Raw genomic sequence first — 57,318 nt, 5'->3', positions numbered from 1 at the left:
GCAGAGCAAGGCGCGAGCGGTGAGGTTTGGCGGGCCCAAATAAGCCGTGAGTAACGCAGCGCTGCGTAAAAAGGACCCCAGCCCTTCGGGACGAGTGCCAAAAGGGCGTACCCTGCGTTGTCGCACTTGGGCATAGGCTCACTATGCCCTGCGCGCTCCGCCTTGATTACGCCCTTTTGGCTCAGCGTCGCCACCGTGTACAGTTGCGGGACACAGCCTAGTATGAAACAATCAACCTATCTATAAAGAATTTATGCTCTGAGGTAGTCCGGTGATCGATGATGATGGCTACCGCCCGAATGTTGGTATCGTAATTTGTAATAAGCAGGGACAGGTATTGTGGGCCAGGCGATTTGGTCAACACTCATGGCAGTTTCCTCAAGGCGGCATCAACGCGGGGGAGTCTCCGGAGCAGGCCATGTATCGCGAGCTTTTTGAAGAAGTGGGACTGAGTCGTAAAGACGTCAAGGTCCTTGGCTGTACGCGTAACTGGTTACGATATAAGTTACCTAAACGTTTGGTGCGTTGGGACACTAAGCCCGTTTGTATTGGTCAGAAGCAGAAGTGGTTTTTACTACAGCTGATAAGCAGTGAAGCCGATATCAACATGCAGCGCAGCAGCACGCCGGAGTTCGACGGCTGGCGCTGGGTGAGTTATTGGTATCCGGTTCGACAGGTCGTTTCGTTCAAACGTGACGTTTATCGTCGCGTCATGAAAGAGTTTTCTCCCATCGTTTTGGCGATGCAGGAAAAGCAGGAAACCCGACCGCAAAAGTCGAATTCGCCGTACCCGAAGCGTAGGAAGGGTGAACGCACCGGCGGTGATAGATAGTCATTAGCCCCACTTAATCGTGGGGCTATCCATTTTCACTCCCCGAGATACGGGGCGTAAATGAGTGTAAAGCGGCCTTTTTCTGCGAACCAAACGCGTTTGGCTATGCTATGATTGCGCGGTTTTTTAAGCGCGTAATCAACGGCGCTGTCCGTTCTCAATTCAACGTGATATGTACTGTGGTGAGTGATGAACTCTAGCTTTCTGGAATTTCCTAAATTCGATCCGGTTATCTTCTCTTTAGAACCCACGCTGCCTTTGTCGCTGCGCTGGTACGGCATGATGTACCTGATAGGCTTCGTATTCGCTCTCTGGTTGGCCAAACGCCGCGCCGGGCGGCCAAACAGCGGCTGGACGAAGGACGAAGTGGAAAGCGTGCTGTATGCGGGCTTTTTGGGCGTATTCGTCGGCGGCCGCGTTGGCTACGTGCTGTTCTACAGCTTTCCCGACTTTGTCGCTAATCCGCTTTACCTGTTTAAAGTCTGGGAGGGCGGCATGTCCTTCCACGGCGGCCTGATGGGCGTCATCGTAGCGATGCTGTGGTTCGCGCGTCGCACCAAGCGCACGTTCTTCCAGGTATCCGATTTCATGGCGCCGCTGATCCCCTTCGGGCTCGGCGTTGGCCGACTGGGCAACTTTATCAACGGCGAACTTTGGGGACGCGTTACCGATTTTCAGTGGGCGATGCGCTTCCCGACGGCGCGCGTCGCCGACCAGCTGTTTGTTGAACAAAACCCGCAGTGGCTCCCCTACATGCAGGACGGAATGCTGCCTCGCCACATGTCGCAGCTGTATGAAATGTGCTTGGAAGGCGTCGTACTGTTCTTGCTTCTGAATCTGTTTATCCGCAAGGCGCGCCCGGCGGGCAGCGTCTCGGGGCTGTTTTTGATTGGTTACGGGACGTTTCGCTTTATCATTGAATTTTTCCGCCAGCCGGACGCCCAACTGGGGCTGTTTGGCCTGTTCAGCATGGGGCAGCTGCTTTCGCTGCCGATGATCCTGATTGGCGTACTGATGATGGTTTGGGCCTACCGCCGCCCGAAGCCGCAGGAAAAACGGCAAAAGGCGTGATCTATGAGGAATTTTAAGGTGACGAGGTTACGATGAAACAATATTTAGAATTAATGCAAAAAATCCTCGACGAGGGAACGCCAAAGTCCGATCGTACCGGCACGGGAACGCGCTCTATTTTCGGCCATCAGATGCGCTTTAACCTGCAGGAAGGCTTCCCGCTGGTGACCACCAAGCGCTGTCACCTGCGATCAATCATTCACGAGCTGCTGTGGTTCCTTAAGGGCGATACCAACGTCGGCTACCTGCGCGACAATAACGTCACTATCTGGGACGAATGGGCTGACGAAAACGGCGATTTGGGGCCGGTATACGGCAAGCAGTGGCGCTCGTGGGGCGCGGCTGACGGTCGTCAGATAGACCAGATTTCCGCGGCGGTGGAGCAGCTAAAACGCGATCCGGATTCGCGCCGGATCATCGTTTCCGCCTGGAACGTGGGAGAGCTGTCCGAGATGGCGCTGGCGCCCTGCCACGCGTTCTTCCAGTTTTACGTCGCCGACGGCAGGCTCTCCTGCCAGCTGTATCAGCGCTCCTGTGACGTGTTTTTGGGGCTACCGTTCAACATCGCCAGCTACGCGCTTTTAGTACACATGATGGCCCAGCAGTGCGATCTGGAAGTCGGCGACTTTGTCTGGACCGGCGGCGATACGCACCTGTATATGAACCACATGGAACAAACGCACCTTCAGCTGAGCCGCGAGCCGCGTCCGCTGCCGAAGCTTGAGATCAAGCGTAAGCCGGAGTCCATCTTCGATTACCGGTTCGAAGACTTTGAAATTACGGGCTACGACCCCCATCCGGCGATCAAAGCGCCGGTGGCGATTTAATTTTTATGCCCGCCCCTGTCGGCGGGCTTTTTACATCTGATGTGGGAAAAGGCGCTCAGGATGAGAATCGCACGTTTGAAAGTTGTTCTTTTGCTGCTGGTCGGGCTGATGGCCGCAGGCTGCGGTGTTTCTTCACCCTCCTATTCGTTAAGCTGTTTGTATGGTTCCAGCGAGCAAGGGCTAATTGACGATAGCGCCTGTGCGGCGCCAGATGGCAAGACGTTTCGCTTCTCCCCTCGCGCTCTGGCGCAGGCCGACTATGGCGACAACGGTCTGGCCGGATTCTTTATTGATCGCCGGGTTTTTTACGTTAAGCCCGATGGAAGCAGCCTCGAAGTGCTCTTGTTTGACAACGGCCCCGACTATTTTGAGGAAGGGCTGACCCGCGGTATCGTCAACGGTAAGGTTGGCTTCTTTAACCAACGACTGGAGCCGGTGATTGAGCCGCAGTATGACTTTGCCTGGCCGTTTGAAAACGGGCTGGCAAGAGTCGGCATGGACTGCGAATCGATACTGGACGGCGAACATACGGTCGTTTCCTGCCGTCAGGAAAACTATATTGACAGGCAGGGGCGGAAAGTCGAGCCGCCGGTTCCCGCTCAGTAAGCGTATTATTCTATTTGCGCCGCAGTTTGATGTAACGCTCGGCGCATTACACCTTTTCTTATCAGCGTCGTTTCCACTTCTTTTTTCTCTCCCTGTTCGCTTTCACCGGGCCCGTTTAGCATGCGGCCATGAAAACACGACAACACACCGACCAGTGCGGCCTGTCGCTTATCGAGCTTTTGCTTGCGATAAGCGTAATGGCGATTTTAGCGACCGGCAGCGTTCAAAGCTGGCAAAGCTACCGACAGCGGGCCGCGTTGGAGCTGGCCAGCGCGGAGCTGCTGGCCTTTATGTCCCGGCTTCAGCAGGCGGCGCACTGGCGTAATGAAACCCTCCTGCTGCGAATAGGCAAAGAGCGCGACAGGGACTGCCTGATAGCCTCCAGACCCCAGGGAGCAGCGGACTGCTTTTCTGCCCGCGGCCCTATTTATCGCCTGCCGATGGAGGGGATGCGGCTTGAGCTACAGCAGTCCGAATTGGGCCTTGGTTTTTACGGCGTACGCAATACGGCGGGGGCGGGGCATATCGTCGTGCAGGGAAAGGCGGGAAGGGTAAGGATTGTGCTATCCGCTACCGGTCGCCTGCGTCGCTGCGCTGAAAGTAACAACGACCTGGCGGGGCTTCCCCGATGCTAGCCGCTCAGCGAGGTTTTTCCCTGCCCGAAATGCTGATCGCCATGCTGATTAGCGGGCTGCTGCTGTCGGGTATTATGTCTCTGTTGCCGACGTTCCAGCGCCAGAGTCTGATGCAGTATCGGGCCTACCGGTTGGAGCAGGCGCTGGGGCAGGTTTTGCAGACCGTGGAGAAAGATCTTCGCCGCGCGGGCTATCTGTTTGCCTCAACGACGCTGCGAAGCGATGAGATGGTCAAGATTGTCACGTCGCCCTCCGGCGACGTGAAGGCTTGCGTGCTTCTGAGCTATGACCTGAACCACAACGGTCGGATAGAGCCGGAAGGCGTCTCGCTGTCTGAACGCTTTGGCTACCGCTGGCGACAAGGGGTTGTTGAACGCCAAAGGGGCGTCAGCGGCTGTCAGGGCGGTGAATGGGAGAAGATGCTGGATCCTTCAGAAATCGTCGTCAGCGGGTTTCAGATTGAACGCCGCGACTCTCGGTCGGCGAAGGGAGAGGGCGAATACTATTTTGATATCACACTTTCAGGCCACTGGCGCGGCCAGCCGGCAGCTGTACGGACGCTCGTCGCCCGCGTAAAGGGGAGGAGCAGAAACCCGTGATACAAAAACAAAGGGGCTATGCGACGCTGCTGCTGGTTATGATGCTCTTGGCGTTTTCCATGATGATGCTTAAGGGCGTTCATCGCCAGCTGGATCAGCGCGTCAGAATGCAGGCTGACGAAAGGCGCTATCTGCAAAACCGCCAGCGGGCGCACTCTGCGCTGGCGTGGGCATTATCGCTGCGCTGGTCGTTGAACGGCGAGGGCTGGCGGTGCGAACGCCATGAAGCCCGTCGGTTAAATGCCTGCGTAAGGGCGTTAAGCAGTGACGAACTGCTGATTCGCGGTTCGGGCGACGCCAGGTTTGGCGAGATGCCGGCGGCGCTCTTTCAGCGAGCGCTGGTGCGGCGAGAGCGGGGCGAATCTTTAGACGTTGGCCTGATCCCGCTTCCAGCCTCGCTAAGCGACGTTTGCCCGCTGGTTGGCCAGCCCGTGGAGTGCGAACCGTGACCGCGTCAGCCCTCCGTCAGGAGGGATTTAGCCTGATAGAGACGCTAGTCGCCATGCTGTTGTTCTCTGTGACGGTTTTGGGGCTGATGCACTATCAGCAGGCGCTGACTTCGCAGTTTTATCACTATGCGAACGAGCAGAAGGCGTGGCGGCTAGCCGCTCAGGCGTTGGAGCTTTATCCCATCAGCGTGGATGAAGACGCCGTTTTGAAGGCCGCCGGGTGGCGGTTTAGCGTTGCCGATAGGAGGCTGGACGAGCGCTGTGATGAAGTGACCGCGGAGGTGAGCGGGCCGGGCCGCGTGAGCGTAAGCCTTGAAAGGCTGTTTTGTCGACCTTCGGGCGAACCGCCGTAGGCAGCCCGCCCGAAGGCAGCGGTGAGTAAAATGGGAAGACTGGCGGCTAGTCGTTAACGAAAAGCCCTTTTATCCGACGCGGCGCAGCACGCCAATACTGCTTCGGAGCATGAACCTGAGCGCCAAGCTCGGCGGCGGCGCGCCACGGCCAGTGCGGGTCATAAAGAATGCCGCGCCCCAGCGCCACCATGTCGGCATCACCGGTAGCGACGACGGCTTCCGCCTGCTCTGGCTCGGTAATCAGCCCGACGGCGATAGTAGGCATGCCGACTTCCTCTTTAATTCGACGGGCGAAGGGCACCTGATAGTTCGGCGCTACGGGAATGCGCTGCTCGGCGGACAGCCCGCCGCTGGAAACGTGAATAAAGTCGCAGCCAAGCGCCTTTAAGCGATGGCAGAGGGCAATGGACTGCTCCAAATCCCAGCCGCCTTCAACCCAGTCGCTGGCGGAGATGCGCACGCCGACCGCCTTATTGGCAGGAAATACTTTGCGAACGGCGCTGAAGGTTTCCAGCAGCATGCGCATGCGGTTTTCCAGCGAGCCGCCGTAGCCGTCTTCTCGCCGATTGGCTATCGGGGATAAAAACTGGTGCAGCAGATAGCCGTGCGCGGCGTGGATCTCAATGGCGTCGAACCCCAGCCTGTCGGCTCGCTTGGCGGAATGGGCGAACGACGCAATGATGGAGGCGATGCGTTCTTCGCTCAGCGCCTGCGGCGTGGCGGAATGGGCGTCAAACGGGATGGCCGACGGCGCTACGGGCTGCCAGCCGCCTCGTTCGGCCGGAACGGCGGGGCCCGGCTGCCAAGGGGGCGGCATTGACGCTTTGCGTCCCGCATGGGCCAGCTGAATCGCCAGAGGCATTGCGGAGTAACGCTTCACTGCGCTAAGAGTTTTTGCCAGCGCACGCTCGGTTTCATCGTCCCAAAGGCCGACGTCATGAGGGGAAATGCGTCCTTCCGGCTCTACGGCGGTGGCCTCCATAATCAACAGCCCCGCGCCGGAAAGCGCAAGCTGCCCCAGGTGGATAGTGTGCCAGTCGGTCGTTTTGCCGTCTTCGGCAGAATATTGACACATTGGCGCGATAACGATGCGGTTGGGCAGCGTAAGCGGGCCAATCTTAATCGGGGTGAACAGTTGACTCATGGTTAGATTCCTCATCGCACAGGGAGATAGTCTGGAACAAAATAAAAAAGTCCCGGCCATGGTAGCACCGCCAAGGCCGGTCGCCATAGACAGAAAAAGCGCTGGTTAGAACGGATTAAGCTAAAAGAGATAACGCTATCCGGCTTTACAGTCAGCCTGATAACGTTGAAAATCACTCTTTTACGCTATTCTTTACCAAGGCAGCAGGCCTTACGCCCTTGCCCATTCGGAGAGTCGGAATGTTTACGGTTTATCACTCAAATCAGCTGGACGTCCTGAAGTCGCTGATCGCCGCGCTGGTGGCTGGTAAACCGCTGGCCTCTGTGCTTGAGCCCGAAGTGATTCTGGTGCAGAGCAACGGCATGGCGCAGTGGCTGCAAATTGAGCTGGCGACGGATTTAGGCATTGCGGCCAACGTAGAGTTTCCGCTTCCGGCCTCATTTATCTGGCAGATGTTTACCAAGGTTTTGCCGGGCGTTCCAAAAGAGAGCGCCTTTAGCAAAGACGCCATGCGCTGGAAGCTGATGCGCCTGCTGCCGCCGATGCTTGAACGGCCGGAGTTCAGCCCGCTTTCAGGCTACCTTAGCGATGATGAAGACAAACGCAAACACCACCAGCTGGCGGGGCGAGTCGCCGACCTTTTTGACCAGTATCTGGTGTACCGACCGGGCTGGCTGGAACGCTGGGAAGCGGGGGCGCTGGTCACGGGGCTGAACGACGCTCAGCTTTGGCAGGCCGCGCTTTGGCGAGCGCTGGTGGATGATACCAAAGCGATGGGGCAGCCTTCCTGGCACCGCGCCAATCTTTATCAGCGTTTCATCGATGCGCTTGGCCGTCCCGACTTCTCTGCGGTAGAAAGCGGCCTCCCGCCTCGCGTGTTTATCTGCGGCATATCGGCCCTGCCGCCCGTTTATCTGGAAGCGCTGTCGGCGCTGGGGCGGCATATCGACATTCACCTGATGTTTACCAACCCGTGTCGCGACTACTGGGGCGATATTCAAGACTACGCCTTTTTAGCGCGCGTGCAGGCCCGCCGGAGGCGTAAGCACGGCAGTGAAGAAGAGGTCGCTCTGTTTAAGTCCGTGCAAAACGCGGCCAGCCTGTTTGACGAGCAGGGAAACCAGAATCTGAGTAATCCTCTGCTGGCAAGCTGGGGTAAGCTCGGCAGGGACAACATTTATCTGCTGGCGCAGCTTGACGGCGTGCAGGAGATCGACGCGTTCGTGGAGCCGCGAAGCGACAGCCTGCTTCATCGAATCCAGCGCGATATCCTGACGCTGGAAGACGGCGCTCAAACCTCGTTCAGCGCAGGCGCCGCGTTTTCTACAGAGAGTAGAGAAAAGCTCGCGCTTGACGACCGGTCGATTAGCGTCCACGTCTGCCACAGCGCCCAGCGTGAAGTGGAAGTGCTGCACGACAGGCTGCTGGCCATGATGGATGCCGATCCGTCGCTTACGCTGCGAGATATCATCGTCATGGTGGCGGAAATAGACGGCTATACGCCCTATATTGACGCGGTATTCGGCAGCGCGCCGAAAGATCGCTTCCTGCCTTATGCCATCTCTGACCGCAGCGCTAGTCAGGTTCATCCGGTGGTGACGGCGTTTCTACAGCTGCTGGATCTCCCCTACAGCCGGTTCGGCGCGCAGGAGGTTCTGGCGCTGCTCGAAGTGCCGGAGCTGGCGCGGCGTTTTTCCATTGATGAAAGCGGCCTGCGGACGCTACGCCAGTGGGTTGAGGGGGCAGGAATTCGCTGGGGGCTGGATGACGACATGGTCGCCGACCTGGATTTACCCCCGACGGGGCAGCATACCTGGCGCTTTGGGTTGACGCGAATGCTCCTCGGCTACGCAATGGACAGCCAGGCCGGCGATTTTCAGGGCGTCCTGCCGTACGACGAATCCAGCGGGCTTATCGCGACGCTTGCGGGCCAACTGGCGGAGTTTTTGATGCAGTTGGCGCGTTGGCGAGAGCGCTTAAGCCAAGCGAGCCCGCTTGCCGAGTGGGCGCCCCTTTGTCGCCAACTGATGGACGCCTTTTTCGTCACGGAGCTGGAGACGGAACCGGTGCTGGATCTGATAGAAAGCCAATGGCAAAAGCAGATAGGTGCGGGTATTGAAGCCGGTTACGATGACGCGCTGCCGCTTACCGTCCTGAAGGATGAGTTGTCCTCTCGCCTTAACCACGAGCGCCTCAGCCAGCGCTTTTTAGCCGGTGCGATTAACTTTTGTACTCTGATGCCGATGCGCTCTATTCCGTTCAAGGTCGTTTGCCTGCTGGGGATGAACGACGGCGTGTATCCGCGCACGCTGCCGCCGCTGGGTTTTGACCTGATGGCCGATGGGCCGATGCGGGGCGACCGCAGCCGCCGGGACGACGACCGCTATCTTTTCCTCGAGGCCCTACAGTCGGCGCAGAACGCGTTCTATATCAGCTATATCGGCCACTCGATTCAGGACAACAGCCAGCGCTATCCTTCCGTGTTGGTCAGCGAGCTGCTGGAGTACGTCTGTCAAAGCCACGTATTGGAGGGGGACAGAGACCAAGACCCAGAGCTTTGCACACAGCGCGTGCACCAGCACCTCTTGCACTGTCACGCGAGGGTGCCCTTTAGCGAAAAGAATTTTATCAGCGGCAGCGAACAGCAAAGCTACGCCCGCGAGTGGCTGCCCGCGGCGGCCAGAGAGGGCGTTCCGCACGGTGAATTTGGCGGTCAGTTGCCACAGTTGGCGTCAGAACGAGTAGATATAGACGATATTCGCCGCTTTTATCGTCATCCCGTCAGGGCGTTTTTTCAGCAGCGCTTGAGGGTAAGCTTTTCTTTGGAAGACGCTGAGCTTTCCGACGAAGAGCCGTTTAGCGTTGAAGGGCTTGAGCGCTATAGAATGAACGTAGACCTGCTTAACCAGCTTATTGAATCGCGCGATCCGCAGGCGCTGTTTTCGCGCGCGCATGCCGCCGGAGAGCTGCCCTTTGGCGCTTTCGGCGAGCTGTATTGGCAGGGGCAGACGGAAAAAATGCACGAGCTGGCCGACGCCGTTATCGCGCAAAGGCAGGAGAGCGAAAGCGTCGAGTTTGAGCGCCGGATTGACGGCGTAACGGTCAGCGGCTGGCTGCATCAGGTCCAAAAAGACGGCCTGCTGCGTTGGCGACCGGCGAAGCTGTCGGTGATTGACGGCATGACGCTGTGGCTAGACCACCTGGTTTACTGTATGTCCGGCGGAGAAGGCGAAAGCAGGATGTTGGGCATTGAAGGCAGCGAATGGCGCTTCGCGGCGCTTGGCGTTGAAGAGGCGCAGTCGCAGTTCTCATTTTGGCTGAGGGGCTATCTTCAGGGGCTTTGCGCGCCGCTGATGCTTTTGCCAAAAAGCGCGTGGGCGTGGCTTGAGTCCTGCTACGATGTGGCGTCTGGGCAAGTTGACTATAGCGAAGAGGCACAGCAAAAGGCGCGCCACAGGCTGGTGCAAACCTGGCAGGGGTCGCCTCCCGCGGTCGACGAGGGGGAAGATCCCTATGTGATGCGGCTGTTTCGCGTGATGGACGACGCCCGATATCGCCAGATTATTGACGACAGCCTGCCCTACCTGCTGCGGCTTCGGCAGCATCGGCAGGAAAAAAACGAAGGGTAGCGGTGAACCCTGAGAAACGCCGATGTCCAACAAGAAGAATATCAGTGACCTCCGGCGCAGAGCCTGACCCGCTCAACGCCTCGGGGAATGAATTAACAAGAAGGAAACGTCATGCGTAAGCTCTATGTCTCTATTACCGGCGCGCTGCTGCTGTTGTTCGGCCTTGCGTCAACGGCGCAGGCGGCCGAGGGCTGGCAGCCAATGCCTGAGAAAATCCAAAAAAGCGAAAGGGACACGCGGGCCTATCAGGCGATTAAGCTCGATAACGGCATGACCGTTTTACTGGTGTCTGACAGCCTGGCCAGCAAGTCGCTGGCGGCGCTGGCGCTGCCCGTCGGCTCGTTGGAAGACCCCAACAGCCAGCTCGGCCTGGCCCACTATCTGGAGCATATGGTGCTGATGGGCTCCAAGCGCTATCCGGAGCCCGACAGCATTTCTGAGTTTCTGAAAAAGCACGGCGGCAGCCATAACGCCAGCACCGCGTCTTATCGCACCGCGTTCTATCTTGAGGTGGAAAACGACGCGCTGGCGCCCGCCGTCGACAGGCTGGCCGACGCTATCGCCGAGCCGCTGCTGGACCCGGTTTATGCCGATCGCGAACGTAACGCCGTTAACGCGGAAATGACCATGGCCCGCTCGCGGGACGGCATGCGCATGGCGGAAGTGGGGTCTGAAACGCTCAACCCCGCTCACCCAAGCTCGCGCTTTTCCGGGGGCAACCTCGAAACGCTGAAGGATAAGCCCAACAGCAAGCTGCACGACGAGCTGAAGGCTTTCTACCATCGCTACTATTCCGCCAACCTGATGGTCGGCGTGCTGTACGGCAATCAGTCGCTGGACTCGCTGGCCAAGCTTGCGTCGGAGACCTTCGGGCGCATTGCTAACCGTCAGGCGACGGTGCCTCCTATCACCGTTCCCGTCGTGACGGAAAAAGAGAAGGGATTGATTATCCACTACGTGCCGGCCCAGCCGACCAGGCAGCTGCGCATTGAGTTTCGTATTGATAACAATGTTTCCCAGTTTCGCAGCAAGACCGATACCTATATTGGCTATCTGATTGGCAACCGCAGCGAAAATACGCTGTCGGACTGGCTGCGCAAGCAGGGGCTGGCCGACAGCATCGGCGCGGGAGCTAACCCGGTGATTGACCGCAACGGCGGCGTGTTCAGCATTGGCATCTCCCTAACGGAAAAGGGACTGGCACAGCGGGATCGGGTTATCGCCGCCGTGTTCGACTACCTGAAGCTCATTCGTAAAGAGGGCGTTCGCAAAGACTACTTTGATGAGATTGCCCACGTTCTGGCGCTGGACTTCCGCTATCCGTCCATTTCTCGCGATATGGACTACGTCGAATGGCTGTCCGACACCATGTTGAACATTCCCATTGAAAACGTGCTGAATTCCGACTATCTGGCCGATCGCTACGATCCCAAAGCCATTGAGGCAAGGCTTGACGAAATGACGCCGCAGGCGGCCCGCATCTGGTTTATCAGCCCGGACGAGCCCCACGACAAAATGGCCTATTTTGTGAATGCTCCCTATAAGGTGGAGAGCATTACGCCCAAGCAAATCTCAACGTGGGCTGCCGATGAGAAAAATCTTCCGCTGCGCTTGCCGACGCTGAACCCTTATATTCCGGACGATTTTTCTTTGGTCACCAAGGCGGCGCCGAAAGACGCCATCCCTTCTCTGGTGCTGAACGAGCCGTCCGTCAGGGCGTGGGCGATGCCCAGCCGTTATTTCGCCGACGAGCCGAAGGCCTATGTGAATCTGGCGCTGCGCAACGCCAAGGCGCAGGACTCTGCACGGGATCAGGTGCTTTTTTCACTGACTGACTATCTGGCTGGGCAGGCGCTGGCGCAGATTGACTATCAGGCGTCGGTGGGGGGCATCAGCTTCTCTTCTTCCGGCGGCAACGGCTTACAGCTTTCTGCCTCCGGCTTTACCCAGCGGATGCCGCAGTTGATAAGCTCGTTGTTAACGCAGTACCAGAGCTTTACGCCGACCGAGGAGCAGCTGGCGCAGGCCAAGTCGTGGTATCGCCAGCAGTTGGACGCCGCAGAAAAGGGCAAAGCGTTTGAAGTGGCGCTACAGCCCGTGCGCGCCATCTCTTCCGTACCTTACACCGAACGTGATGAGCGCCGCGCTCTGATTGACGGGCTCACCGTTAACGACGTGGTTCAGTACCGCAACCGGCTGCTGGAAAGCGGTACGCCGGAAGTGCTTGCGGTCGGCAACATGACGCCGGAACAGGTTAAAGCGCTGGCATTGAGCGTCAGCAAGCAGCTGGGCTGCAAAGGGCAAAGCTGGTGGTATGGTCAAAACGTCGTCGTGGATAAGAAGCAGGCCGCTAACCTGATGAAGGCCGGCAGCAGTACGGACTCCGCGCTGGGGGCGGTATTTATTCCTCAGGGCTATGATGAAGTGCAGGGCATGGCGCGCAGCAACCTGCTGTCTCAAATCGTTCAGCCCTGGTTTTACAACCAGCTGAGAACCGAAGAGCAGCTGGGGTACGCGGTTTTCGCCTTCCCGATGTCAGTTGGGCGCCAGTGGGGGATCGGCTTCCTGCTGCAAAGCAACAACCAGACGCCGGCCTATCTGGACGGTCGCTACGAGAATTTCTACCGCCTGGCTAAAGACAAGCTGTCAGCCGTAACGGATGACGAGTTCGCTCAGTACCGGCAGGCGCTGGTCAACGAATTGACTCAGCGCCCGCAGACGCTGGACGAAGAGGCGGGGCAGTACGTGAACGACTTTAACCGCGGCAACGATCGCTTTGATACGCGTGTTCGCATCGTTGAGCAGGTCAAGGCGCTGACGAAGGCGGATATTCAAACCTTCTACAGTCAGGCCGTCATCGATCGCGACGGGCTCTCCGTCCTTTCCCAAATTATGGGGCAGAGCGAGCTGAAAGAGGCCTACGCCAAGCCGGAAGGGTGGCAGGTCTATCCTAACGCGTCTTCGCTACAAAAAACGCTGCCGGTTAGGGCCCAGAAGTAATGGCTAACGGGCTGCCGCAGGCGCTGGCGCCGTTAACGCTTCCGCTGTTTGGCGAGCGTTTGATTGAGGCGTCCGCCGGTACGGGGAAAACCTATACGCTGGCGGTACTTTATCTGCGTCTGCTGCTGGGGTTAGGCGGTGCGGCCGCCTATCCTCGCCCGCTGTCGGTAGAGGAAATTCTGGTCGTTACGTTTACCGAAGCGGCGACGGAAGAGCTGAGAAACCGCATCCGTGAAAATATTCACCGCCTGCGCATTGCCTGCCTGCGGCGGGAGAGCGAAGAGCCGACGATAGGCCGCCTGCTCGAGCGGATAGACGATCCCGACGCCGCGGCCGCCTGGCTGCTGGCGGCGGAGCGCCAGATGGATGAAGCCGCTATCTATACCATTCACGGCTTTTGCCAGCGCATGCTGAGCCAGAACGCGTTTGAGTCAGGTATTTTGTTTGAGCAGACTCTGATTGAGGATGAGCTGCCCCTGCGGCGTCAGGCTGTGGCGGACTTCTGGCGTCGCCACTGCTATCCACTGCCTTTGCCCGTGGCGTCGGCTATCGTATCCGAGTGGAACGGGCCAGACAGCCTGCTGGCTGACATGTCTCCCTATCTGCACGGCGAAGCGCCGATGCTTCGCCAGCCGCCGACCCAGGACGACATTTTGCAGCGCCACCAGCAGATAGTTGAGCGCATCGACGCGCTTAAGCGCAGCTGGCTTGCGTGTGCAAACGAGCTTGAGCCGCTGATTGTCGCCTCCGGCGTTGACAAGCGCAGCTACAGCAGCCGCTATCTTTCCAACTGGCTGGCCGCCGTCACCGAGTGGGCCGGCCAGGAGACCGTTGACTATCGGCTTCCTGACCCGTTAAAGCGCTTTTGCCAGTCGACGCTGGATGAAAAAACCAAAAAGGGCGAGGCTCCCCGCCACGCTATTTTTACCGAGATCGACCTCATCTACGCCGAGCCGCTGACGCTGCGCGATCTGATTTTAGCGCGAGCGCTGAGCGAAGTGCGCCTGTCCGTCCAGAAGGAAAAGCGTCGGCGGGCGGAGATGGGGTTTGACGATTTGCTTAGCCGTCTGGACTTTGCCCTGCGCGGTGAGGGTGCTGAGGCACTGGCGGCAACGATCCGCCGCCGCTATCCGGTGGCGATGATCGACGAATTTCAGGACACCGACCCGCAGCAGTATCGCATTTTCCATAAGGTCTACGGCGGCCGCGACGACACCGGCCTGCTGCTCATCGGTGACCCAAAGCAGGCCATTTACGCATTTCGCGGCGCGGATATTTTTACCTACATGCGCGCTCGCAGCGAAGTAAGCGACCACTATACGATGGACACCAACTGGCGTTCGTCGCAGGCGATGGTTGAGAGCGTCAACCGCCTGTTTGAGCGCCTGCCGTCGCCCTTTGTCTTTGAGCAAATTCCTTTTTTACCCGTAAAGGCGGCGGAGAAAAACCGTTCGTCGGCGTTTGAAATCGGTGGAAAGGTTCAGCCTGCGCTCGGGCTGTGGCAGGTGCAAAGCGAGGGCTGCGGCCAGCCGGAATATCAGCAGGCGATGGCGGAATGCTGCGCCGGGCAAATCAGGGATTGGCTTATTGCCGGCCAGCGCGAGGACGCCTGGTTAGTGACGGCTAACCAACGCAGGACGGTGAGCGCATCAGACATCGCCGTTCTGGTGCGAACCGGAAAAGAGGCGTCGCTGATGCGAGACGCCCTGAATGCGCTGGGCATCCCGTCAGTTTATCTCTCCAATCGGGAGAGCGTATTCAGCGTTCCGGAAGCTCAGGACATGCTGTGGCTCTTGCAGGCGGTGCTGGCACCGGAACAGGAGAGGGCGCTGCGCGCTGCGCTGGCCAGCAGCCTGTTGGGGCTGGATGCTGCACACATCGACGCCGTTAATCAGAACGAGCGCGAATGGGAAGCGCTGATTGACGAATTCAGCGAGTACCGGCGGGTATGGCAAAAGCGCGGCGTGCTGCCGATGCTGAGAGAGATTATGACTCGCCGCAGGCTGGCGGAAAACCTGCTGGTGACGTTAGGCGGCGAGCGGCGGCTGACGGACGTTATGCACATCGGCGAGCTGCTGCAGGAAGCTTCCCTTAAGCTTGAAAGTGAGCACTCGCTGGTGCGCTGGCTGACGCAGCAAATCGCCAAGCCGAACGATCGGTCGGACAGCCAGCAGCTTCGGCTGGAAAGCGACGCCAGTCTGGTCAGGATAGTGACTATCCATAAGTCAAAGGGGCTTGAGTACCCCTTGGTATGGCTTCCCTTTATCTGCGGCTTCCGTCAGCAGATGAACGCGCTGTACCACGATCGCCAAACCTTTACGTCGGTGCTCGACCTGCAGCGAAGCGAAGACTCGCTTGCGCTGGAAGAAGAAGAGCGGCTGGCGGAGGACCTGCGCCTGCTTTACGTTGCGATGACGCGCTCCATTTTTCACTGCAGCGTCGGCGTTGCGCCGATTTATTCCCGCGGACGCAGCAAGGGGAACAGCGACGTGCACCGCAGCGCGATGGGTTATCTGCTGCAAAGAGGCGAGGCGGGCGATGCGCGGACGCTGAGCGAGGCGCTGCGGGACTTGGCTCGGGGCGACGCCATCGGGTTATTTAGCGTAGATAAGGCCGGCGAAGCGCGCTGGCAGCCCGGCAGTGCCTCATCCGAACCGCTGGCCGTGCGCAAATTCTCTTCTCCTCGCCGTGACGACTGGCGGGTGACCAGCTATTCCGGCCTCCAGCAGCAGGGGGGCGGACACCACTACGAGCTGTTGCCCCGCTTTGACGTTGACGCCGCGGGCGAAAAGAGCGTCGAGATCCTGCCCGTTAAAACGCCCCATACCTTCCCCAAAGGGGCTGCTCCCGGCACTTTCCTGCACGGCCTGTTTGAATCGTTTGACTTTACCGAAGGGCCGGAGCCGCTTTGGTTGGCGGAACAGGTAGAGCGACAGGGGTTGGACGCCGAATGGTCGCCAGTGCTGCAAGAATGGCTCGATGCGGTGCTGAAGGCTCCTCTGACTGAAGAAGGCGTGCGCCTTTGCGACATTCCCGACCGCGAGCGGTGCGTGGAGCTGCAGTTCTTTTTACCTATCGACGCGCCGCTGGTCGCCGATCGTTTGGACTCTCTGGTCAAGCGCTACGATCCGCTGTCGGCCGCCTGCCCGCCGCTGGAGTTCCATCAGGTGGAGGGCATGCTGAAAGGCTTTATCGATCTGGTGTTCTGCTGGCAGGGGCGCTATTTCCTGTTGGACTATAAGTCGAACTGGCTGGGGGAGAGCGCCGAGGCCTATACCACAGACGCGATGGCGTCTGCGATGTGCGAGCACCGCTACGACCTGCAGTATCAGCTTTATACGCTGGCGCTCCACCGCTATTTGCGTCATCGCATAGCGGACTATGACTATCAGAAACATTTTGGCGGCGTGCTCTATCTTTTTCTGCGCGGCGTTGAGCCGGGCAAGCCCGGGCAGGGGATTTTTTACTGTCGTCCGGAACCGGCGCTGGTGGAAGGCATGGATGAACTGTTTCGCGTTGGGGAGGTTACGGTCTGATGTGGACGCTGTTGGCTCAGGCGGTTGACGCCGGTTTGTTCAGGCCGCTGGACGTCCAGCTGGCGCGGCTGTTGGCGGGAGACGACGATCCCCGGTTGGCTTTGCTGGTGGCTAAGCTTAGCGCGGAAGCGGGAGATGGCCACGTTTGCCTTCCGTTGGCATCAATGAACAAAGCGTCGCTGTTTTCCGGCCGTCATGACGATCTCGCCGACGCCCTGTGGAGCAAGGCGGGAAACCCAACGGTCGAGGATTTTTTACGATCCCTCTCGCACTCTCCCGCCGTGGGCGACGGAGAGCAGGCAACGCCGCTGGTGCTGGACGGCGATCGCCTCTATTTGCAAAGAATGTGGCGCGACGAAGGCAAAGTGGCGGGCTTTCTGCTGTGCCGCGGCGCATACGACGGCTGCGCTGACGTCAAAACGCTGCGCCAAACCCTTGACGGACTTTTCCCCAACGCGTCGCAAGAGGTGAACTGGCAAAAGGTGGCTGCGGCCGTCGCGGCGACGCGCAGCGTGTCGGTGATTTCAGGGGGGCCAGGAACGGGGAAAACCACTACGGTAGCGCGCCTGTTGGCGGCGCTGCTGATGCTTGACGACGCTCACTCCCTGCGCATTGCGCTGGCTGCGCCTACGGGGAAGGCGGCGGCCAGGCTGACGGAGTCGCTTGGCGCCGCCAGTCGGACGCTGCCGCTGACTGACGCGCAGCGTGGGCGCATCCCTTCTGAAGCGTCGACGCTTCATCGCCTTTTGGGCATTCAGCTTAGCGGCACGCGCCTGCGCTACCATGCGCAGAATCCGCTTCATTTTGACGTCATTATCGTTGACGAGGCGTCAATGGTGGATTTGCCGATGATGGCGCGCCTGGTGGACGCATTGCCTTCCCACGCCCGGCTTATTCTTCTGGGCGACAGGGACCAGTTGGCCTCCGTGGAGGCGGGCGCAGTGCTGGGGGACGTTTGTCGATTTGCCGAGCTCGGCTACAGCGTACGACGGGCCGCTCAGCTAAGCGAGCTGACCGGCTACGCCGTCGCGCCGGGCGATTCTCCTTTGGCGACAACGGTGAGAGACGGCCTTTGCCTGCTGAGAAAAAGCTATCGCTTTGACCAGGATTCCGGCATCGGCCGCCTGGCGCTGGCGGTGAACCAGGGCGATGGGCGAAGCGCATTGGCCTGCTTTAAGCAGGACCATGGCGATCTTGAGTGGTGTTCGTCCTGCGACGTTGAAGACTATCAGCGCCTTTTAGAGGTTTGCATAGAGGGGTATCGCGACTATCTGGAGGCGATCGCGAAGCCGGAAAAAGAGGCGAGTGACATACTGGCCCGCTTTAACCGCTTCAGGCTCCTGTGCGCGCTGCGCAGCGGGCCGTTTGGCGTGGAAGGGCTCAACGAGCGCATTGAGCTGATGCTGCAGCGCCGTAAGCTTATCAACCGGCCTGCCGGTGCTGCGGGGCTTTGGTATTCGGGTCGACCGGTCATGGTTAATCGCAACGACGCGTCGCTGGGGCTTTATAACGGCGATATCGGCATTGCTTTTCACAACGAGGAAGGGGAACTGCGGGTTCACTTTCAGCTGCCGGACGGTTCCATCAAGTCCGTTCCCCCCAGCCGACTGCCGTCGAGCGAAACTGCCTTTGTGATGACGGTGCATAAATCCCAGGGATCGGAGTTTGACCATACGGTTTTAGCCCTGCCCGAGCAGTATACGCCGCTACTGAGCCGAGAGCTGGTGTATACGGCCATCACCCGTGCCAGAAAACGGCTGACGCTGTTTGCCGCACAGCCGGTGCTGATGTCTGCTATCGCTACGCCGACCGAGAGGCGCAGCGGATTGGCGGAGAGGTTGGTGAAAGGGGATACTGGAACGTCTGCGGCTTGAGCGTAAAGAAAAGCCTCTGTAGAGCGTAAACAGAGGCTTTTTTGTTTTATGAAGCCAGGTGGCGCGTTTACTGAATTGCGCGGCTGACTTCATCCAACTGCAAGCTCAGACTTTCCAACCCGCCGCCGGAGAGATACCAGAGGTCGGGGCGCAGATAGACGATTTTGCCCTTGCGAAACGCGCCGGTTTGGCGGATTTGCTCATTTTCTTCCAGCAGCGCGCGATCCATCTTGCCTTCGCCTATGGCCTCGTTGCGATCGACGACAAAAATTACGTCGGGATTTTTCTCGGCGATATAGTCGGGCGTCGCGGCCTGACGCCCATCGGTTAACCCTTCATCGGCGTGCTGCAGGCCGACAATTTGGTAGACCACGGCCGCGTAAGCGTTGGAGTTAGAAGCAGAAAGCTTGCCGTTGTAGTGAACCAGCACCATCGCTTTTAAATGGGCGGATTCAGCCTTAATTCGAACGTCGGCGATCTTTTTATCCAACACCGCCAGGCCGTTTTCCGCTTCGGCCTCTTTGTTGAAGATCTGTCCGATCGTCATCACGTTTTTCTTAATCGAGCCCAGATAGTGCTTGGCGTCAAGGCTGAGGTTAACGGTTGGAGCGATGCCGTTAAGCGCTTCAAACGACTTGCTTTGGCGGCCGCTGATGATGATAAGGTCGGGCTTCAGCGTTCCCAGCGCCTGAAGGTCCGGCTGCTTCATGCCGCCGGCGTTCACGATGTCCGTTTTGGCGTATTCCACCAGATAGCCGGGCAGGTTTTTCTTCGGCAGCGCAGCGATGCCTTCTACCTTCAGCGCGTTCATCGTATCTAATGCGCCAAAGTCGAATACGGCAATGCGGGACGGCGCTTTTGCAACGTGAACGGAACCCTGCTCGTGAGTAATGACTTTCCCGCTTTGCGCCGGAGGCTGGGTTTCCTGCGATGGGGTCGTCGGCGTAGGAATTGGGGCAGGCGTCGGTTCTGGTGGCGTCTCTTGCGTTTTCTGATCGCAACCCGCCAGGATGCCAAGGGCCAGAGCGAACGCTGGCAGCAGCAGATTTTTTTTCATCGATAGGCCTTATGCGGTTGAGCTTATTTGTTGAAAATATTGTAAGTATAGAACGCTATCAGTGTATCGAAGTTGGTTTAGCTCATCAATGTAAATGAATATTGTTATCATTTAATGTGTGGCTATTCGCGCTAGGTGAAGAAATAGAGCGCCGCCGGACAGAAGCCCGGCGAGAGAAATAAATTAGAAAGGGAGAACGAGCGCTTAAAGCGGCGTCACCAAAATCTTCGAGCGTCGCTGGTAGTTGTACAGCGCCTGCTTTTTCATCGGCAGGGAGTCGATGTCCGCCGGTTGGAAACCCCGCTCCTGGAACCAGTGAATGCTGTGGGTTGTCAGAACAAACAGCTTTTCAAGCCCCATCAGGCGCGCCTGGGCGCTGATTTTTTCCAGCAGGATTTCGCCCCTTAACGAATTGCGATATTCGGGATGAACCGCCACACAGGCCATTTCGCCGATCCGCTCTTCCTGAAAGGGGTAAAGCGCCGCGCAGGCGATGGTCATGTTGTCCCGTTCGATAATAGTGAACTTGTCTATCTCAATCTCAAGCTGCTCTCGGGAGCGGCGAACCAGAATGCCCTGCTGTTCCAGCGGCCTAATAAGCTCCAAAATGCCGCCGATGTCGTGGATCGTCGCTCTGCGCACCTGTTCTGCGCTTTCCATTACGATTTGAGTACCGATGCCGTCGCGGGAGAAAAGCTCCTGCACCAGCGCGCCGTTTTCCTGATAGCTGATGAGGTGGCAGCGGCGCACGCCGCTGCGGCAGGCCTTAATCGCGCCGCGCAGAAACCTGACGGTGCCGGACTGAAAGTCGCCCTGCGCTTCACGGCGCTCGAGGCAGGCCTGTGCGTCGTTAGGAAACAGCTCGGGGATGATTTTGCCGTTCTCGTTTTCAACGCCCTGAGAAGAACAAAAGCCGATCATTTTCTCCGCTTTCAGCTTAATGGCCAGCTGAGTAGCGATTTCTTCCGACGTCAGGTTAAAGCTTTCGCCGGTAACGGAGACTGCAACCGGGCCAAGCAGGACGATAGCGTCGTTGTTTAACTGACGGTGAATAGCCTCTTCGTCAATGCGCCGTATGCGGCCGCTGTGGCAGTAGTCTATGCCGTCGTCTACGCCCAAAGGTTGGGATATAACGAAGTTGCCGCTGACGACGTTGATATGCGCGCCCTGAAGCGGCGTATTGTTCAGGCTCATCGACAGGCGGGCGGTGATGTCCAGCTGTAACCTTCCCGCCGCCTGCTTAACCAGTTCCAGCGCTTCGGCGTCGGTGACGCGAGTATGCTTATGATATATTGAAGGCTTATTATGCAGGGCCAGGCTGGCGTCGATTTGAGGGCGTGCGCCGTAGACCACCACCAAGCGGATACCCAGGCTGTGGAGCAGGCCGATGTCGTTAATGATATTACAGAAGTTCTCATGCTCGATAGCTTCGCCGCCCAGCATGATGACAAAGGTTTTTCCCCGGTGGGTGTTGATATAAGGAACCGAGTGCCGAAAGCCTTCGACCAATTCAGTGCTGCGTTCCTTCATGATAGGGCCTCTTGCATAATAATTCGATTTTTATGTATTTTTATTCCATTTGGCGCGACAAGGCAAGCGGAATATTTACCATTATGCGGTTTTGATATATTTCAACGGCGAGGTAATGACGGGATGCGGACTGAGCCAGCTTGAACGATACGTGCTAATTATCGGCGCGTTTGGTGTAGTAAGCGTGCAAAAGGCCCTATAACACGCAACTGATGCGTGACAGCGAAGCCGCTCTTCGGTAGAGTTTTACGCCAGTTTTATTCGTTCTTATCATTGCACAGTATCGCACAGCTTTATTTACGGAGAATCATGTCCAGCTCTGAGCCCAATTATTTACGCCGCCGTTTATTGCAAGGAGCCGCAGCGACGTGGTTGTTGAGTGTCAGCGGCGTAGGCATAGCGGCCTCGTTATCTACCGTTGTCGCCGTTCGGGTATGGCCTTCGTCGACCTATACCCGTATTACGCTGGAGTCGAACGTTCCCCTAAAGTATAAGCAGTTCTCGCTGTCTAACCCTAACCGCCTGGTTATTGATATTGAAGACGTACAGCTTAACAGCGTATTGAAGGGCGTTTCCTCGCAGGTACAGCAGAGCGATCCCTACTTAAAGCTGGTGCGCGTCGGGCAGTTTGATACTAAAACCGTGCGGCTGGTGCTTGAACTTAAGCAAAATATTAATCCTAATCTGTTCACCCTTAAGCCGATCGCCGAGTTTAAAAACCGCCTGGTGGTCGATCTTTATCCCGCCAACGGCGGCTCTTCAGAGCCTGACGATCCGCTGCTCGCTCTGCTTAAAGAATATAACCAGGGGGCGCTGGAGAAAGACACGCCGGCTCAGGCCCCTCAGGTCGGGAAAGTGGGTAAGGACAGGCCGCTGGTCGTGATGCTGGATCCGGGCCACGGCGGCGAAGACCCTGGCGCCATCGGCAAGCGCGGAACGCGTGAAAAAGACGTGGTGCTGCAAATTGCCCGCCGCCTTCGAACGCTGCTTCAAAAAGAGAAGGGCATAAAGGTCTATATGACCCGCAACGAAGACGTCTTTATCCCGCTTAAGGTGCGGGTTGCGAAGGCGCGCGCCCAGAGGGCGGATCTGTTTATCTCCATTCACGCCGATGCGTTTACCAACCGTTCGGCCCGAGGCTCTTCCGTCTTTGCGCTTTCAACGAAAGGGGCGACCAGCAGCGCGGCGAAGTATTTGGCGCAAACGCAAAACGAAGCCGACCAGATCGGCGGGGTAAGCAAAAGCGGAGATCGCTATCTCGACCATACGATTTTCGATCTGGTCCAGACGGCTACCATCAGCAGCAGCCTGACCTTCGGTAAAGAGATCCTGGGCAGGATGGGCAGGATTAACAAACTGCATAAAAATAAGGTCGAGCAGGCGGGCTTCGCGGTGCTTAAAGCGCCGGATATTCCCTCAATCCTGATTGAAACCGCATTTATTTCCAATCTGGAAGAGGAGCGGAAGCTGCGAACGGCCAGCTTTCAGCAGCAGCTGGCCGAGTCTATTCTGGCGGGTATTAAAACCTACTTCGCATCGATTAAATACTAGGCCAAGTCCACGTTCAGTCTACGATAAACAGGCGTGCCCCTGTCTCTGTGCGGGAACGATGCGCCTCGGCGTTATCCCCTACCTGATAGCTTGTCCCCGGCGTGAGCGTAACAACTGTTCCGTCTTCAAGTTCGGTTTTCAACTCGCCGTCAAGGCACAGCAGGACGTGGCCCTTTTTACACCAGTGGTCGGCCAGATAGCCCGGCGTATATTCCACCATGCGAACACGAATGAGGCTTCCTTCCTCGCCGAAGGTTTGGGTTTGCCAATAGGCTTTACCGGTTATTCCCGGATGCTCGGTTTTTTCAATGAGCTTCCAGTCAACGGTGGAAAAAGAGAAGGGTGACATGTGCATAAAGGAACTCGACGTTAGTGAAAGGTAACGTTAAGCATAGCTGAGCGGAAGAAAAGGACAGAAGAAATAAATAAATGGGAATTGGTTGCGGGGGCCAGATTTGAACTGACGACCTTCGGGTTATGAGCCCGACGAGCTACCGGGCTGCTCCACCCCGCGTCCGACGTACTTGCGATCGCTTACTGCTACGGAATTGGTTGCGGGGGCCAGATTTGAACTGACGACCTTCGGGTTATGAGCCCGACGAGCTACCGGGCTGCTCCACCCCGCGTCCGTAGGAGGCGCATAATACTCTCTGTGACTCAGGTTGCAAGTTATTTTTCTTTCTCGTAGCAGAAAAGGGCATTTATTTTTTACTAACGATTAACTTTTCGCCATTTTTTACCGCGCGCGCTCCGGCGCTGATTTTATCCCGCGCTTCCTTTATACTGTGCGCTTTATAGCGGTTTGAATCGCCGATTCGGCGGTGAATAAGGTGAGCGGTAAAATGAATGGACGTTGGGTTAAGTATCTCCTTGGTGGCGTAATTATTGCCCTGCTGGCGGGCTGTGAGTCTCGGCCAACCGACAGAGGGCAGCAGTACAAAGACGGAAAGTTAACGCACCCTTTTGAGCTGGTGAATAACCCTAACGCCAAGAACAAGCCGGTCAACGGCAAAGATTTTGCCCAGCAGGTTTATGAAATAAGCCAGTCTTCCCCTTCGCTGTATGAACGAAATCGCGATACCTATCAAGCTATTTTCCAGTGGATGGTGGCCGGCGCAGAGGGGCAGCAGCTGGCCCAGTTCAGCCTCGACGCCTATCAGATGGAGGGCGTCGATAACTACGGCAACGTCCAGTTCACCGGCTATTACACGCCGGTTATTCACGCGCGGCGCACCAAGCAGGGCGAGTTTAAATATCCGCTTTACGCCATGCCGAAAAAGAGCAAGAAGATGCGCCGCCTGCCCGATCGCAAGGCCATCTATAACGGCGCGCTGGACGGGCTGGGCCTTGAGCTGGCCTACAGCAATTCCCTTGTCGATAACTTTATGATGGAAGTTCAGGGCAGCGCCTACGTCGACTTTGGCGACGGCACGCCGCTGGTGTTTTTCGCCTATGCGGGTAAAAACGGCCGCGCCTACCACAGCATAGGCAAGGTGCTTATCGACCGAAACGAAGTGCCTCGCGAAGAGATGTCGATGCAGGCCATCAAACGCTGGACGGAGCAGCACAGCGAAGCGCAAGTGCGCGAACTGTTAGAACAGAACCCTTCCTTCGTTTTCTTTAAGCCAAGACACTCCGCGCCGGTGAAGGGCGCCAGCGCCGTGCCGCTGATAGCCAAGGCCTCGGTTGCGTCGGACAAGACGCTAGTCCCCGCGGGAAGTACGATCCTGGCCGAAGTTCCCCTGTTGGACAATCAGGGCAAGTTTACCGGGCAATATGAAATGCGTCTGATGGTGGCGCTGGACGTCGGCGGTGCGATTAAAGGCCACCACTTCGATATTTATCAGGGCATTGGCGATGAGGCCGGGCACTGGGCTGGATTCTATAACCACTACGGTCGGGTATGGGTGCTGAGTTCGCCGAAGGACGCGGGCGCATTAGTCTCACCGGCGGATAAATAACGGTTTTGCTATCGATGAACGAGGTTGCTATGTCCACCGCCTATTCCGACGCCTATTTTCAACGCTTTAGCGGAATTGCTCGCCTGTACGGCGAGAGCGCGCTGGCGCTTTTCTCTCGTGCTCACGTGTGTGTGATAGGCATCGGGGGCGTAGGTTCCTGGGCTGCTGAAGCGCTGGCGCGAAGCGGTATTGGCCAAATTACGCTGATTGATATGGACGACGTGTGCGTAACGAACGTCAACCGGCAGATCCACGCGATGAGCGCGACGGTCGGTCAGCCGAAAGGGGAAGTGATGGCCGAGCGGATCCGTCAGATCAATCCGGAATGCAAAGTAGCCTATATTGATGATTTCATTACCGTCGATAACGTTGCGGAGCACCTGGGTGCTGGCTATGACTACGTGATTGACGCCATCGACAGCGTGCGCCCCAAGGCGGCGCTGCTGTCTTACTGCCGGCGCTATAAGATCCCCGTGGTGACGACCGGCGGCGCGGGCGGGCAAATCGATCCGACGCAAATCCAGGTGGCCGATTTGGCCAAGACGATTCAGGATCCGCTGGCGGCCAAGCTGCGCGAGCGCCTTAAGAGCGACTTTGGCGTAGTGAAAAACGGCAAGGGGAAGCTCGGCATTGACTGCGTGTTTTCAACCGAACAGCTGGTCTACCCGCAGGCGGACGGCAGCGTTTGCGCCGCTAAATCCAGTGCCGAAGGGCCCAAGCGTATGGACTGCGCTTCCGGCTTTGGCGCAGTGACTATGGTGACGGCGTCGTTTGGCTTTATCGCCGTTTCTCATGCGTTAAAGAAGATGATGGCAAAAGCAGAGCGGTTAAAAGGCTAAAATTACGGCTAAACGTAGCTCTGCGCCGCGTTCTTAATGGCGCCAACCAGCGCGTCCAGCCCCTGTGAACGCGATGCGCTGAGTTGGCCATATAATCCAAGCTCGTGAAACAGTCGCATCAGGTCCAGCGCCAGAATTTGCCGCGGCGTCTTTCCCTCTATCTGTACAAGTAAAACGGCCAGAATGCCCTTCACGATGCGCCCGTCGCTGTCGCCATAGAAGTGCAGCATGCCGTTTTCATTGAGCCGATGGCCCAGCCAAACCCTGTTTTCACAGCCCTTAAGTTCAAGATGCTGCTGCTTTAGCGATTCGGGCAGCGGCGGCAGCTTTTTGGCTAACAGGATAAGCTGACGGTAGCGCTCTTCCCACGACGAGCAGGCGTCAAACAGCGCGCGCAGCGCCTCGGCGTCGATTTCGCTACCGAACGGGTGTGATGACGGCATGACTTACTCCAAAATTTCAATCGCATAGCGCAGAGCCTGATAAAGGCGCTCTACGTCTTGAGGGCTGTTATAGGGGGCGAACGACGCGCGAACCGCACCGTTCACGCCGATGGCGTCCAAAAGCGGCTGCGCGCAGTGCTGCCCGGCGCGCACCGCGACGCCCTGTTCCGACAACAGTGTAGCCAAATCGGCATGGTGGAAGCCTGCAATATTGAATGACAGCAGGCTGCTGCCCGGCACGCTGTAGCTAATAAAGCCGGGAATAGAAGCCAGTTTTGCAAAAGCCGATTGAGCAAGCGAGCCGGCATAGCGCTCGGCCTCTGCCATATTCTGCTCAGCAAGCCAGGCCAGCGCGGCGCCGGTGCCGATAACGCCGGCGACGTTAGGCGTCCCGGCTTCAAACCTTTCGGGAATGCCCTGAGGAATAAATCCGCTGAAGTCGGCGTGGCTCAGCATTTTCCCGCCGCCCTGCCAAGGATCCATCTCCGCCAGCAGCGCTTCTTTGCCATACAATACGCCGATGCCGGTAGGGCCGTAGAGCTTGTGGGCGGAGAACGCGTAGAAGTCGATGCCCAGAGAATGTACGTCGGGCCGCTCGTGCACAACGCCCTGTGCGCCGTCAACCACCACTACGGTACTGTTGGCGTGGGCCAGAGAGATAGCCCTTTTCAAATCGGGACAGCCGCCGGTCACGTTGGACATCTGGCTGATGGCCAAAATGCGAGTGCGTTGGTTTAACAGTTCAGGCAGGCGCGTAAGATCGGGCTGATAGCGTTCGTCCAGCGGCAGTTTTACCACTCGAGCGCCGGTTTGGGACGCGACCATTAGCCACGGGATCAGGTTAGCGTGGTGTTCAGCCTCGGTAACGATGATTTCATCACCGGCGCCAAGGCGAGGACGCGCATAGCCTTGAGCTACCAGGTTGATGGATTCGGTGGCGCCCTTTGTCCAAACGATGCTCTCTGCCTTTGTAGAACCGATAAACGCCGCCATGCGGGCGCGGGCCTCTTCATACAGCGCTGTCGCTCTACGTGCGGCAGGGTGGGCGCTTCGATGCACCGTTGCGCCGTTGTGGCGATAGTAGTCGTCCTGCGCGTTGATAACGGCGTCGGGCTTAAGAGCCGTCGCCGCGCTGTCGAGATAGCAGGTGTTTTCCCTCAGTGCGGGAAACTGTTGGCGAAACTGTACGGGGTCAAACGGTGTCATGGCGTCTATCTATAATGCCCGCAGGCCAGAACGTAATAAGTGAAAGTGAGGGAATTGTACTCTGTGAAGGGGAAGAGCGCAGCACACATTGCTACCTAATTTGTTTGCAGTTGGGCGTTTTTCAGAAGATAGTTAGGCAGTGTCTTGCCTGCGTGTACAATGATGAGGCTCGGACAAAAAAGATATACCGCGTATATAATTAAGAAGACAGTTGGCCCTAGCGGCCTACGACCCGTTTAACCGAAAGGAAGAGTTTATGAAGCGTTTTGTTTTTTCCTGCGCCGCCCTGTTGATGCTGTTGGGCGTTGCCGGTTGTTCCAGCCACTATGAGCTGACGATGCAGGACGGCACTAAAGTGATCACCGTCGGCAAGCCTTCTTTAGACGAAAGCACGGGGATGGTAACTTACGAAACTCGATTCGACGGCGAAAAGCAGGTTCCCCAAAGCGAAGTCAAAGAGTACGTGAAAAAGCCGTACTGATCCGCTTCACGCCTTGCGCCATCGCGGCGTAGGGCGTTTGGATAAAAAGGCAAAAAAAAGCACCGCCTTGGCGGTGCTACATAAACACTATGTGACAAATAGGGTAAATGTTCAGAAATAATCGTTAATCCTATGAGATAGGAAGCTAACGACCGCGCCCGACACTCGCCAGGCAAATTAGCAAACACAACATCACAACCACAAAGCCAAAATGCGCTTTCGCTTAAAAACGCACTTTCGTTCCGGCTCAGGAAGTGGGCACACTATAGGTATTTGCTGGCGCATCTACAACGGACAATTTATAATGCATCGCATTAGAAAAACTAATGTATATACCGCCGGGTGAAGCCCCTCTTCCGATTGCGCGGATCGGGGGCGAAAAACAACGCTGATACTATGAAACGATTACCACCTCTTAACGCGCTGCGCGTGTTCGACTCTGCGGCAAGAAACCTAAGCTTTACTAAGGCTGCAGAGGAGCTCTTTGTTACTCAGGCCGCGGTTAGCCACCAAATAAAGTCGCTGGAAGACTTTCTCGGACTGAAACTTTTTCGCCGCCGCAACCGCTCGCTTTTGCTGACGGAAGCCGGGCAAAGTTACTATTTAGATATAAAAGAAATTTTTGCGGCGCTAAACGACGCGACCCGAAAACTGCAGGCGCGCAGCGCGAAAGGCGCGTTGACAGTGAGCCTGCCGACCAGCTTCGCCATTCAGTGGCTGGTGCCCCGCCTGAACGGTTTTCACAGCCGCTATCCGGGGATCGACGTGCGGGTTCAGGCCGTCGATCGCGACGAGTGGAAAATGTCTGACGATGTGGACGTCGCCATTTTTTACGGCCGAGGGAACTGGAGCGGCCTGCACGTTGAGCCGCTGTATGCGGAATACCTTATCCCGGTTTGCGCGCCTTCGCTGATGATGGGAGAAAACCGGCTGACGTCGCCCGATATGCTGGTTCACCATACGCTGCTGCACGACGCCTCAAGGCGCGACTGGCAGGCTTATATTCGCCAGCTTGGCATATCAAACATCAATGTTCAGCAAGGGCCGATTTTCAGCCATACGGCGATGGTGGTGCAGGCCGCCGTGCACGGGCAGGGCGTTGCGCTGGTCAACAACATGCTGGCGCAGGCGGAAATTGAATCCGGTCGCTTGGTTTGCCCGTTTAATCAGGTGCTGGCCAGTAAGAACGCGTTTTATTTGGTATGCCATGAAAGCCAGGTTGATTTGGGAAAGATCGCGTCTTTTCGAGAGTGGATCCTGGCGGTAGCCGCCGACGAGCAGAAAAGCGTCCATCTAAGCTACGCCGAATAAACCTGCCAACCTGCTAAATTTGGCGCAATAGGGTGATTTATGCTGCCGTTTATCGGTAGAATCTCACGAATTTTTTATCAAGAAGGGCACAGGCTTATGAAAGGGCGCTGGATTCTGATTTTTGCCGCCGTCAGCGGTTTTATTTTTGTTTCTCTGGGAGCGTTTGGCGCACACGGCCTGAGTAAGATCCTGGACGTCAAGCAGATGGCCTGGCTTAAGACCGGCCTTGAATATCAGGCTATCCACACGCTGGCGATTTTAGCTTTGGGGATAGCGCAAGGGATAAAAGAGTGCGTATGGCTCTATCGCAGCGCGGCGTTTATGGCGCTCGGCATCGTTTTATTTAGCGGTAGCCTCTATTGGCTGGCGTTGACCACGACAAAAATCTGGCCCTACGTGACGCCGCTGGGCGGTTTTTGTTTTCTCATCGGCTGGGCGCTGCTGCTGGTAGGCGCCTGCCGTTTTAGGAGGGATGCCTCGTGAATAAAGTTGCTTTATACTGCCGCCCCGGTTTTGAAAAAGAGTGCGCGGCTGAGATTGTCGAGCGCGCAACCCGCCTTGAAATTTATGGATTTCCCCGCGTTAAGGACAACTGCGGCTATGTCATTTTCGAATGCTACCAGCATGATGATGCGGAGCGTTTGATTCGAGAATTGCCCTTCAACTCCCTGATTTTCGCCCGGCAAATGCTGGTGGTCGGCGACCTGCTTAAAGACCTGCCGGTGGATGACCGTGTGACGCCCATTGTTGGCATGATTCAGGGGGCGATAGAGAAAGCGGGCGAGCTTCGGGTTGAGGCTCCCGATACGAACGAGGGCAAAGAGCTGCTCAAGTTCTGTCGTAAGCTGACGGTACCGCTGCGCCAGCGGATGCGGGCGGACGGCGTGCTGTTGAATCGGGAGAACCATCATCGCCCCGTCGTTCACGTCTTTTTTATCGCCAGCGGCTGCTGCTATGTGGGCTATTCCTACAGCAATAATAATTCTCCGTTCTTTATGGGCATTCCCCGGCTGAGGTTTCCGGCCGACGCGCCCAGCCGTTCAACCCTTAAGCTGGAAGAGGCGTTTCACGTATTTATCCCCGCAGACGAGTGGGAGGAGCGCTTGGCCAGCGGCATGCGCGCGGTAGATCTGGGCGCATGTCCGGGCGGCTGGACCTATCAGCTGGTGCAGCGCAGCATGATGGTGGAAGCGGTCGATAACGGTACGATGGCGCAAAGCCTGATGGATACCGGGCAGGTGACCCACCGTCGTGAAGACGGCTTTCGCTTTACGCCGACGCATGCGACGACCAACTACTGGGTGGTGTGCGACATGGTAGAGAAGCCTTGGCGGATTGCGATGCTGATGGCCGACTGGCTGATTAACGGCTGGTGTCGCGAGGCTATTTTCAACCTGAAGCTGCCGATGAAAAAGCGCTATGAAGAAGTGAGCCACTGTCTGGAGGAGATAGACAAACGCCTGAAGGAGAATGGCATTAATGCTCAAATTCAGGCCAAGCAGCTTTATCACGACAGGGAAGAGGTGACGGTGCACGTTCGCCGAATTTGGAGCGCTATTCCTGGCCGTCGCGACGAACGCGAGCGCCGCTAAAGCGCAGATCCTGCAGGTTGCCCCGAAGCGGAACGTCCCGCTTTAGGGCGGCCAGTTCTCGGCAGAGAAACGCCTGCTCTTTTTGTTCCACCAGCTTGTTTCGCCACTTTTGCGGCACCTCTTCTATCCGTCGATAGGCTTCTTCAAGCGTGCCGAACTGATTGAGGATAGCCGCTGCGGCCTTAGGGCCGATGCCCATCACGCCCGGAATTTTACTGCTGCTGATGCCGGTAAGTCCCCAAAAATCCACGAGCTGAGCGGGGATAACGCCGAATTCCTGTTCTATAAAGGGGACGTCCAGCCAGCGCTTTTGAAAGTAGTCGCGTATGCGCAACGTCGGCGCCAGCAGTTGGCAATAGCCCTTATCCGTAGACACAATGGTGACCTGATGGCCCTGCTGGCTTATGCGATAGGCCAGCGTAGCGACGACGTCGTCCGCCTCATCTCCTTCTGAACGCCAACAGGCTACACCGCTTTGAGTAAACGCTTCTTCAATTTGCTTTAATTCCTGACTGAGCGACTCCGGCATGGCGACTCTGCCCGACTTATAGTTTGGATAAAGCCGGTGCCGCCAGCTCTGCTTTCTTTCCTCATCGTCGAAAACGGCGACCGCGTGCGTAGGGTTTGCGTGTTGAATGAGCTGTTCAAGAGCGCGAACGCAGGCGGGGACGCAGGGGGAGCCCTGAACGGCGTGAATGCGGCGTATCAGGTTTAAAGCGTCAACGATGAGTAGGTTAATGGGCACGGCGTTTTCCTTTTGGCCGCCAGCGACGCGCGCTGGCGGCAATTAACGACAGTCTTAGGTGCAGATTTCGTAGCAGGGCGTGTAGGCAGAGCCCGGTAGCTTCATGCGGTGCTGGGCAACGAAGCCCTGCAGCAGCGTGTCCATATGGCGCATCATCTGCGGATCGCCGTGGATCTTGTAGCGTCCGTACTGCTCAATAGCCTGAATGCCCACGTCCTTCACGTTGCCCGCGACGATGCCGGAAAACGCCCGGCGAAGCGCGGCGGCCAACTGCTCCGGCGGCTGATTCGGATACAGGTTCAAGCCCGCCATATTTTCGTGCGTAGGCTCGAACGGGTGCTGTAAGTCAGGGGCGATTTTGAGCGACCAGTTGAAGCTGTAAGCGTCGCCGTTAGTCTTGCGGCACTCTTTAACCGCCGACATGCCGTGTTTCATTATGCGGGCGACTTCCTTCGGATCGTCGATGACGATGGTGTAGTGGTTGCGCGCTCGCTCGCCCAGCGTATTGAGAATAAAGTTGTCCAGCACGTGGAAATAGTCGGCGCTTTCCTTTGGCCCCGTCAGCACCAGCGGCAGAACCTGATCTTTGTTTTCCGGGTTCATCAGAATGCCGAGCAGATAGAGCAGCTCTTCCGCCGTACCCACGCCGCCGGGGAAAATGACGATGCCGTGGGCGATGCGTACGAAGGCCTCAAGGCGCTTTTCGATATCCGGCATAATGATAAGTTCATTAACCAGCGGATTGGGCGGCTCTGCGGCGATGATAGACGGCTCCGTCATGCCGATAAAGCGGCTTTCTTTGTACCCTTGCTGCGCGTGGCCGACGGCGGCGCCCTTCATCGGCGCTTCCATCGCGCCCGGCCCGCAGCCGGTGCAGATGTTCATTTTACGCAGCCCGAGCTGGTTACCTACCTTGCGCGCGTAGAGATACTCGGTTTCGTTAATGGAGTGGCCGCCCCAGCAGACGACCATATTAGGTTCTTCACCTACGTGGAGCGACCGCGCGTTGCGCAGGATGGCGAACACCAGGTTGGTCAGGTGGACGCTGCTTTCAGGATCCAGACGATGATGCCTGTAGGCTTGGGTTATTTGCCCGTGGACAAACAGGATGTCGCGCAGTACGGCGAACAGGTTGGACTGTATTGAATGGATTAGCCGCCCGTCGACAAAGGCGTCCTCCGGCGGGTTGATAAGCTCAAGCTTGATGCCGCGCTCCCGGCGCAGGATGTTGATGTCAAACGTCTTATAGCGGTCAAGCAGCTCTTTGCTGTTGTCGGTTTTGCTTCCCGCGTTCAGCGCGGCCAGCGCGCAGTTGCGAAACAGGTGGTACAGGTTGCTGCTGGCGGTTTTCTTCAGCGTATCGACTTCAATTTGCGACAGCAGGTCCATAGAACCTAAAGGGGGGCTAATGTGCGTAATCAAACTTGTTTCCTTAACGTTTCTGCGGCTTCATTCAAGGACAGAAGCCTGATTCGTAATGCAAATCGTGACTTGATTGTGTCATCGGCAGCTTAAAGGTAATTCTTCGTTCTGCCCATGTCTGTAATGAGGTCGGGATTGTCCTGCTTCATGCTCTCAATGAGCTGATGGACCTTCTCCGGCGTCTCTTTCACTTGCTGAAACTCCTCTTCGGTAATGCCGACGAGCTGAAGGAATTCCAAACGACCGTAAAGCGAGTCTCTAGGCGCGATCTCCGTATCCGGCACGACAAGCAGGGCGGTTATCTTCGACGGTTCGCCGATGTGGATAGACTCTCCGCTGCCACCGATATACTGATAAGGCTCAAAATAGCGCTTTGATGTAAAAGTATAGCGGGCAAGGTTGGAAAGCATGTTGAGCGCCCATTCGCACTCTCGCGCCTCTTTAGCGGGGAGCTTGATAGTCATTTCATAGCCCCACTTGCTGAACTCGCCGCCCAGCGCTTCTTCGTCGGCGTACAACTGAGACATGCCGTAAGTGACGATGTGTCTGTAGCCTTTGGGGGAAGCGAACAGGCTGTAGCCGTCAAGGTACTGGTCACCGCCGAACGTGGCTCTGCTGGTCATTTCCGTACCGTAGTGGTCGGGGTTTTGTTCGCCATAGATTTGCGAAAAACCCAGATCGATTTCATCCCAGCCGGGAGCCCAGCTCTCGTCTTCTTCGACGTTTTTCCTGAACGTTGCCAGATCCATTAACTTTCTCCTTGAAGGTTTCGCTTTCAGCCCGTTATTTATCAGAAAAGGCGCGGCCGTTTAGTTAAATAAAAGGTTACTTTACCCGCGTTATGGACGCGGTTCACGTAAATAGTGTTCTTTTTACCCGCTTTTACACTAAGTTTCCGGTACAGCTTCCAATGATTTTTTTACTGCCTCGCCAGCCTTTGAACCGATGGCGTAAAGGGCCGATTGGTTCTGTACGGGTTGATGTCCAATCCTCCTCGTCGCGTATAGCGGGCGTATACGGTCAGCGCCTCCGGTCGACAGTAGCGTTGGATATCGTGGAAAATGCGCTCGACGCACTGCTCGTGAAACTCATTGTGATGGCGAAATGAAACGACGTAGCGCAGCAGGGCTTCTCGGTCGATCTTTGGCCCGCGGTAGCTGATTTGTAGCGATCCCCAGTCCGGCTGGTGGGTTATTAAACAGTTGGACTTCAGCAGATGGCTGACCAGCGTTTCCTCTACGAGAGGAGCGCCGCGCGCCGCCGCGTTCTCTAGCAGTCGATCGTTAAAATCATAGCTGTCGATAACGATGTCCTGTTCGTCAATACATTCACCGGCAAAGGCGCCAATAGGGGCGTTTTCCAGCTCTGCGAGCTTGAACAGGCGAATGTCGACGTCCCCCTGAGCGCAAAGGGATAGATCGCGACGCAGCGTGTGCTCAACGTCTTTCCAGCTGTCAAAGTGGGTTTGGTTAAAGCTGTTGAGATAAAGCTTAAAGCTTTTTGACTCGATCAGGTTCAGGCTGTTTGCGTCGATCCTGACTTCTCCAACGGCAACCTGAGGCACGCCGCTGGCGTTAAGCCAGGAGAGTTCATAAAGCGTCCAGATATCTGCGCCGGTAAAGGGAAGATTTTCAGGAAGAAGCCCGAGAGGCTCGCGGTTCAGGCTGCGGGGCACCGGCTGTAAAAGCGCGGCGTCATAGCGGTCGACGTAGCCGGTTTCCTTACCCAGCGTCAGACCTGACAGCGCCTGATGGTTCTCGTAATTGTGAGACATGCTCTTTCTCCTGCGGCTGAACTTTCAGGTTGATTAGGTATAATGAATCAATATTCTTCTCCTAGTGTAACGCAATCTTTAGGAAAATCATGACAGTTCAGGCCGCATTATCCCAGTTTACCTCCGACTTCGTTTCTCTCTGGCAGCGGAAACGTGGGCATGAGCCCGCCAGCGGCGAGCTCTACGGCGTACCGTCCCCCTGTATTGTTGCGACAAGGGATGAACAGGTTCTTTGGCTGCCGCAGCCCTTTGGCGACGTGGCCTCTTTGGCTAACGTAGAGCGTGCGCTGGATATTTCGCTAAGGGATGAGGCCAGCGCCTATTTCACCTGTCAGCTTGCCGGCGATATGGCGGCAAGATTTGGCGAGCTTGAGCTTTGTCTGATTCAGGTATGGAGCGAAGAGGACTTTATTCGCCTGCAGGAAAACCTGATAGGCCATCTGGTTACTCAACGCAGGCTGAAGCTGTCGCCAACGCTGTTTATCGCGACTACACATTCCGAGATGGACATGGTGTCTCTTTGTAATCTTACCGGCGAAGTGATTTTAGAGCACTTTGGCACGCAAAAGCGGGAAACGCTGGCGGAGTCGCTTGAGGCATTTTTACTGCATCTGACGCCGATAGTAGCGGAAAATTGAGGCGCGTTTTTCACACCTATTAAAGCATGACGGGCGTTAGTAGATTAAATGGGGGATGGTCGTCTTACAAAAATGACACGTTGCTTGTGAGATATATCCTACAAACCCTGTGAGACATTTCATTCATTACTATACGAACGTTTTTATATAATTACTTATTTATCAATTTATTGACGTCTATTTTTGCCCGTTTTTTTGCTTTTTCCTCAAAGTCAGGCTTTGTGAGTATATTGTGAGACTGGGGAAATTAGGCGATTCTATGTTCATCGAAAGGAAGCTTGGAAATTCGGGAATGCATCAGGACGATGCGGGCTTTAGGATAAAGCAGAACGGACACATAAGGAAGCTTCAGGACAGCCGTCAGGATGATGGCGGGACAGTTTAAGGAAGAAACCCGGGACACCTCCAGGACGGAGAACGAATACTTACCGGAGCGTAAGGGGTCAGGACGACAAGCTAAGGAAGCGCATCAGGATGATGCAAAGGCCGCTCGGGATTGAGCAGCCGTTCGAAGGAGTGTCGGTCAGGAAGGCCACAGGGAAAAGTTTTCAAGGACTGAACAGGGAAGTACGCGGGTAGCCGGATTGCTATAAAACGAATCAGGAAAGTTAAGGATCGTCATCAGGATGATGACGGGACAGTTTAAGGAAGAAATCCAGGACACCTCCAGGACGGAGAACGAATACTTACCGGAGCGTAAGGGGTCAGGACGACAATCAGGGAAAGGCATCTGGATGATGCAAAAGCCGCTCGGGATTGAGCAGGCGCTTCAAAGGAACGTCGGTCAGGAAGACCAGAAGGAAAAGTTTTCAAGGATTGAACAGGGAAGTAAAGCGAGTAGCCGGATTGCTATAAAACGAACTAAGCCCACTGTGTATACAGTGGGCTTTTTTTATGCCTTTTTAGCCGTAATGTCATCCATGGTATGATGGCGCTTTCGGGTTCTGGCCGTCGCTTTGGCCATGAGCGATGACCGTTTTTTGATAAGAGAACGCAATGAGTTTAGAAAAGCAGATATGGCAGTTGCTGTCCGACGTAGAGCTTTTTATGCATGCAAACGGGCTATGGTCTGAGCTGCCGCCCGCGCTGGAAGCCTTTGACAGCCAAGAGCCCTTTTGCATTGACACGATGTCGCCACAGGAGTGGCTACAGTGGGTTTTTATACCCCGCATGCGCGCTCTTTTGGAGAGCCATCGCCCTTTACCGACGCGCATCGCCATCACGCCCTACTATGAAGAAGCCTTTAGAGAGCGTCAGGATGAGCTTCGGCCCCTGCTGGAGGCATTAGCCAAAATTGACGGCGCGCTAAGCGCAGGCGGCGCCTAAATGTTGGATATTCTCTATCAGGATGAGCATCTGGTGGCGGTAAATAAGCCATCGGGATGGCTGGTGCACAGAAGCTGGTTGGACAGGAATGAGAAAGTCGTCGTGATGCAGACCGTTCGCGACCAGATTGGCCAACACGTGTTTACCGTACACCGCCTAGACAGGCCGACGTCGGGCGTGCTGCTGATGGCGCTCTCAAGCGACGTCGCCCGCATGATGGCGCAGCAGTTTGAGCGTCATCAGGTGCACAAGGTTTATCACGCCGTTGTGCGCGGCTACGTGGAGGGGAGCGGTAAGATAGACTATGCGTTAGTCGAACAGTTGGACAAGATCGCCGATAAGTTTGCCGATCGCAATAAAGACGCGCAGGACGCCGTCAGCCACTATCGCGGTTTGGCGACAATAGAAGTCCCCGTTGCCGTCGGCCCTTACCAAACGGCGCGATACAGCCTGGTAGAACTTCGCCCGGAAACGGGGCGCAAGCACCAGCTGCGTCGCCACATGAGTCATTTATCCCATCCGATCGTCGGCGATAGCTCTTACGGCGACCTTCGCCACAATCGAGCTGTAGCTGCTCACTTTAACTGCCCGCGCCTGATGCTGCACGCCAGCCACCTTGCGTTAACGCATCCGGTTACGGGGCAGCCTTTACTGATTTCTGCACCGTGGGATTTACCTTGGCAGGGCGTAATGAACGCTTTTAGCTGGCCGGAGGAATGCCCTGAAGCTCATGGGGTTGAATTTGCCTTCCCGATGAATCAGGATAATTCCATCGATTAACGGACGATAAAATAAGAGAGTGCGCGATGGCAAAGATAGGCATTTTTGTTGGGACGGTGTACGGCAACGCCCAGATGGTGGCGGAAAAAGCGCAGGCGCTGCTGCAAGAAGCCGGGCACGACGCGACGGTGTTCGATGAAGGGACGCTCGAAGAGTGGCAGGCCTACGAGCGAGACGTCGTTTTAGTCGTGACGTCGACCACCGGGCAAGGGGATTTGCCGGATAGCATAGAACCGCTGTTTTACGATATTAAAGACAGCCTAGGGCATCAGCCGTCGCTGCGCTACGGCGTGATTGCGTTAGGCGACAGCAACTATGAAAACTTCAGCGGCGCCGGCAAGAAGTTCGACGCTCTGTTGCAGGATCAGGAGGCGAAGCGGGTGGGAGAAGTGCTGATTATCGACAGCAGCGAAATTTCCGAACCTGAAGAATTTGCCGAACCGTGGATCCGCAGTTGGGCAGCGCTTATCAACGGCTAAAGCTTGCCTCCTTCGTTTTAAAAGCCCGCGTCTAAAAAGCGCGGGTTTTTCATTTCTCCCGTTTTCCATTCGTAACGTAATGAAATTTCATTCCATTTTCATCGCAAGATGAGAAGTCGCTCACTCTTTAAAAATAATTTCAATATGTAACATATTATTTCATTACGGCCGGTAGTATGTTGGCGACGTAAAGAAAATTCGGTGCAACACGTTGATAATGTGTTGTTCTTCTATGATTTCAGCGTATCCGCAGAGCGATGGGCTTTCAGGAGAATAGCGATGAAAAAAAAGGGGAGTTCGTTTTTTTGGGCCGGGATTGCCGTCGGCGCCGTTTCTTTTTCAACCGCCCTGGCGCAGGAAAGGCCTAGCCCTTTGCTCGGTGCGCCGGTAAATACGGCGATCTCCGGTGCACAGGTGTTGCCTGACGGTATGCTGCTGACGGCGGTAAACGCCTCTTTTCGAGATAAGACTCACCAGGTTGAGGGAAAGGGCAATCCTGACGTCTTCTCTCAGATTTGGCTACTCAAAGTGCGCTATGGGCTTACCGATCGTTTAGAAATCAGCACCGTGGGTTCCTACGTCAACAACCGCCGGGACGGCATGAGCCCGGAGCACATCGAAGGGATGGGCGATCAGTCGCTCGGGTTTAGCTACGCTTTGCTAAGCCAGAGACAGGGCGATCCATTCTGGCTTACCTTCGGCGCGGCCGCGCTGTTGCCTACCGGGCAGAGCGGCGATAACCACCTGCCGGGCAACGAGGCCTGGGGCGGCCGGGCTTCCATACACCTGACAAAGCTTTTTACGCCTCAGTGGAAAGGGGATATGGACTTCGTCATGCAGGGGCCGTTCGAGCGAGGCAATCAGAACGTCAAGCGCGGCAACGAGTATCAGTGGAACATGCAGCTGCGCTATATGTTCGTCGACCCGCAGGTTGACGTCGGCATTGAAAGCGCGTTTTCAAAAACCGAGTCCGGCGATAGGCGGGTGGGTTCCCGCACGTTTAATAACCATGCAGGGACGACGGAGTGGGTGATTGGCCCTTCGGCTAACGTGGCGATTGACCCGCTGAACATGTGGATTGGGGCCGGCGCGTTTTTCCCCGTTTTGCAGGACGCTGACGGCCCGGCCAAGATGGAAGAGGTGCGCTGGGAGTTTAAGATAGGAAAAACTTGGTAGTCAGAAAGCAGATGCCTTTCAGGCCGCCGCTGGCCTGAAAGGAAAATGGCAAAGTGCGCCTATTTTGTTTTTGAGGTCAGTTTTTCCAGGTCGGCTTCAATTTCCGCGATCTTATGGGTCACGACCTGTTCCAAATGGCGAAGGTCAGACAAAATCTTCTGCTTCAGATCGATTTCCACCTGTTCGCCTTTGCAGAGACCGTCGAGTTCCTCTATGAGGTAGCGAAGGTTTGGGCTTATCTCGTGCACCTCTTTGTAGGACTTTTCCGCGCCCGGATTGGCAAGGATCGTCTTTCTCTGGCGGGGAAACTTGAACTTGACGCTTTTAGCGAAAAACTCTCCCTTTTCTTTACGAAAGTAGATCTTAAGGATGTCGTTGCTCGCTTCCTGGCGCAGGCTGTAGCGATCGATCTGTTTAGGATTGCTGATTCCAAGGCTAACGAGATTATCGTACATAAAAAGTACCTTCCTGATTTGTATTATGCCGATGGGCCACCGCCTATTATTATAGCAAGGGCAAACGTCCGCAGTTTATGGCTTGTCTGAAAACGGGCTGAAAAAGTTCAGTTCGTGAAGGGCGTAACGTTATGGGAGAAAAGGAGTGTCTTTTCAATATGAAACATGGGCTAACCTTCTGACCAACCTGCTTAGGGGAAAAGGCCTTCGCTTTGCCGAAGGACTGAATGAAGAGGAAGCGGGGGCGGTTGAGCGCCTTTTTAACTTCCGCTTTCCTCCCGATCTTAAAGCGCTGTTGCAAAACGCGCTGCCGATATCGGAGGGGTTTGTCGACTGGCGAGAGGGGCTACATTCGTCACGCGCGCAGCGCCGCCTCTTTGGGCGAATGAAGGCGCCTTTAGAGGGATTCCTGTTTGACGTAGAAAACAACGGCTTTTGGTTTGACGGTTGGGGAGATAAACCCTCCACCTCTTCTGAACGCAGGGCGTGCGCTGAGCGCGCTTTTGCTGACTACCCGACGATGATCCCCGTCTATTCCCATCGCTATCTTCCCGATTCGCCCAGCGAGGCAGGGAACCCGGTATTTTCCATCCATCAGACCGACATTATCTATTACGGCTATGACCTGGCGTCTTACCTTGCAGCAGAGTTTGGCCTTCCGCTGCCGAAGTTTTTTCATACGCCGGAAGAGCCAAAGGCGATTGTGTTTTGGGATGAGCTTACGTCGTAAGAGGGGCAGATCTCCCGGCCGAAAACGGCCGGAACATCGTGAATGCCAGCGAGTGGCAATAAGGTCAGAAGGGATTAATCAATGGTGCGCAGCAGCTCATTGATGCCGACTTTGCCGCGGGTTTTGGCGTCGACCTTCTTGACGATGACGGCGCAGTACAGGCTGTACTTTCCGTCTTTGGACGGCAGGTTGCCGGAGACGACGACGGAGCCCGCAGGGACGCGTCCATAGTGAACTTCACCGGTTTCGCGGTCATAAATGCGGGTGCTTTGGCCGATGTAAACGCCCATGGAAATCACCGAACCTTCTTCCACGATCACGCCTTCGACCACTTCAGAGCGCGCGCCGATAAAGCAGTTGTCTTCGATAATGGTCGGATTGGCCTGCAGCGGTTCCAGCACGCCGCCGATGCCGACGCCGCCGGACAGGTGAACGTTCTTACCGATTTGCGCGCATGAGCCCACGGTGGCCCAGGTGTCGACCATCGTGCCTTCATCAACGTAGGCGCCGATATTGACGTAAGAGGGCATCAGTACGGTGTTGCGGGCGATAAAGGCGCCCTGACGCACGCTGGCGGGAGGAACGACGCGAAAGCCCTCGCGCTGGAAGCGCGCCGCGTCGTAGTCAGCGAATTTCATCGGCACTTTGTCGTAGTAACGGCTTTCTGCGCCGTCCATAACGACGTTGTCGTTAATGCGAAACGAGAGCAGAACGGCCTTTTTCAGCCACTGATGGGTGACCCACTGGCCGTTAATCTTCTCGGCAACGCGAAGCTCGCCGCTGTCGAGCTTGGCAATAGTGGCGCTGACGGCTTCGCGAAGCACGGTGTCCGCGGAGGTAGGAGTGATGTCTGCGCGGCGCTCAAAGGCGCTTTCAATCACGGCTTGTAACTGTTGCATCTTATTTCCTGATGTCGTGTGTTTAAAAGAGATATCCCGATCTTAGCCGGGCCCATATTTATCCTTTGGACTCAGGGTTTCTGTCAACCTTTGTTTCAAAACTTCGCACATTTCGGCAGGCAGAGCGGCCCGCTCGGCGTTGGTAAGAATAAAGAGGTCTTCTACCCGCTCGCCGATAGTCGAGATGCGCGCGCTGTGCAAAGAAAGCCCCAGATCGGCAAAAACCTCGCCCACGCGCGCCAGCAGGCCGGGGCGATCCAGCGCCGTCAGCTCCATATAGGTTCGGCGATCGCTGTGGCCGTGCAGGAAGTTGACGTGAGTCGGCACGTTAAAGTGGCGCAGTTTTGACGACAGCGGCCGAGGCTTAGGCCGTTCGTAAACCGGTTGGACGAGCGCTCTTTCAAGCCCTTCTCGAATTTCACGATGGCGATCGGGGGACAGCGGGCTGCCGTCGGGCTCCAGTACGATAAAGCTGTCCATCGCCATTCGGTCGCGGTTAGTGAAAATCTGCGCGTCGTGAATGTTGAGGTTTCGCCTGTCCAGCTCGCCCGCCGCGGTGGCAAACAGATAGGGGCGATCGGAACTGTAAATAAAAATCTCCGTCCCGCCCCGGTTGGGCAGCGGGCTTATCAGCACCAGCGGCTTGTCCTCTTTATGTTCCACCAGATGTCGGGCGTGCCAGGCCAGCTGTAGCGGAGAGTGGCGCAGGAAGTAGTCGGCCCGGCAGCGGTTCCACAGCGGGTGCAGCACCGTTTCGTCGATATTTTCTCTACGCAGCAGGGCCAGCGCCTGCGCCTTGTTGTGGCGAACCCGTTCGCGAAGATCCGGCCGGTAGTGCATGCCGCGCTTGAGCTGCCTTTCGGTGGCGAAATAAAGCTCGCGCAGCAGGCTCTGCTTCCAGCTGTTCCACAGCGGTTCGTTGGTGGCGCAGATATCGGCGACGGTCAGGCAGATAAGGTAGTGCAGCCGAGTTTCGCTCTTCACTTCGGCAGCGAACTGCTGGATAACTTCTGGATCCTGAATATCGCGCCTTTGCGCGGTGACCGACATTAGAAGGTGCTGTTTGACCAGCCAGCTTACCAGCGCGGCTTCATTGGCGTTAAGGTCGTGCAGCAGGGCGAAGTCTCTGGCGTCTTCTGCGCCAAGCTCGGAGTGGTCGCCGCCGCGCCCTTTGGCGATGTCGTGGAACAGGGCGGCCATTAGCAGCAGCGACTGTTTTGGCAGCTTAGGGTATAGCTCTACGCACAGCGGGTGCGCTTGGCGGGTTTGCTCATCGGCGAAGCTTTCAAGCTTGAGCAGTACGCGAATAGTGTGTTCATCGACGGTATAGACGTGGAACAGATCGAACTGCATTTGGCCGACGATGTTGCCCCATTCCGGCATGTAGGCCGCCAGCACGCTGTGGCGGTGCATCGGCACGATGGCGCGCTTAACCGCGCCGGGCTGGCGTAAAATGGCCATAAACAGCTGGCGCGCCTGCGGCAGCTGGCACAGCGGCTGTTTCAGGTGGCGGCGGGCGTAGCGCAGGTGACGCAGAGTGGTGGAGTAGATGCCCTTGATGTCGGCATTGGTCGCCAGCCGATAAAACAGGCCGATGATGGTTTCCGGCTGTTCGATAAACAGGTTGGGATCTCGGAGATCGATAAGCTGGCCGCGTAGCTGGAAGCGCTCGTCTAAAATCTGCGGCTTGTCCATCGGCGACAGCGCCAGAATGGCCTCGTCGAACAGCTGAAGCAGCATATGGTTGAGTTCGGTGACGCGGCGGGTGACGCGGAAATAGTCCTTCATCATCCGCTCGATGGGCTGATTGCCCTCGCCCCGGTAGCCTAAAAGCGTAGCGACGCTGAGCTGGCGGTCAAACAGCAGGCGGTTATCGTAGCGGGAAAGCGTCAGGTGCAGCGCAAAGCGAATGCGCCACAGGAAGGTCTGGCACTCATCGAGCTCGGCGCACTCCGCCGGCGTCAAAAAGCCGAAGCTGACCATTTCATCAAGCGACGTGGCGCCAAAGTGGCGGCGGGCGACCCACAGCAGAGTGTGAATATCGCGCAGGCCGCCGGGGCCGGCTTTAATGTCCGGCTCAAGGTTGTAGCTGGTGCCGTGATAGCGACGATGCCGCTCTTCCTGCTCCTCGCACTTGGCGTGAAAGAAGGTCTCTGAGGGCCAGATTTCCTGGCTGAAAACGTGCTTTTGCAGCGTTAAAAACAGCGCCACGTCGCCGCAGATAAGTCGGGACTCAATCAGGTTGGTGGCGACCGTCAGGTCGGCTATGCACTCCTCCAGACACTGGGAAAGGCTTCTTACGCTGTGCCCGACTTCAAGCTTCAGGTCCCACAGCAGGGTAATGATTTCGCCGACTTTTTGAGACTGTTCTTCGTTTAGCGGCTCGCTGCTCAAAACCAGAATGTCGACGTCCGACAGCGGGTGGAGCTCCCCCCGACCGTATCCGCCAACGGCGACAAGCGCCAGGCCGCTGCGGTTGGCAAAACCTTTGGACGCGGGAGAGATAAACCCGTGCGCCAGCCACAGCCGCTGGAGCAGGTGGTCTAGGTAGTCCGAACGCGCCTTGAGCAGTTCCTCAACCGCACACCCCGCTTCAAACGCCTGGCGCAGCCAAAGCTGAAAGTCGTCAAGCGCCCGCCGAAGAAAGGGGAGGTTGAGCTCATCCTGGCTAAAGCAGGAGGGATCGCAGGGCTTTTGGGGCACAGAACGTTCGGACATAGCGGCGGTTACCTTTGGGCCAAAAGTAAAACGGCAAAGTGCTCTTAAGCTACCTGCAAATGAGGGAAATCGCCAGATGGATAAAAGGGAAAAGGAGAAACGTATTAGGGAGACTGGCGGCCTTTGCCGATATTTTTCTTGTTACCGCCAGCCTTGATTAATTACACTGGCAATTATTTCATCTGAATAGATTAAGTTATCGTGTTGATAAACAATAGAGCAGGCGCCGCGCCGCTTGTCTTGATCGCCCTTTTGCTGTCTTTTGACTTTTCCCAGAGTTCATTGGCCGTTCGCGCCGTGGGATATGGCGCAGTGCCGCTATATATGATTTTTGCGCTGGTATTCTTTATTCCATTGGTACTGATAATGACTGAAATAGGCGTAGATCTTCGCCGCCAAGGCGGCGGAATTTACGCTTGGATGAGTCGCTATCTCGGGGCCAGGCTGGCGTTTGTCGGCTTATTCGTCTGGTATTTATCCTGCATCATCGTAATGGGGAACTACGTTTCTTACGTGGTGTACGATCTGTCGTTCTTTATTTGCGGTGGCGATCCCTCTTCGCTATACCAGTTCGATACCTGGCTGCGAGGCAGTTTAACGACTATTGTTGCGGCGATGGCGACCGCTATCGCCATTAAATGGCACAGCCGTTTATCGGTCATTATCACGGTAGGCGCAGCGGCGCTCATTGGTTTTATATTGATGCTGCTGTTAGCCTGTTTGCCTTCATTTTTTTTAGCCAATGCCCCGGCGATTGACGCTCCAACCGTTCAGGCAAGCTATTTTCCCTTTGAGCTGAGTTCCAGGCTTGACGCAGAGCGTAAAAAAGAACTCTCCGCTCAGCTGGTGGCGCAGATTGTTTTTGCCTATTGCTGTATTAGCGCGGCGGGCGGATTAGCCAATAGTGCTAAAAACGTGGGCAACAGGTTTAAGAAAAAGCTGACGCTGGCGGTCGTTGCGATTGTTGCCGGTTACGCAGCAAGCGTATTGATATGGAACACCCAGCCCATAGCCGACAGATATTGGGTTGCGAGTATTTTTGAGTTAACGAAAGATCTGGGCGTCTCATGGGCTAAGGTCCTGCATCTATCCTCCGACACCGCTGCGGCCATAGGTGACGGATTGCTGCGTATTTCAGGGCTTCTCCTGTTTCTGGCCGCGACGGCGGCGTTATCAATCTTGATTCATGCGCCTCTGAGGCTGTTGATGAGGGGCGTTCAGGAAACCTCTAAGTCAACAAACACGGCGGGAGTATCGGCGAAAGCGATGTGGGTACAGTGCCTGTTGGTGTTAGTCGTGATGAACGCATCGCGAGAGCAGCATCACTATCTGATTGATACGCTGACTCAGGTTTCTATGGCCTTGCCCTGCATCCTTCTGGCCGTCGCGTTCTATTTATTTAAAACGAAGCCTCATTTCGAGAGTGGCTCCATCATACCCAAAAATCGCCTGTCGGCGTTTTTAGTCAGTGGCGCAGTTGTTGGGGCGATTATTCTTTCCAACGTTAGCGCCATTATGGCGCCGGGCGTTTATATGGGGGAATTTGAGCGAGTGGAGTGGGCGCTGTATGGAGGCGCAATCGTCGTGCTGGCAGGGTTGGCCGCTTATGAAATCTACCGTCGCAGGATAAATAAAGAAAAGACGCCGGAAGCCTAAGCTTCCGGCGCGTAGCGAGAATTACTCGGCGGGCGTCAGAATCGCCTCAATGGTGTCGTCTTTGCGCAGGGTGAGGATTTCACAGCCGTCGTCGGTAACGGCGATCATGTGTTCATACTGCGCGGAGAGGCTGCGATCTTTGGTTTTTACCGTCCAGCCGTCCTTCATGGTGCGGATGTGGTAGTCGCCGGCGTTGACCATCGGCTCGATGGTGAAGGTCATGCCCTTTTGCAGCACCACGCCGCCGTCGTCTGCGTCATAGTGCAGCACCTGCGGCTCTTCGTGGAAGCCTTCGCCGATGCCGTGGCCGCAGTATTCGCGAACGACCGAAAAGCCCTGTGACTCAACATATTTTTGAATCGCCTTGCCCAGCGTGCGCAGGCGAATGCCTGGCTTCACCATCCTCAGCGCCAGATAGAGGCTTTCCTGCGTTACTTTGCACAGGCGATCGCCCAGGATGGTCGGTTGGCCGACGGTATACATTTTGGACGTGTCGCCGTGGAAGCCGTCCTTAATGACGGTCACGTCGATGTTGACGATATCGCCGTCCTTTAGCTTTTTGTCATCGCTGGGGATGCCGTGACAAACCACCTCGTTGATGGAGATACAAACCGACTTGGGAAAGCCGTGATATCCCAGACAGGCGGAAATCGCCTGCTGCGTATTGGTGATGTAGTCGTGGCAAATTCTGTCCAGCTCGCCGGTTGTGACGCCGGGCTTTACAAAAGGCTCGATCATTTCCAGCACTTCGGCGGCCAGGCGGCCGGCTACGCGCATTTTTGCGATGTCTTCGGGAGTTTTTATTGATATAGCCATAAAGCAGAGTCCATGTTGAATCGCCGCGAATATACCCGTCATACTTCAAGGGGTATTGACAACGATTATCAATACAAGATCCCGCTATGGTATCAGCCCTGCGAAAGAGAGCCAAATTTATTGCCGGGAACGCTTCAAATTTATCGACCGCTTGCATTGTAAAAATGTCGACCTTTTGCCACAAATAAGATTGACGAAAGCGTTTTTTCTGGTAAATTAAGAAGGTTTGTGCGCAGGTTATAATGCCCTTGAGGGCTTAACCTAAAAACGTATACAAACGCCACTTAACGAAAAAGAAAAGGTTAAGACGACGGATGAAGATACACATAGACAAAGCGGTTGATACCAACCCCTAATCATATGCCTACGGGCCGTTGATTAGGGGTTTTTTTTCGTCTGGACTTCAACAACAGGGGAGCAGAAAAAAGAATGCGAGGCCAACATATACTGGGGTTGGAACACATGTCGCCCGCCGACATCGAACGCGTGCTGACCACCGCGGAAGAAATGAAAAAAATGGTGGGCCGTCAAAAAAACAAGAAACTTTCCGTTTTGCGCGGAAAAGCAATCGTTAACGTCTTCTTTGAAAACAGCACCCGCACCCGTTCATCCTTCGAGCTGGCGGGGAAATACTTGGGAGCGGACGTCATTAACATCGCAGCGTCGACGTCGAGCGTGGCTAAGGGAGAGAGCCTGCGCGATACGCTGTTGACGGTACAGGCGATGGGCATAGACGCCATCGTAATGCGCCACAGCGCCGAAGGCGCAGCGCAGTATGCGACCCGCTACGTGAAGGCGGTGGTGATTAATGCCGGAGACGGCGCCCACGAACACCCAACGCAGGGGCTGCTGGACCTGCTGACTATTCGCCAGCATCACGGCGAGATTGCGGGCAAAAAGGTGGCTATCATCGGCGACATTCTGCACAGCCGGGTGGCTCGTTCCAACGTCTGGGGATTATTGAAAATGGGGGCGGAAGTGCACCTCGGCGGCCCGAAGACGCTTATTCCCAAAGAGATGGTCGATATGGGGGTGACTATCCACCATCGGGTTGAGGACGCCATTGCCGACGCCGACGTAGTGAACGTGTTGCGCATTCAGCTTGAGCGCCAGAAGCGGGGGCTGTTCCCTACGCCTCGCGAATACGCCCGCATCTTCGGCATCAACGACGAACGCCTGAAGCTTGCAAAAAAGAACGTTCTGGTGATGCACCCTGGCCCGATGAACCGCGGGTTGGAAATCTCGCCCGACGTCGCCTACGGCCGCTTTTCCGCCATTGAAGAGCAGGTCAATAACGGGGTGGCGGTCAGAATGGCGGTACTGTCTTTAACTTTAGCCGATGAGGAATGCGCGTAATGTCACAGTGGTTAATTCAAAACGGTCACCTGATCGATCCGGCAAACGGTTTGGACGGCGCGTTTGACGTTCGCGTTGTGAACGGCGCCGTTGCGCAGGTCGGCAAGGGGTTAAAGCCCGAGGCGGGAGACGAGCTTATCAATGCTGCGGGGCTTATCGTAAGCCCAGGGTTTATTGACATCCACTGCCACCTACGCGAGCCCGGTCAGGAGGCGAAAGAAGACCTGTTGACCGGTACGGCGTCAGCTGCCGCCGGCGGCTATACCACGATTTTGACCATGGCCAATACGCGTCCGGTTATTGATCAGGCCATTATCGTCGAGGGCATGAAAAATAAAATTCGCCGCGACGCGCTGGTGCGGGTCGAGATTACCGGCGCAGTGACTAAGGGGCTGGAAGGCAAAGAGCTGGCCGAGATTGGCGACATGGCGCAGGCCGGCGTGCGGGCGCTCTCCGACGACGGCTACTACGTGGACGACGGCCGCCTGATGCGCGCCGCGCTGGAGTACGCCAGCATGTTCGACCTGCCGGTAATTTCCCACTCGGAAGACTGCTGCCTGGTAGCGGACGGCGTTATGCACGAAGGCTGCGTATCGGCCAAGCTGGGCCTGAAAGGGCGCCCGGCCGAGGCGGAAAATATTGCCGTCTCCCGCGAGCTGATGCTGGCGGAAATGACCGGCGGCCACATCCACATCGCTCACGTCAGCAGTAAAGGCGCGGTAGAGCTGATTCGCGCCGCCAAGGCCAAGGGCATCAAGGTGACCGCCGAAGTGACGCCGCACCACCTGTGCCTGGTGGACAAGAGCATCGAATCGTTCGACTCGGCGTTTAAGGTCAATCCGCCGCTTCGCACCAACGAGCACATCGAAGCGCTGCTGGAAGGGCTGAAGGACGGCACGCTGGACGCCATCGCCACCGACCATGCGCCCCACGCGTACGAAGAAAAGGACTGTGAGTTTAACGAGGCGCCCTGCGGCTTTGCCGGCTTTGAGACGGCGTTCAGCGTACTGCACAGCCGTTTTGTCGAGACCGGGCAGTGGAGCGTGCAGGATCTTATCGCCAAGATGACGTCAGGCCCGGCGGCGGCGTTTGACTGGAAAGACAGGGGACACTTAAGCGTCGGCGGCCTGGCGGATCTGGTGCTTATCGACCCGAAGGCCAAATGGGTTGTCGACCCCGACGCGCTGCTGACGCGCGGAAAGTCCTGCCCGTTCAGCGGCATGCACATGACCGGCAAAGTGGTGAGAACCATGGTCAACGGTCGCTGGGTTTATCAGGATGGGGAAATCCTGCGGGAGTGCTAAACTTTCGTTAACGACCGCGGCGTGAACACAGGGCGTGCCGCGGGGCGTTTTTCCGCTATTCGCCCGCCAACGTGCATCAGGCTGTGTCCCGCAATTGTACGCGGATGGCGCTGGAGGTCATTTTTACGCAGAGCAAGGCGCGAGGGGCGAGGTTTGGTGGGCCCAAATAAGCCGCGAGTAACGCAGCGCTGCGTAAAAAGGACCCCAGCCCTTCGGGACGCGTGCCAAAAGGTCGTTCTCTGCGTTGTCGCACTTGAGCATAGGCCCACTATGCTCTGCGCGCTCTGCCTTGATAACGACCTTTTGGGGAAGCCGAGCCACCACGGACAATTGCGGGACACAGCCTAAGAATAAGTAGTGGCGTTTAGTGGTGCTTTTATGGTATAAAGCGCGCCGGAAATCCGTCTTGTTTTTTATGAAATGCAGTACGGTATTTTCATTCACTTTTACTTAACGTTATAACACACACGTATCGGCACATGCGGCGGGGTGCCTTGAAGCGTTATTCGCTCCAGGGTCGGCGTTATGGGATGCGTGGAGGCATAACCCCAAACTTTACTATAGAGGTAATAATGGCAACTGTATCTATGCGCGACATGCTCAAGGCTGGCGTACACTTTGGTCACCAGACCCGTTACTGGAACCCGAAAATGAAGCCGTTCATCTTCGGTGCTCGTAACAAAGTGCATATCATCAACCTTGAAAAAACCGTACCGATGTTCAACGAAGCTTTGGCTGAGTTAAACAAGATCGCTTCCCACAAGGGCAAGATCCTGTTTGTTGGTACCAAGCGCGCAGCGTGTGAGCCAGTAAAAGAAGCCGCTAAAAGCTGCAACCAATTCTACGTTAACCACCGTTGGTTAGGTGGCATGCTGACTAACTGGAAAACCGTTCGTCAGTCAATCAAGCGTTTAAAAGAATTAGAAGTTCAGGCACAGGACGGTACGTTCGACAAGCTAACCAAGAAAGAGGCGCTGATGCGTACTCGCGAAATGGACAAGCTGGAGAACAGCCTGGGTGGTATCAAAGAGATGGGCGGCCTGCCTGATGCGATTTTCGTCATCGACGCCGACCACGAGCACATCGCTATCAAAGAAGCAAACAACCTGGGTATCCCGGTATTTGCGGTAGTTGATACCAACTCCGATCCGGACGGCGTTGACTTCGTTATCCCTGGTAACGACGATGCTATCCGCGCAGTACAGCTGTACCTTGGCGCTGTTGCAGAAACCGTTCGTGAAGCTCGTTCAGCTCAGGGCGTTCAGGCCGTAGAAGAAAGCTTCATCGAAGCGGAGTAATAAGGCGTGCTCCGTAGAGAGCCCTTATTAACCAGGTATTAATTATGTTGGTTAGGGGGCCTGAATAGGCCCCCTATTTGCTTGTAGATAACTTGTTTATTACAAAACGTCCGACAAAGAATAACCGAGGATTAAAGAGAATGGCTGAAATTACTGCAGCTCTAGTAAAAGAACTTCGCGACCGTACCGGCGCCGGTATGATGGAATGTAAAAAAGCGCTGGTTGAAGCTAACGGCGACATCGAGCTGGCTATCGACAACATGCGTAAGTCTGGTCAGGCGAAAGCGGCTAAGAAAGCCGGTCGCGTGGCTGCTGAAGGCGTTATCCTGACCAAAATCGCAGCCGACGGTAAGCGCGGCGTGATTCTGGAAGCTAACTGTGAAACCGACTTCGTTGCTAAAGACGCTGGCTTCCTGGCCTTTGCAAACGGCGCTATCGACGCTGCGCTGGCTGAAAACATCACCGATGTTGAAGCGCTGAAAGCCAAGTTTGAAGAAACCCGCACCGCGCTGGTGGCGAAGATTGGTGAAAACATCAATATCCGTCGCGTCGTCTTCCTGGAAGGCGAAAAGCTGGGCGCATACATGCACGGCGCTCGCATCGGCGTTCTGGTTGCTGCAACCGGCGCAGCTGACGATGAGCTGGTTAAGCACATCGCAATGCACATCGCTGCAAGCAAGCCCGAGTTCGTCTCTCCGGACGACGTTCCGGCTGAAGTCGTTGCCCGCGAGCACGAAATCCAAATCGATATCGCGATGCAGTCCGGCAAGCCGCGCGAAATCGCCGAGAAGATGGTTGAAGGCCGTATGCGTAAGTTCACCGGCGAGATCTCTCTGACCGGTCAGGCTTTCGTTATGGAGCCGAGCAAAACCGTCGGCGACCTGCTCAAAGAGCGCAAGGCTGGCGTAGCTCAGTTCATCCGCTTTGAAGTGGGTGAAGGCATCGAGAAAGTAGAAGTAGACTTTGCGGCAGAAGTTGCTGCGATGGCTAAGTAATCTTCTCTTGATGAAAAAACGGATCGATAGTCGTATCGGTCCGTTTTTTTAAGTAGTTAGGATATAAACCGACGACAACTCTCTGCCGACTTAGGAAATCAAACCATGGCAACCAACGCAAAACCCGCATATCAAAGAATCCTGCTTAAACTCAGCGGCGAGGCCCTACAGGGCTCTGAAGGTTTCGGTATTGACGCCAGCGTCCTTGACCGCATGGCTCAAGAGATTAAGGAATTGATTGAGTTGGGCGTCCAGGTCGGCGTTGTGATTGGCGGCGGTAACCTGTTTCGCGGCGCGGGGCTGGCTAAGGCCGGCATGAACCGCGTAGTGGGCGACCACATGGGGATGCTGGCGACCGTAATGAACGGCCTGGCCATGCGCGATGCGCTTCATCGTGCCTATGTGAACGCCCGCCTGATGTCTGCGATTCCGCTAAACGGCGTCTGCGACGACTACAGTTGGGCCGAAGCTATCAGCCTGCTGCGCCACGGTCGCGTAGTGATTTTCTCCGCCGGCACCGGCAACCCGTTCTTTACGACGGACTCCGCCGCTTGTCTGCGCGGCATCGAAATCGAAGCCGACGTTGTGCTGAAAGCGACAAAAGTTGATGGCGTTTTCTCTGACGATCCGGTAAAAAATCCGGATGCGACGCTGTATGAAACCCTGAACTATCAGGACGTTTTAGAGCGTGAATTGAAGGTGATGGACCTCGCGGCCTTTACGTTGGCGCGCGATCACGGTCTCCCTATCCGCGTGTTCAACATGAACAAGCCCGGCGCGCTGCGTCGCGTGGTCATGGGCGAGCCGGAAGGAACCCTAATCTGCGCGCAGGCCACATCATAATCGCCTCGACGCGTATGCGCATAATTTTACGGACCCTGCATTAAGCGCGGTTCCCACTATTATTCACATTGAAAGGTTGGCAACGTGATTAACGAAATTAAAAAAGATGCAAAAGAGCGCATGGAAAAGTGCGTAGACATGTTCAAAACGCACATCAGCAAGGTGCGCACCGGCCGCGCTCATCCGAGCCTGCTGGACGGTATTATGGTTGAATACTACGGTTCTGCGACTCCGCTTCGCCAGCTGGCGAACGTGGTGACGGAAGATTCCCGCACTTTGGCTATTACCGTATTTGACCGCAGTCTGTCTCCGGCAGTAGAAAAAGCGATCATGGCTTCCGATCTGGGCCTCAACCCGTCTTCCGCCGGTACGACCATCCGCGTTCCGCTGCCGCCGCTGACGGAAGAGCGCCGTAAGGATCTGACCAAAGTCGTACGCAACGAAGCCGAACAGGGCCGCGTTTCCGTACGCAACGTTCGCCGCGACGCGAACGACAAGATCAAGGCGCTGCTGAAAGATAAAGAAATCGGCGAAGACGAAGAGCGCAAAGCGCAGGATGAAATCCAGAAGCTGACCGACGGTTACATCAAGAAGATTGATGAGTCGCTGGCGGAGAAAGAAGCCGAACTGATGGCGTTCTGATTTCGCTTCTGGCTAATAAAGAAAACCCGGTGGTGGCGTTTGACCTACGGCCGGGTTTTTCTTTTTTAACTCGTTGAAAATACGGGTGACCGGGAGTTTTCTGGGGTATCGTGATTCCGGTGTAAGAAAAGCGTAAAATGTGAGACCGTTGGTAAAGGTCTTGAATAAAACTTACGGAGTTAAACGGCGGGAGAGGGCTACTCGCGTCGCTCGCCCTACGGGCCAACACTTCGTGTTGTTCAACGCCTAAAGGCGTTGTCCGTAGGGGTCGACTTGGCGTAAGCCAACGACAAACCGGCAAAGCCGGTTTGAACAGCGCTTGCGCTGGCACTGATGGGGGAAGCCCGAAGGGCTTCATAACGGTCCCTAGGAGGGCTAGGCCCGCCGTACTCCCAAAGTTAATACAAGCGCCCTTCCGGCCGAGCACGATGGCAATATGAGTAAGTTGTATTTTCGGCCGGAATATCCGCTGTAGCTAATTAAGATGGTTTGTCATAAATCTTAAATGTGCCATTCTTTTTACAGACGCGCTCTGTGAGAAATGTCGTGAATAGTAGTAATAACCTGATGAAAAAAATAACGATACTTGGTTCGACGGGGTCTATCGGGCACAGCACGCTGGCGGTGATCAGAGAGAATCCCGAACGGTTTTGCGTTTATGCGCTGGTCGCCGGACGTAATGTGGACGCGATGCTGGCGCAGTGCCGCGAGTTTCGCCCTCAATACGCCGCCATGGCCGACGAGCGTTCGGCCTCTACGCTTCGGGCGCGCCTGAAGGAGGAGGGGCTCTCAACCGAAGTGCTGAGCGGGCATAATGCCGCCTGCGAACTGTCGTCGGCGCCGGAAGTCTCTCAGGTTATGGCGGCTATCGTCGGCGCAGCGGGGCTTTTGCCTACGCTTGCGGCCATCCGGGCCGGCAAGCAGGTTCTGTTGGCTAATAAAGAGTCGCTGGTGACCTGCGGTCGGCTGTTTATGGATGCCGTCACGCAGTATGGCGCCCAGCTGTTGCCGATCGACAGCGAGCACAACGCGATTTTCCAAAGCATGCCGCCTGCGGTGCAGCACGCTTTAGGCTGCGCGTCGCTGAAGGACAACGGCGTAGTCAGCATTATTCTTACCGGGTCCGGAGGCCCTTTCAGAACGACGCCGATAGAGCAGTTGGCGTCAATGTCTCCGGATCAGGCCTGCGCCCACCCCAACTGGTCGATGGGAAGAAAAATCTCCGTAGATTCAGCAACCATGATGAATAAAGGGCTGGAGTATATAGAGGCCCGCTGGCTGTTCAATGCATCCGTTGAGCAGATGGAGGTGCTGCTGCACCCCCAGTCGGTGATCCATTCGATGGTGCGCTATCAGGATGGCAGCATTCTCGCGCAGCTCGGTTCGCCGGATATGAAAACGCCGATTGCGCACGCAATGGCCTACCCGGAACGCATTTCTTCCGGCGCGCAGCACCTTGATTTTTGTCGCCTTGGGGCGTTAACGTTTGAGCAGCCCGACTTTGCGCGCTACCCGTGCCTGAAGCTGGCGATGGACGCCAGCCTCGCAGGGCAGGCGGCGACGACCGCGCTAAACGCCGCGAACGAGCGCAGCGTGGAGGCGTTTTTGCAGCAGCGGATCGCCTTCACCGATATCGCAAAAGTGAATCATTTGACGCTGGATTCCCTATGCCACAGGGAACCTCAGAGCGTCGACGAGGTCTTGTTTATTGACGCCTGGGCCCGGGAACGAGCTGATGATGTCATTTCATCGCTGTGCGGTTAATCACGGCAGATTTGTTCGTATCAGGGTGAAATGGTATAGTTTGCGCCATGATAACTGTCCAAGCTATCAGCTCTTCGGATCTGGAAAAGAGAAAGCGTGCTTGAACTGGTTTCACGAGCCGTGCGGTGTTCACGGCTTTTTTGCGTAAGAAGAACGGTAGTTTTTTGCTGTTGTTCTATTAATTATTTAGGAATGCTAACTGGTTATGTCGCCCGTTAAACAGCAGAACGATAACAATCAAGCCTCTGTTCCGCGCCACGTTGCTATTATTATGGATGGCAACGGCCGTTGGGCTAAGCAATTAGGGAAACTGCGCGTTTTCGGCCACCAGGAAGGGGCTAAAGCGGTGCGTCGGGCCGTCAGTTTTGCCGTAAGCCGGGGCATTCAGGCTCTGACGCTCTATGCTTTCAGCAGCGAGAACTGGAACCGCCCCGCGCAGGAAGTGTCCGCGCTGATGGAGCTGTTTGGGCGCGCGTTGGATAAAGAAGCGCCAAGTCTGCACAAGCATAACGTGCGCCTGCGGGTGATTGGCGACATTACGCGCTTTAGCGATCGCCTGCGCGCCAAGATCCACAAGGCGCAGGCGTTGACGGAAAACAATACCGGTCTGACGCTGAACATCGCCGCTAACTACGGCGGACGTTGGGACATCACTCAGGCGTGCCAGACGCTGGCCAGAAAGGTCGCCGAAGGTGAGCTGAAGCCGGAAGACATCAGCGAGCAGGCGATTGGCCAGTACGTGAACCTTCGCGATCTGGCGCCGGTCGATTTAGTGATAAGAACCGGGGGAGAGCATCGGATAAGCAACTTCCTGCTGTGGCAAATCGCCTATGCGGAACTGTACTTTACCGAAGTGCTTTGGCCCGACTTTGATGAACTTGTTTTTGAAGGTGCGCTTAATGCGTTTGCACAGCGTGAGCGTCGTTTTGGTGGGACTGAACCCGCGAGTTGTAAGGAAATCTAGGAGGCACTCGTGCTGAAGTCACGCATCATTACTGCGCTGATTCTTATTCCGTTGGTTATTGCCGCGCTGTTTATGCTGCCGCCGCTGCCCTTTGCTATCGTTATTATTGCGGTATGCATGCTGGCCGCCTGGGAGTGGGGACAGTTTCTCGGTTTTAAAACCGCCGCTTTTCGCATTCCTTTGGCCGTGCTTTGCGGCATCGGCCTTGGGGCGCTCTACTGGCCGGTTTACGCCTCCGGCATGCCGCCGTTAGCGAATCCCGTCGTCGATGCGTTTCTGCTGGCCTCGTTAGGATGGTGGGCGTTGGCGCTGCTTATGGTGCTTAGCTATCCGTCATCGGCGCGCTTTTGGCAGAAATCTCCGTTGCTGCGCCTGATGTTTGGCGTGTTGACGATCGTTCCGTTCTTTTTCGGCATGATTGCGCTTCGCCAGCACGGCCTGCAGGAAAACGCCTATACCGGCGCGTGGTGGCTGCTGTACGTGATGGTGCTGGTCTGGGGCGCGGATTCCGGCGCCTATGCGTTTGGACGCCTGTTCGGCAAGCATAAGCTGGCGCCTAAGGTCTCGCCCGGTAAAACCCTTGAGGGGCTTATCGGCGGGCTGGTAACCTCTGCGCTTATCGCCTGGCTGTTTAGTCTTTTCGTACCTTTACATATTTCTTTAAATACGCTTCTCATCTGTTCGGTATTGGCTGTGTTAGCATCGGTGCTGGGCGATTTAACGGAAAGCATGTTTAAGCGCGAATCGGGCATAAAGGACAGCAGCCAGCTTATTCCTGGCCACGGCGGCGTGCTTGACCGAATTGACAGTTTGACGGCGGCTATTCCGGTATTTGCCTGTCTGATTTTTCTTATTTTCTAAGGCGGGCTGATGAGTACAATTCACACCATAGTGGTCTTTATCATTGCGCTGGGGCTTCTAGTCACGGTGCATGAGTTTGGCCATTTTTGGGTGGCGCGCCGCTGTGGAGTCAAAGTTATTCGTTTTTCTATCGGTTTTGGCAAAGCGCTGTGGCGCAGAACCGATAAGAAAGGCACCGAATTCGTTATCGCCGCCATTCCTCTCGGCGGCTATGTCAAAATGCTTGACGAGCGTGCGGAAGAGGTTGAGCCACACCTTCGCTCACAGGCGTTTAACAATAAAACCGTCGGGCAGCGTGCGGCGATTATCGCGGCAGGCCCTTTGGCTAACTTCCTGTTTGCCGTTTTTGCCTACTGGCTAGTTTTCATTATCGGCGTGCCGACGCTGCGCCCGGTTATCGGCGACATTACTCCCCAATCTATTGCTGCAAAAGCGAATATTTCCGCCGGCATGGAACTAAAGTCCGTTGCGGGTATCGAAACGCCTGATTGGAGCGCCGTTCGTATGGCGCTTTTAGGACAGATTGGCGATAAGCAGATTGAGGTGACCGTGGCCCCGTTTGGGTCTTCGGTTGAGCAGAAAAAGACGCTGGATATTTCCAACTGGGCGTTCGATCCGGAGAAGGAGAGTCCGATACAAACGCTGGGCTTTATGCCTAAAATGCCACAGGTTGAGCCGGTGCTGGACGTCGTCCAGCCGGATTCAGCGGCGCAGAGGGCAGGGCTGAAGCAGGGCGATCGGCTGTTGAAGGTTAACGGGAAAGACGTCGGCCAATGGCAGGACTTCGTTAAGCTGTGGCAGAGCAGCCCCGGCCAACCTATTGAGTTGGTCGTTTCTCGCGCCGGCGAAAACCAGACGATCGTGATGACGCCGGACGTCAAGACGCTTGATGATGGTTCGAAAATCGGGTTTGCCGGTATTTCACCTAAAGTCATACCGCTGCCGGAAGAGTATCAAATAACCCGCCAATACAACGTATTTTCAGCGGTTTATCAGGCAGCAAGCGAAACCTGGCAGCTGACCAAGCTCACTGCCAAAATGATAGTAAAACTGATAACGGGCGACGTGAAGTTGAAAAACCTGAGCGGCCCGATATCAATTGCTCAGGGAGCTGGCGTAGCCGCCAGCTATGGACTGGTTTATTATCTGAT

Annotated in this window: 51 protein-coding genes and 2 tRNA genes (1 of these 53 only partly in view); 37 read left to right on the top strand and 16 right to left on the bottom strand. The window is 56.1% G+C overall.

All coding sequences use genetic code 11. The annotated features are described in order from the left end of the window. Positions 1–271 precede the first annotated feature (271 nt). The 8 genes from rppH to G544_RS0108990 all read left to right on the top strand — a co-directional run bounded on the left by rppH (position 272) and on the right by G544_RS0108990 (position 5,372). On the top strand, positions 272–832 hold the full coding sequence (rppH, locus tag G544_RS0109025) for an RNA pyrophosphohydrolase (RefSeq protein ID WP_027274298.1): 561 nt from the start codon (positions 272–274) through the stop codon (positions 830–832). 189 nt (positions 833–1,021) lie between these two features. Then, positions 1,022–1,903, top strand: a complete 882-nt coding sequence (gene lgt / locus G544_RS0109020) for a prolipoprotein diacylglyceryl transferase (RefSeq protein ID WP_027274297.1) — start codon at positions 1,022–1,024, stop codon at positions 1,901–1,903. Between the two features lie 32 nt (positions 1,904–1,935). Beyond that, entirely contained in the window at positions 1,936–2,730 is a 795-nt protein-coding gene (gene thyA, locus G544_RS0109015; protein ID WP_027274296.1) for a thymidylate synthase, read from the top strand. A gap of 60 nt (positions 2,731–2,790) precedes the next feature. Further along, on the top strand, positions 2,791–3,336 hold the full coding sequence (locus tag G544_RS20265; RefSeq protein WP_051155655.1) for a WG repeat-containing protein: 546 nt from the start codon (positions 2,791–2,793) through the stop codon (positions 3,334–3,336). 128 nt (positions 3,337–3,464) lie between these two features. Further along, positions 3,465–3,971, top strand: a complete 507-nt coding sequence (locus G544_RS0109005) for a prepilin-type N-terminal cleavage/methylation domain-containing protein (protein ID WP_027274295.1) — start codon at positions 3,465–3,467, stop codon at positions 3,969–3,971. Further along, complete coding sequence (locus G544_RS20260; RefSeq protein WP_051155654.1) at positions 3,965–4,570, top strand: prepilin peptidase-dependent protein; 606 nt, start codon at positions 3,965–3,967, stop codon at positions 4,568–4,570. Before G544_RS0109005 ends, G544_RS20260 begins: the two co-directional genes overlap by 7 nt. Beyond that, entirely contained in the window at positions 4,567–5,019 is a 453-nt protein-coding gene (locus G544_RS20255) for a DUF2509 family protein (RefSeq protein ID WP_051155653.1), read from the top strand. Before G544_RS20260 ends, G544_RS20255 begins: the two co-directional genes overlap by 4 nt. Further along, complete coding sequence (locus G544_RS0108990) at positions 5,016–5,372, top strand: prepilin-type N-terminal cleavage/methylation domain-containing protein (RefSeq protein ID WP_134388972.1); 357 nt, start codon at positions 5,016–5,018, stop codon at positions 5,370–5,372. The genes G544_RS20255 and G544_RS0108990 overlap by 4 nt, the downstream gene beginning before the upstream one ends. Positions 5,373–5,418: 46 nt before the next feature. Here G544_RS0108990 and G544_RS0108985 read toward each other — a convergent pair whose 3' ends face one another. Next, entirely contained in the window at positions 5,419–6,516 is a 1,098-nt protein-coding gene (locus G544_RS0108985; protein ID WP_027274293.1) for an NADH:flavin oxidoreductase/NADH oxidase, read from the bottom strand. 239 nt (positions 6,517–6,755) lie between these two features. On the opposite strand from G544_RS0108985, the gene recC reads away from it, so the two are divergent. The 4 genes from recC (at position 6,756) to recD (ending at position 18,555) form a co-directional block, all read left to right on the top strand. Continuing rightward, on the top strand, positions 6,756–10,145 hold the full coding sequence (gene recC, locus G544_RS0108980; RefSeq protein ID WP_027274292.1) for an exodeoxyribonuclease V subunit gamma: 3,390 nt from the start codon (positions 6,756–6,758) through the stop codon (positions 10,143–10,145). A 111-nt stretch (positions 10,146–10,256) separates the two neighbouring features. After that, entirely contained in the window at positions 10,257–13,145 is a 2,889-nt protein-coding gene (ptrA, locus tag G544_RS0108975; protein WP_027274291.1) for a pitrilysin, read from the top strand. Next, the gene (gene recB, locus G544_RS0108970; protein WP_027274290.1) at positions 13,145–16,681 is read left to right on the top strand and encodes an exodeoxyribonuclease V subunit beta; all 3,537 of its coding nucleotides are present in this window, start codon (positions 13,145–13,147) and stop codon (positions 16,679–16,681) included. Before ptrA ends, recB begins: the two co-directional genes overlap by 1 nt. Further along, on the top strand, positions 16,681–18,555 hold the full coding sequence (gene recD, locus G544_RS0108965) for an exodeoxyribonuclease V subunit alpha (protein WP_027274289.1): 1,875 nt from the start codon (positions 16,681–16,683) through the stop codon (positions 18,553–18,555). The genes recB and recD overlap by 1 nt, the downstream gene beginning before the upstream one ends. 67 nt (positions 18,556–18,622) lie before the next feature. On the opposite strand, the gene G544_RS0108960 is transcribed toward recD, so the two are convergent. Next, positions 18,623–19,612, bottom strand: coding sequence for a siderophore ABC transporter substrate-binding protein (locus G544_RS0108960; RefSeq protein WP_027274288.1), 990 nt, complete (start codon positions 19,610–19,612; stop codon positions 18,623–18,625). Between the two features lie 204 nt (positions 19,613–19,816). After that, on the bottom strand, positions 19,817–21,145 hold the full coding sequence (argA, locus tag G544_RS0108955) for an amino-acid N-acetyltransferase (protein WP_027274287.1): 1,329 nt from the start codon (positions 21,143–21,145) through the stop codon (positions 19,817–19,819). Positions 21,146–21,451: 306 nt separating this feature from the next. Here argA and amiC point away from each other — a divergent pair, with 306 nt between their 5' ends. Next, positions 21,452–22,693: an N-acetylmuramoyl-L-alanine amidase AmiC gene (amiC, locus tag G544_RS0108950; RefSeq protein WP_027274286.1), complete on the top strand. Its 1,242-nt coding sequence runs from the start codon at positions 21,452–21,454 to the stop codon at positions 22,691–22,693. 13 nt (positions 22,694–22,706) lie between these two features. On the opposite strand, the gene G544_RS0108945 is transcribed toward amiC, so the two are convergent. The 3 genes from G544_RS0108945 to G544_RS0108935 form a co-directional block, all read right to left on the bottom strand. Next, positions 22,707–23,048, bottom strand: a complete 342-nt coding sequence (locus tag G544_RS0108945; RefSeq protein WP_027274285.1) for a DHCW motif cupin fold protein — start codon at positions 23,046–23,048, stop codon at positions 22,707–22,709. Between the two features lie 82 nt (positions 23,049–23,130). Next, positions 23,131–23,207: transfer RNA gene (locus G544_RS0108940), tRNA-Met, on the bottom strand. Positions 23,208–23,242: 35 nt separating this feature from the next. Continuing rightward, positions 23,243–23,319: transfer RNA gene (locus G544_RS0108935), tRNA-Met, on the bottom strand. Positions 23,320–23,535: 216 nt separating this feature from the next. Here G544_RS0108935 and mltA point away from each other — a divergent pair. Further along, on the top strand, positions 23,536–24,654 hold the full coding sequence (gene mltA, locus G544_RS0108930; protein WP_027274284.1) for a murein transglycosylase A: 1,119 nt from the start codon (positions 23,536–23,538) through the stop codon (positions 24,652–24,654). A 29-nt stretch (positions 24,655–24,683) separates the two neighbouring features. Continuing rightward, positions 24,684–25,493, top strand: coding sequence for a tRNA cyclic N6-threonylcarbamoyladenosine(37) synthase TcdA (tcdA, locus tag G544_RS0108925; RefSeq protein ID WP_027274283.1), 810 nt, complete (start codon positions 24,684–24,686; stop codon positions 25,491–25,493). An 8-nt stretch (positions 25,494–25,501) separates the two neighbouring features. Here tcdA and csdE read toward each other — a convergent pair whose 3' ends face one another. Both csdE and csdA read right to left on the bottom strand, forming a co-directional pair. Continuing rightward, positions 25,502–25,936, bottom strand: a complete 435-nt coding sequence (csdE, locus tag G544_RS0108920; RefSeq protein ID WP_027274282.1) for a cysteine desulfurase sulfur acceptor subunit CsdE — start codon at positions 25,934–25,936, stop codon at positions 25,502–25,504. Between the two features lie 3 nt (positions 25,937–25,939). Further along, the gene (gene csdA / locus G544_RS0108915; RefSeq protein WP_027274281.1) at positions 25,940–27,142 is read right to left on the bottom strand and encodes a cysteine desulfurase CsdA; all 1,203 of its coding nucleotides are present in this window, start codon (positions 27,140–27,142) and stop codon (positions 25,940–25,942) included. A 256-nt stretch (positions 27,143–27,398) separates the two neighbouring features. On the opposite strand from csdA, the gene G544_RS0108910 reads away from it, so the two are divergent. The 4 genes from G544_RS0108910 (at position 27,399) to rlmM (ending at position 30,526) form a co-directional block, all read left to right on the top strand. After that, the gene (locus G544_RS0108910; RefSeq protein ID WP_027274280.1) at positions 27,399–27,623 is read left to right on the top strand and encodes a YgdI/YgdR family lipoprotein; all 225 of its coding nucleotides are present in this window, start codon (positions 27,399–27,401) and stop codon (positions 27,621–27,623) included. A 396-nt stretch (positions 27,624–28,019) separates the two neighbouring features. After that, positions 28,020–28,934, top strand: coding sequence for a transcriptional regulator GcvA (locus G544_RS0108905; protein WP_027274279.1), 915 nt, complete (start codon positions 28,020–28,022; stop codon positions 28,932–28,934). Between the two features lie 96 nt (positions 28,935–29,030). Next, positions 29,031–29,417 (top strand): DUF423 domain-containing protein, encoded by a 387-nt coding sequence (locus G544_RS0108900; RefSeq protein ID WP_027274278.1) that lies wholly within the window; start codon positions 29,031–29,033, stop codon positions 29,415–29,417. Then, a complete protein-coding gene (gene rlmM, locus G544_RS0108895) occupies positions 29,414–30,526 on the top strand; it encodes a 23S rRNA (cytidine(2498)-2'-O)-methyltransferase RlmM (protein ID WP_027274277.1) in 1,113 nt (370 codons plus the stop codon). The genes G544_RS0108900 and rlmM overlap by 4 nt, the downstream gene beginning before the upstream one ends. Here the strand turns inward: rlmM and xni are convergent. The 4 genes from xni to queF all read right to left on the bottom strand — a co-directional run bounded on the left by xni (position 30,489) and on the right by queF (position 34,467). Beyond that, the gene (gene xni / locus G544_RS0108890; RefSeq protein ID WP_027274276.1) at positions 30,489–31,271 is read right to left on the bottom strand and encodes a flap endonuclease Xni; all 783 of its coding nucleotides are present in this window, start codon (positions 31,269–31,271) and stop codon (positions 30,489–30,491) included. The genes rlmM and xni overlap by 38 nt on opposite strands. Before the next feature lie 54 nt (positions 31,272–31,325). Next, complete coding sequence (gene ppnN / locus G544_RS0108885; protein ID WP_027274275.1) at positions 31,326–32,693, bottom strand: nucleotide 5'-monophosphate nucleosidase PpnN; 1,368 nt, start codon at positions 32,691–32,693, stop codon at positions 31,326–31,328. 89 nt (positions 32,694–32,782) lie between these two features. Continuing rightward, complete coding sequence (locus tag G544_RS0108880; RefSeq protein ID WP_027274274.1) at positions 32,783–33,442, bottom strand: suppressor of fused domain protein; 660 nt, start codon at positions 33,440–33,442, stop codon at positions 32,783–32,785. Positions 33,443–33,612: 170 nt separating this feature from the next. Next, positions 33,613–34,467, bottom strand: coding sequence for an NADPH-dependent 7-cyano-7-deazaguanine reductase QueF (gene queF, locus G544_RS0108875; RefSeq protein ID WP_027274273.1), 855 nt, complete (start codon positions 34,465–34,467; stop codon positions 33,613–33,615). Positions 34,468–34,556: 89 nt separating this feature from the next. On the opposite strand from queF, the gene syd reads away from it, so the two are divergent. The 6 genes from syd to G544_RS0108835 all read left to right on the top strand — a co-directional run bounded on the left by syd (position 34,557) and on the right by G544_RS0108835 (position 38,866). Next, positions 34,557–35,105, top strand: a complete 549-nt coding sequence (gene syd / locus G544_RS0108870; RefSeq protein ID WP_036023637.1) for a SecY-interacting protein — start codon at positions 34,557–34,559, stop codon at positions 35,103–35,105. Between the two features lie 626 nt (positions 35,106–35,731). After that, positions 35,732–36,034, top strand: a complete 303-nt coding sequence (locus G544_RS0108855) for a hypothetical protein (RefSeq protein ID WP_027274271.1) — start codon at positions 35,732–35,734, stop codon at positions 36,032–36,034. Positions 36,035–36,101: 67 nt separating this feature from the next. Then, complete coding sequence (locus G544_RS0108850; RefSeq protein WP_027274270.1) at positions 36,102–36,431, top strand: YqcC family protein; 330 nt, start codon at positions 36,102–36,104, stop codon at positions 36,429–36,431. After that, positions 36,432–37,211: a tRNA pseudouridine(65) synthase TruC gene (gene truC, locus G544_RS0108845; RefSeq protein WP_027274269.1), complete on the top strand. Its 780-nt coding sequence runs from the start codon at positions 36,432–36,434 to the stop codon at positions 37,209–37,211. Positions 37,212–37,237: 26 nt separating this feature from the next. Beyond that, positions 37,238–37,690 (top strand): flavodoxin, encoded by a 453-nt coding sequence (locus G544_RS0108840; protein ID WP_027274268.1) that lies wholly within the window; start codon positions 37,238–37,240, stop codon positions 37,688–37,690. A gap of 279 nt (positions 37,691–37,969) precedes the next feature. After that, positions 37,970–38,866: a transporter gene (locus tag G544_RS0108835; RefSeq protein WP_081650762.1), complete on the top strand. Its 897-nt coding sequence runs from the start codon at positions 37,970–37,972 to the stop codon at positions 38,864–38,866. 59 nt (positions 38,867–38,925) lie between these two features. Here G544_RS0108835 and G544_RS0108830 read toward each other — a convergent pair whose 3' ends face one another. Continuing rightward, on the bottom strand, positions 38,926–39,321 hold the full coding sequence (locus G544_RS0108830; RefSeq protein ID WP_027274266.1) for a DUF3461 family protein: 396 nt from the start codon (positions 39,319–39,321) through the stop codon (positions 38,926–38,928). A gap of 145 nt (positions 39,322–39,466) precedes the next feature. Here G544_RS0108830 and G544_RS0108825 point away from each other — a divergent pair, with 145 nt between their 5' ends. Continuing rightward, entirely contained in the window at positions 39,467–40,051 is a 585-nt protein-coding gene (locus G544_RS0108825) for a hypothetical protein (RefSeq protein ID WP_071783343.1), read from the top strand. Positions 40,052–40,125: 74 nt separating this feature from the next. On the opposite strand, the gene dapD is transcribed toward G544_RS0108825, so the two are convergent. Both dapD and glnD read right to left on the bottom strand, forming a co-directional pair. Then, complete coding sequence (dapD, locus tag G544_RS0108820; RefSeq protein WP_027274264.1) at positions 40,126–40,950, bottom strand: 2,3,4,5-tetrahydropyridine-2,6-dicarboxylate N-succinyltransferase; 825 nt, start codon at positions 40,948–40,950, stop codon at positions 40,126–40,128. A 42-nt stretch (positions 40,951–40,992) separates the two neighbouring features. Continuing rightward, on the bottom strand, positions 40,993–43,668 hold the full coding sequence (glnD, locus tag G544_RS0108815; RefSeq protein ID WP_036023634.1) for a bifunctional uridylyltransferase/uridylyl-removing protein GlnD: 2,676 nt from the start codon (positions 43,666–43,668) through the stop codon (positions 40,993–40,995). Between the two features lie 366 nt (positions 43,669–44,034). Here glnD and G544_RS0108810 point away from each other — a divergent pair, with 366 nt between their 5' ends. After that, on the top strand, positions 44,035–45,324 hold the full coding sequence (locus tag G544_RS0108810; RefSeq protein ID WP_161624115.1) for an APC family permease: 1,290 nt from the start codon (positions 44,035–44,037) through the stop codon (positions 45,322–45,324). Between the two features lie 21 nt (positions 45,325–45,345). Here G544_RS0108810 and map read toward each other — a convergent pair whose 3' ends face one another. Then, positions 45,346–46,140 carry a type I methionyl aminopeptidase gene (map, locus tag G544_RS0108805; protein ID WP_027274261.1) on the bottom strand — a complete coding sequence of 265 codons (795 nt, stop codon included), beginning with the start codon at positions 46,138–46,140 and terminating at the stop codon, positions 45,346–45,348. Positions 46,141–46,569: 429 nt separating this feature from the next. Between map and G544_RS0108800 the strand changes: the two genes are divergently transcribed. The 10 genes from G544_RS0108800 to rseP form a co-directional block, all read left to right on the top strand. Next, positions 46,570–47,496, top strand: a complete 927-nt coding sequence (locus G544_RS0108800) for an aspartate carbamoyltransferase catalytic subunit (protein WP_027274260.1) — start codon at positions 46,570–46,572, stop codon at positions 47,494–47,496. Further along, positions 47,496–48,800: a dihydroorotase gene (locus G544_RS0108795; protein ID WP_036023631.1), complete on the top strand. Its 1,305-nt coding sequence runs from the start codon at positions 47,496–47,498 to the stop codon at positions 48,798–48,800. Before G544_RS0108800 ends, G544_RS0108795 begins: the two co-directional genes overlap by 1 nt. A 572-nt stretch (positions 48,801–49,372) precedes the next feature. After that, on the top strand, positions 49,373–50,098 hold the full coding sequence (gene rpsB, locus G544_RS0108790) for a 30S ribosomal protein S2 (protein ID WP_027274258.1): 726 nt from the start codon (positions 49,373–49,375) through the stop codon (positions 50,096–50,098). A gap of 140 nt (positions 50,099–50,238) precedes the next feature. Continuing rightward, positions 50,239–51,093, top strand: coding sequence for a translation elongation factor Ts (gene tsf, locus G544_RS0108785; RefSeq protein ID WP_027274257.1), 855 nt, complete (start codon positions 50,239–50,241; stop codon positions 51,091–51,093). A gap of 105 nt (positions 51,094–51,198) precedes the next feature. Continuing rightward, on the top strand, positions 51,199–51,936 hold the full coding sequence (gene pyrH / locus G544_RS0108780; RefSeq protein ID WP_027274256.1) for a UMP kinase: 738 nt from the start codon (positions 51,199–51,201) through the stop codon (positions 51,934–51,936). A gap of 84 nt (positions 51,937–52,020) precedes the next feature. Next, positions 52,021–52,578 (top strand): ribosome recycling factor, encoded by a 558-nt coding sequence (gene frr / locus G544_RS0108775; protein WP_027274255.1) that lies wholly within the window; start codon positions 52,021–52,023, stop codon positions 52,576–52,578. 567 nt (positions 52,579–53,145) lie between these two features. Continuing rightward, complete coding sequence (gene ispC / locus G544_RS0108770) at positions 53,146–54,342, top strand: 1-deoxy-D-xylulose-5-phosphate reductoisomerase (RefSeq protein WP_027274254.1); 1,197 nt, start codon at positions 53,146–53,148, stop codon at positions 54,340–54,342. A gap of 205 nt (positions 54,343–54,547) precedes the next feature. After that, a complete protein-coding gene (gene ispU, locus G544_RS0108765; RefSeq protein WP_027274253.1) occupies positions 54,548–55,306 on the top strand; it encodes a (2E,6E)-farnesyl-diphosphate-specific ditrans,polycis-undecaprenyl-diphosphate synthase in 759 nt (252 codons plus the stop codon). A 9-nt stretch (positions 55,307–55,315) separates the two neighbouring features. Next, positions 55,316–56,167 carry a phosphatidate cytidylyltransferase gene (gene cdsA, locus G544_RS0108760; RefSeq protein ID WP_027274252.1) on the top strand — a complete coding sequence of 284 codons (852 nt, stop codon included), beginning with the start codon at positions 55,316–55,318 and terminating at the stop codon, positions 56,165–56,167. Positions 56,168–56,173: 6 nt separating this feature from the next. After that, positions 56,174–57,318, top strand: the 5' portion of a protein-coding gene (gene rseP, locus G544_RS0108755) for a sigma E protease regulator RseP (protein ID WP_027274251.1). 217 nt of this gene lie beyond the right edge of the window; 1,145 of the gene's 1,362 nt are visible here — the first part of the coding sequence; the start codon lies at positions 56,174–56,176; its stop codon lies beyond the right edge, outside the window.

This window comes from Leminorella grimontii ATCC 33999 = DSM 5078 (assembly GCF_000439085.1).
In the GTDB taxonomy this organism is placed as follows: domain Bacteria; phylum Pseudomonadota; class Gammaproteobacteria; order Enterobacterales; family Enterobacteriaceae; genus Leminorella; species Leminorella grimontii.
This window is presented reverse-complemented; position numbering and strand designations above follow the sequence as displayed.

Excerpts from the sequence above, each read along its gene's own strand:
- lgt (WP_027274297.1), top strand. The coding sequence starts at position 1,022 with ATGAACTCTAGCTTTCTGGAATTTCCTAAATTCGATCCGGTTATCTTC.
- thyA (WP_027274296.1), top strand. The coding sequence starts at position 1,936 with ATGAAACAATATTTAGAATTAATGCAAAAAATCCTCGACGAGGGAACG.
- G544_RS20265 (WP_051155655.1), top strand. The coding sequence starts at position 2,791 with ATGAGAATCGCACGTTTGAAAGTTGTTCTTTTGCTGCTGGTCGGGCTG.
- G544_RS0109005 (WP_027274295.1), top strand. The coding sequence starts at position 3,465 with ATGAAAACACGACAACACACCGACCAGTGCGGCCTGTCGCTTATCGAG.
- G544_RS20260 (WP_051155654.1), top strand. The coding sequence starts at position 3,965 with ATGCTAGCCGCTCAGCGAGGTTTTTCCCTGCCCGAAATGCTGATCGCC.
- G544_RS0108985 (WP_027274293.1), bottom strand. The coding sequence starts at position 6,516 with ATGAGTCAACTGTTCACCCCGATTAAGATTGGCCCGCTTACGCTGCCC.
- recC (WP_027274292.1), top strand. The coding sequence starts at position 6,756 with ATGTTTACGGTTTATCACTCAAATCAGCTGGACGTCCTGAAGTCGCTG.
- ptrA (WP_027274291.1), top strand. The coding sequence starts at position 10,257 with ATGCGTAAGCTCTATGTCTCTATTACCGGCGCGCTGCTGCTGTTGTTC.
- recB (WP_027274290.1), top strand. The coding sequence starts at position 13,145 with ATGGCTAACGGGCTGCCGCAGGCGCTGGCGCCGTTAACGCTTCCGCTG.
- recD (WP_027274289.1), top strand. The coding sequence starts at position 16,681 with ATGTGGACGCTGTTGGCTCAGGCGGTTGACGCCGGTTTGTTCAGGCCG.
- G544_RS0108960 (WP_027274288.1), bottom strand. The coding sequence starts at position 19,612 with ATGAAAAAAAATCTGCTGCTGCCAGCGTTCGCTCTGGCCCTTGGCATC.
- amiC (WP_027274286.1), top strand. The coding sequence starts at position 21,452 with ATGTCCAGCTCTGAGCCCAATTATTTACGCCGCCGTTTATTGCAAGGA.
- G544_RS0108945 (WP_027274285.1), bottom strand. The coding sequence starts at position 23,048 with ATGCACATGTCACCCTTCTCTTTTTCCACCGTTGACTGGAAGCTCATT.
- mltA (WP_027274284.1), top strand. The coding sequence starts at position 23,536 with ATGAATGGACGTTGGGTTAAGTATCTCCTTGGTGGCGTAATTATTGCC.
- tcdA (WP_027274283.1), top strand. The coding sequence starts at position 24,684 with ATGTCCACCGCCTATTCCGACGCCTATTTTCAACGCTTTAGCGGAATT.
- csdE (WP_027274282.1), bottom strand. The coding sequence starts at position 25,936 with ATGCCGTCATCACACCCGTTCGGTAGCGAAATCGACGCCGAGGCGCTG.
- csdA (WP_027274281.1), bottom strand. The coding sequence starts at position 27,142 with ATGACACCGTTTGACCCCGTACAGTTTCGCCAACAGTTTCCCGCACTG.
- G544_RS0108910 (WP_027274280.1), top strand. The coding sequence starts at position 27,399 with ATGAAGCGTTTTGTTTTTTCCTGCGCCGCCCTGTTGATGCTGTTGGGC.
- G544_RS0108905 (WP_027274279.1), top strand. The coding sequence starts at position 28,020 with ATGAAACGATTACCACCTCTTAACGCGCTGCGCGTGTTCGACTCTGCG.
- G544_RS0108900 (WP_027274278.1), top strand. The coding sequence starts at position 29,031 with ATGAAAGGGCGCTGGATTCTGATTTTTGCCGCCGTCAGCGGTTTTATT.
- G544_RS0108880 (WP_027274274.1), bottom strand. The coding sequence starts at position 33,442 with ATGGATCTGGCAACGTTCAGGAAAAACGTCGAAGAAGACGAGAGCTGG.
- queF (WP_027274273.1), bottom strand. The coding sequence starts at position 34,467 with ATGTCTCACAATTACGAGAACCATCAGGCGCTGTCAGGTCTGACGCTG.
- syd (WP_036023637.1), top strand. The coding sequence starts at position 34,557 with ATGACAGTTCAGGCCGCATTATCCCAGTTTACCTCCGACTTCGTTTCT.
- G544_RS0108855 (WP_027274271.1), top strand. The coding sequence starts at position 35,732 with ATGATGACGGGACAGTTTAAGGAAGAAATCCAGGACACCTCCAGGACG.
- G544_RS0108850 (WP_027274270.1), top strand. The coding sequence starts at position 36,102 with ATGAGTTTAGAAAAGCAGATATGGCAGTTGCTGTCCGACGTAGAGCTT.
- truC (WP_027274269.1), top strand. The coding sequence starts at position 36,432 with ATGTTGGATATTCTCTATCAGGATGAGCATCTGGTGGCGGTAAATAAG.
- G544_RS0108840 (WP_027274268.1), top strand. The coding sequence starts at position 37,238 with ATGGCAAAGATAGGCATTTTTGTTGGGACGGTGTACGGCAACGCCCAG.
- G544_RS0108835 (WP_081650762.1), top strand. The coding sequence starts at position 37,970 with ATGAAAAAAAAGGGGAGTTCGTTTTTTTGGGCCGGGATTGCCGTCGGC.
- G544_RS0108830 (WP_027274266.1), bottom strand. The coding sequence starts at position 39,321 with ATGTACGATAATCTCGTTAGCCTTGGAATCAGCAATCCTAAACAGATC.
- dapD (WP_027274264.1), bottom strand. The coding sequence starts at position 40,950 with ATGCAACAGTTACAAGCCGTGATTGAAAGCGCCTTTGAGCGCCGCGCA.
- glnD (WP_036023634.1), bottom strand. The coding sequence starts at position 43,668 with ATGTCCGAACGTTCTGTGCCCCAAAAGCCCTGCGATCCCTCCTGCTTT.
- G544_RS0108810 (WP_161624115.1), top strand. The coding sequence starts at position 44,035 with ATGACTGAAATAGGCGTAGATCTTCGCCGCCAAGGCGGCGGAATTTAC.
- map (WP_027274261.1), bottom strand. The coding sequence starts at position 46,140 with ATGGCTATATCAATAAAAACTCCCGAAGACATCGCAAAAATGCGCGTA.
- G544_RS0108800 (WP_027274260.1), top strand. The coding sequence starts at position 46,570 with ATGCGAGGCCAACATATACTGGGGTTGGAACACATGTCGCCCGCCGAC.
- G544_RS0108795 (WP_036023631.1), top strand. The coding sequence starts at position 47,496 with ATGTCACAGTGGTTAATTCAAAACGGTCACCTGATCGATCCGGCAAAC.
- rpsB (WP_027274258.1), top strand. The coding sequence starts at position 49,373 with ATGGCAACTGTATCTATGCGCGACATGCTCAAGGCTGGCGTACACTTT.
- tsf (WP_027274257.1), top strand. The coding sequence starts at position 50,239 with ATGGCTGAAATTACTGCAGCTCTAGTAAAAGAACTTCGCGACCGTACC.
- pyrH (WP_027274256.1), top strand. The coding sequence starts at position 51,199 with ATGGCAACCAACGCAAAACCCGCATATCAAAGAATCCTGCTTAAACTC.
- ispC (WP_027274254.1), top strand. The coding sequence starts at position 53,146 with ATGAAAAAAATAACGATACTTGGTTCGACGGGGTCTATCGGGCACAGC.
- ispU (WP_027274253.1), top strand. The coding sequence starts at position 54,548 with ATGTCGCCCGTTAAACAGCAGAACGATAACAATCAAGCCTCTGTTCCG.